Annotated in this window: 50 protein-coding genes, 1 tRNA gene, 2 rRNA genes and 1 riboswitch (2 of these 54 cut by a window edge); of the genes, 24 read left to right on the top strand and 29 right to left on the bottom strand. The window is 60.8% G+C overall.

The window, feature by feature from the left end; genetic code table 11:
- The 3 genes from CCANI_RS03820 to CCANI_RS03810 form a co-directional block, all read right to left on the bottom strand.
- Positions 1-191, bottom strand: partial view of a PadR family transcriptional regulator gene (locus CCANI_RS03820; protein WP_146323966.1) — the beginning only. It extends 328 nt beyond the left edge of the window; the window shows 191 of its 519 coding nt (coding positions 1-191); it begins with the start codon at positions 189-191; the stop codon falls past the left edge of the window.
- A gap of 274 nt (positions 192-465) precedes the next feature.
- Positions 466-1,266 carry a DNA-formamidopyrimidine glycosylase family protein gene (locus CCANI_RS03815; RefSeq protein ID WP_146323967.1) on the bottom strand — a complete coding sequence of 267 codons (801 nt, stop codon included), beginning with the start codon at positions 1,264-1,266 and terminating at the stop codon, positions 466-468.
- Positions 1,267-1,282: 16 nt separating this feature from the next.
- Positions 1,283-5,770 (bottom strand): Lhr family ATP-dependent helicase, encoded by a 4,488-nt coding sequence (locus CCANI_RS03810; protein WP_146323968.1) that lies wholly within the window; start codon positions 5,768-5,770, stop codon positions 1,283-1,285.
- Between the two features lie 34 nt (positions 5,771-5,804).
- Between CCANI_RS03810 and CCANI_RS03805 the strand changes: the two genes are divergently transcribed.
- Positions 5,805-6,563, top strand: a complete 759-nt coding sequence (locus CCANI_RS03805) for a 3'(2'),5'-bisphosphate nucleotidase CysQ (RefSeq protein ID WP_146323969.1) — start codon at positions 5,805-5,807, stop codon at positions 6,561-6,563.
- A 19-nt stretch (positions 6,564-6,582) separates the two neighbouring features.
- The gene (locus CCANI_RS03800) at positions 6,583-7,284 is read left to right on the top strand and encodes a DNA alkylation repair protein (RefSeq protein WP_146323970.1); all 702 of its coding nucleotides are present in this window, start codon (positions 6,583-6,585) and stop codon (positions 7,282-7,284) included.
- Here the strand turns inward: CCANI_RS03800 and CCANI_RS03795 are convergent.
- Positions 7,281-7,916: an NAD(P)-dependent oxidoreductase gene (locus CCANI_RS03795; RefSeq protein ID WP_146323971.1), complete on the bottom strand. Its 636-nt coding sequence runs from the start codon at positions 7,914-7,916 to the stop codon at positions 7,281-7,283. The two genes, CCANI_RS03800 and CCANI_RS03795, sit on opposite strands and share 4 nt — an antisense overlap.
- A gap of 89 nt (positions 7,917-8,005) precedes the next feature.
- Between CCANI_RS03795 and CCANI_RS03790 the strand changes: the two genes are divergently transcribed.
- Entirely contained in the window at positions 8,006-8,335 is a 330-nt protein-coding gene (locus CCANI_RS03790) for a winged helix-turn-helix transcriptional regulator (RefSeq protein WP_146323972.1), read from the top strand.
- Between the two features lie 151 nt (positions 8,336-8,486).
- Here CCANI_RS03790 and CCANI_RS03785 read toward each other — a convergent pair whose 3' ends face one another.
- Positions 8,487-8,816, bottom strand: coding sequence for a hypothetical protein (locus tag CCANI_RS03785; protein ID WP_146323973.1), 330 nt, complete (start codon positions 8,814-8,816; stop codon positions 8,487-8,489).
- Positions 8,817-9,333: 517 nt separating this feature from the next.
- Here CCANI_RS03785 and CCANI_RS03780 point away from each other — a divergent pair.
- From CCANI_RS03780 to CCANI_RS03770, 3 genes are read left to right on the top strand one after another with little or no spacing between them, the layout of a single operon-like run.
- Entirely contained in the window at positions 9,334-10,134 is an 801-nt protein-coding gene (locus CCANI_RS03780) for a thymidylate synthase (protein ID WP_146323974.1), read from the top strand.
- On the top strand, positions 10,134-10,622 hold the full coding sequence (locus CCANI_RS03775) for a dihydrofolate reductase (protein ID WP_146323975.1): 489 nt from the start codon (positions 10,134-10,136) through the stop codon (positions 10,620-10,622). Before CCANI_RS03780 ends, CCANI_RS03775 begins: the two co-directional genes overlap by 1 nt.
- Positions 10,623-10,629: 7 nt before the next feature.
- Positions 10,630-10,887, top strand: coding sequence for a mycoredoxin (locus CCANI_RS03770; RefSeq protein WP_146323976.1), 258 nt, complete (start codon positions 10,630-10,632; stop codon positions 10,885-10,887).
- On the opposite strand, the gene cobF is transcribed toward CCANI_RS03770, so the two are convergent.
- The 4 genes from cobF to CCANI_RS03750 form a co-directional block, all read right to left on the bottom strand.
- Entirely contained in the window at positions 10,824-11,612 is a 789-nt protein-coding gene (gene cobF / locus CCANI_RS03765) for a precorrin-6A synthase (deacetylating) (RefSeq protein ID WP_146323977.1), read from the bottom strand. The two genes, CCANI_RS03770 and cobF, sit on opposite strands and share 64 nt — an antisense overlap.
- 68 nt (positions 11,613-11,680) lie before the next feature.
- Entirely contained in the window at positions 11,681-11,959 is a 279-nt protein-coding gene (locus tag CCANI_RS03760; RefSeq protein WP_146323978.1) for a cg0963 family protein, read from the bottom strand.
- Positions 11,960-13,109: 1,150 nt separating this feature from the next.
- The gene (locus CCANI_RS03755; protein ID WP_146323979.1) at positions 13,110-14,030 is read right to left on the bottom strand and encodes a hypothetical protein; all 921 of its coding nucleotides are present in this window, start codon (positions 14,028-14,030) and stop codon (positions 13,110-13,112) included.
- A gap of 186 nt (positions 14,031-14,216) precedes the next feature.
- A tRNA-Arg gene (locus tag CCANI_RS03750) sits at positions 14,217-14,289 on the bottom strand.
- A gap of 246 nt (positions 14,290-14,535) precedes the next feature.
- Here CCANI_RS03750 and CCANI_RS03745 point away from each other — a divergent pair.
- On the top strand, positions 14,536-15,363 hold the full coding sequence (locus CCANI_RS03745) for a DUF1906 domain-containing protein (protein WP_146323980.1): 828 nt from the start codon (positions 14,536-14,538) through the stop codon (positions 15,361-15,363).
- Here CCANI_RS03745 and CCANI_RS03740 read toward each other — a convergent pair.
- The 7 genes from CCANI_RS03740 to CCANI_RS03710 all read right to left on the bottom strand — a co-directional run bounded on the left by CCANI_RS03740 (position 15,360) and on the right by CCANI_RS03710 (position 23,839).
- Entirely contained in the window at positions 15,360-16,727 is a 1,368-nt protein-coding gene (locus CCANI_RS03740; protein WP_146323981.1) for a cation:proton antiporter, read from the bottom strand. The genes CCANI_RS03745 and CCANI_RS03740 overlap by 4 nt on opposite strands.
- Positions 16,728-17,507 (bottom strand): hypothetical protein, encoded by a 780-nt coding sequence (locus tag CCANI_RS03735; protein ID WP_146323982.1) that lies wholly within the window; start codon positions 17,505-17,507, stop codon positions 16,728-16,730.
- An 81-nt stretch (positions 17,508-17,588) separates the two neighbouring features.
- Positions 17,589-19,235 carry a monocarboxylic acid transporter gene (locus CCANI_RS03730; protein ID WP_146323983.1) on the bottom strand — a complete coding sequence of 549 codons (1,647 nt, stop codon included), beginning with the start codon at positions 19,233-19,235 and terminating at the stop codon, positions 17,589-17,591.
- Between the two features lie 3 nt (positions 19,236-19,238).
- The gene (locus CCANI_RS03725) at positions 19,239-19,583 is read right to left on the bottom strand and encodes a DUF485 domain-containing protein (RefSeq protein ID WP_246118186.1); all 345 of its coding nucleotides are present in this window, start codon (positions 19,581-19,583) and stop codon (positions 19,239-19,241) included.
- Positions 19,584-19,953: 370 nt separating this feature from the next.
- Positions 19,954-22,233 carry an HAD-IC family P-type ATPase gene (locus CCANI_RS03720; RefSeq protein ID WP_146323984.1) on the bottom strand — a complete coding sequence of 760 codons (2,280 nt, stop codon included), beginning with the start codon at positions 22,231-22,233 and terminating at the stop codon, positions 19,954-19,956.
- Between the two features lie 50 nt (positions 22,234-22,283).
- Positions 22,284-23,015: an enoyl-CoA hydratase gene (locus CCANI_RS03715; RefSeq protein ID WP_146323985.1), complete on the bottom strand. Its 732-nt coding sequence runs from the start codon at positions 23,013-23,015 to the stop codon at positions 22,284-22,286.
- Complete coding sequence (locus tag CCANI_RS03710) at positions 23,012-23,839, bottom strand: aldo/keto reductase (protein ID WP_246118187.1); 828 nt, start codon at positions 23,837-23,839, stop codon at positions 23,012-23,014. Before CCANI_RS03710 ends, CCANI_RS03715 begins: the two co-directional genes overlap by 4 nt.
- A 78-nt stretch (positions 23,840-23,917) precedes the next feature.
- On the opposite strand from CCANI_RS03710, the gene CCANI_RS03705 reads away from it, so the two are divergent.
- Positions 23,918-25,426: a carboxyl transferase domain-containing protein gene (locus CCANI_RS03705; RefSeq protein ID WP_146323987.1), complete on the top strand. Its 1,509-nt coding sequence runs from the start codon at positions 23,918-23,920 to the stop codon at positions 25,424-25,426.
- Between the two features lie 10 nt (positions 25,427-25,436).
- Positions 25,437-26,600, top strand: coding sequence for an NAD(P)-dependent malic enzyme (locus tag CCANI_RS03700; protein WP_146323988.1), 1,164 nt, complete (start codon positions 25,437-25,439; stop codon positions 26,598-26,600).
- A gap of 127 nt (positions 26,601-26,727) precedes the next feature.
- Here CCANI_RS03700 and fkpA read toward each other — a convergent pair whose 3' ends face one another.
- The 3 genes from fkpA to CCANI_RS03685 all read right to left on the bottom strand — a co-directional run bounded on the left by fkpA (position 26,728) and on the right by CCANI_RS03685 (position 29,885).
- Positions 26,728-27,087 carry an FKBP-type peptidyl-prolyl cis-trans isomerase FkpA gene (gene fkpA, locus CCANI_RS03695; protein WP_146323989.1) on the bottom strand — a complete coding sequence of 120 codons (360 nt, stop codon included), beginning with the start codon at positions 27,085-27,087 and terminating at the stop codon, positions 26,728-26,730.
- Between the two features lie 147 nt (positions 27,088-27,234).
- Positions 27,235-28,530: a citrate synthase gene (locus CCANI_RS03690; protein ID WP_146323990.1), complete on the bottom strand. Its 1,296-nt coding sequence runs from the start codon at positions 28,528-28,530 to the stop codon at positions 27,235-27,237.
- Positions 28,531-28,982: 452 nt separating this feature from the next.
- Positions 28,983-29,885, bottom strand: coding sequence for an aldose 1-epimerase family protein (locus CCANI_RS03685; RefSeq protein WP_146323991.1), 903 nt, complete (start codon positions 29,883-29,885; stop codon positions 28,983-28,985).
- A gap of 86 nt (positions 29,886-29,971) precedes the next feature.
- Here CCANI_RS03685 and serC point away from each other — a divergent pair, with 86 nt between their 5' ends.
- The 3 genes from serC to CCANI_RS03670 all read left to right on the top strand — a co-directional run bounded on the left by serC (position 29,972) and on the right by CCANI_RS03670 (position 32,982).
- Positions 29,972-31,099 (top strand): phosphoserine transaminase, encoded by a 1,128-nt coding sequence (gene serC, locus CCANI_RS03680; RefSeq protein WP_146323992.1) that lies wholly within the window; start codon positions 29,972-29,974, stop codon positions 31,097-31,099.
- A gap of 86 nt (positions 31,100-31,185) precedes the next feature.
- Positions 31,186-32,118 carry a septation protein SepH gene (gene sepH, locus CCANI_RS03675; RefSeq protein ID WP_146323993.1) on the top strand — a complete coding sequence of 311 codons (933 nt, stop codon included), beginning with the start codon at positions 31,186-31,188 and terminating at the stop codon, positions 32,116-32,118.
- A 6-nt stretch (positions 32,119-32,124) separates the two neighbouring features.
- On the top strand, positions 32,125-32,982 hold the full coding sequence (locus tag CCANI_RS03670; RefSeq protein ID WP_146323994.1) for a DUF6928 family protein: 858 nt from the start codon (positions 32,125-32,127) through the stop codon (positions 32,980-32,982).
- 1,072 nt (positions 32,983-34,054) lie between these two features.
- Here the strand turns inward: CCANI_RS03670 and CCANI_RS03665 are convergent.
- Positions 34,055-34,696 carry a CPBP family intramembrane glutamic endopeptidase gene (locus tag CCANI_RS03665; protein WP_186750166.1) on the bottom strand — a complete coding sequence of 214 codons (642 nt, stop codon included), beginning with the start codon at positions 34,694-34,696 and terminating at the stop codon, positions 34,055-34,057.
- A gap of 352 nt (positions 34,697-35,048) precedes the next feature.
- Between CCANI_RS03665 and CCANI_RS03660 the strand changes: the two genes are divergently transcribed.
- Both CCANI_RS03660 and CCANI_RS03655 read left to right on the top strand, forming a co-directional pair.
- Positions 35,049-36,236 carry a sensor histidine kinase gene (locus CCANI_RS03660; protein ID WP_146323996.1) on the top strand — a complete coding sequence of 396 codons (1,188 nt, stop codon included), beginning with the start codon at positions 35,049-35,051 and terminating at the stop codon, positions 36,234-36,236.
- Positions 36,233-36,895, top strand: a complete 663-nt coding sequence (locus CCANI_RS03655) for a response regulator (protein WP_146323997.1) — start codon at positions 36,233-36,235, stop codon at positions 36,893-36,895. Before CCANI_RS03660 ends, CCANI_RS03655 begins: the two co-directional genes overlap by 4 nt.
- Here the strand turns inward: CCANI_RS03655 and CCANI_RS03650 are convergent.
- Together CCANI_RS03650 and CCANI_RS03645 are read right to left on the bottom strand one after the other, a co-directional pair.
- Positions 36,848-37,720 carry a TrmH family RNA methyltransferase gene (locus CCANI_RS03650; RefSeq protein ID WP_146323998.1) on the bottom strand — a complete coding sequence of 291 codons (873 nt, stop codon included), beginning with the start codon at positions 37,718-37,720 and terminating at the stop codon, positions 36,848-36,850. The genes CCANI_RS03655 and CCANI_RS03650 overlap by 48 nt on opposite strands.
- Before the next feature lie 27 nt (positions 37,721-37,747).
- On the bottom strand, positions 37,748-39,211 hold the full coding sequence (locus CCANI_RS03645) for an NCS2 family permease (protein ID WP_146323999.1): 1,464 nt from the start codon (positions 39,209-39,211) through the stop codon (positions 37,748-37,750).
- A 119-nt stretch (positions 39,212-39,330) separates the two neighbouring features.
- On the opposite strand from CCANI_RS03645, the gene CCANI_RS03640 reads away from it, so the two are divergent.
- Positions 39,331-41,151 carry a chorismate-binding protein gene (locus tag CCANI_RS03640; RefSeq protein ID WP_146324000.1) on the top strand — a complete coding sequence of 607 codons (1,821 nt, stop codon included), beginning with the start codon at positions 39,331-39,333 and terminating at the stop codon, positions 41,149-41,151.
- A complete protein-coding gene (locus tag CCANI_RS03635; RefSeq protein WP_146324001.1) occupies positions 41,148-41,822 on the top strand; it encodes an aminotransferase class IV in 675 nt (224 codons plus the stop codon). The genes CCANI_RS03640 and CCANI_RS03635 overlap by 4 nt, the downstream gene beginning before the upstream one ends.
- Before the next feature lies 1 nt (position 41,823).
- On the opposite strand, the gene CCANI_RS03630 is transcribed toward CCANI_RS03635, so the two are convergent.
- On the bottom strand, positions 41,824-42,540 hold the full coding sequence (locus CCANI_RS03630) for a DUF3027 domain-containing protein (RefSeq protein ID WP_246118188.1): 717 nt from the start codon (positions 42,538-42,540) through the stop codon (positions 41,824-41,826).
- Positions 42,541-42,577: 37 nt separating this feature from the next.
- Here CCANI_RS03630 and CCANI_RS03625 point away from each other — a divergent pair, with 37 nt between their 5' ends.
- A complete protein-coding gene (locus CCANI_RS03625) occupies positions 42,578-43,366 on the top strand; it encodes a glutaminyl-peptide cyclotransferase (protein WP_146324019.1) in 789 nt (262 codons plus the stop codon).
- Between the two features lie 9 nt (positions 43,367-43,375).
- Entirely contained in the window at positions 43,376-43,873 is a 498-nt protein-coding gene (locus tag CCANI_RS03620; protein WP_146324003.1) for a DUF2771 domain-containing protein, read from the top strand.
- A 77-nt stretch (positions 43,874-43,950) separates the two neighbouring features.
- On the opposite strand, the gene CCANI_RS03615 is transcribed toward CCANI_RS03620, so the two are convergent.
- A complete protein-coding gene (locus CCANI_RS03615; RefSeq protein WP_146324004.1) occupies positions 43,951-44,340 on the bottom strand; it encodes a cold-shock protein in 390 nt (129 codons plus the stop codon).
- Between the two features lie 391 nt (positions 44,341-44,731).
- Positions 44,732-44,877: riboswitch (cyclic di-AMP (ydaO/yuaA leader) on the top strand.
- Between the two features lie 5 nt (positions 44,878-44,882).
- Here CCANI_RS03615 and CCANI_RS03610 point away from each other — a divergent pair.
- The 3 genes from CCANI_RS03610 (at position 44,883) to CCANI_RS03600 (ending at position 47,741) form a co-directional block, all read left to right on the top strand.
- Positions 44,883-45,437, top strand: coding sequence for a resuscitation-promoting factor Rpf1 domain-containing protein (locus CCANI_RS03610; protein WP_146324005.1), 555 nt, complete (start codon positions 44,883-44,885; stop codon positions 45,435-45,437).
- Between the two features lie 334 nt (positions 45,438-45,771).
- A complete protein-coding gene (locus CCANI_RS03605; RefSeq protein WP_146324006.1) occupies positions 45,772-46,113 on the top strand; it encodes a DUF485 domain-containing protein in 342 nt (113 codons plus the stop codon).
- On the top strand, positions 46,110-47,741 hold the full coding sequence (locus tag CCANI_RS03600; RefSeq protein ID WP_146324007.1) for a monocarboxylic acid transporter: 1,632 nt from the start codon (positions 46,110-46,112) through the stop codon (positions 47,739-47,741). Before CCANI_RS03605 ends, CCANI_RS03600 begins: the two co-directional genes overlap by 4 nt.
- A 589-nt stretch (positions 47,742-48,330) precedes the next feature.
- Here the strand turns inward: CCANI_RS03600 and CCANI_RS03595 are convergent.
- Positions 48,331-49,182 carry a hypothetical protein gene (locus CCANI_RS03595; protein ID WP_146324008.1) on the bottom strand — a complete coding sequence of 284 codons (852 nt, stop codon included), beginning with the start codon at positions 49,180-49,182 and terminating at the stop codon, positions 48,331-48,333.
- A gap of 85 nt (positions 49,183-49,267) precedes the next feature.
- The gene (locus tag CCANI_RS03590; protein WP_146324009.1) at positions 49,268-49,462 is read right to left on the bottom strand and encodes a hypothetical protein; all 195 of its coding nucleotides are present in this window, start codon (positions 49,460-49,462) and stop codon (positions 49,268-49,270) included.
- Between the two features lie 64 nt (positions 49,463-49,526).
- On the opposite strand from CCANI_RS03590, the gene CCANI_RS03585 reads away from it, so the two are divergent.
- Genes CCANI_RS03585 through CCANI_RS03575 form a run of 3 tightly spaced genes read left to right on the top strand, consistent with a single transcriptional unit; the run spans position 49,527 to position 54,124 of the window.
- Entirely contained in the window at positions 49,527-51,776 is a 2,250-nt protein-coding gene (locus CCANI_RS03585; RefSeq protein WP_186750168.1) for a helicase-associated domain-containing protein, read from the top strand.
- A 33-nt stretch (positions 51,777-51,809) separates the two neighbouring features.
- Entirely contained in the window at positions 51,810-53,477 is a 1,668-nt protein-coding gene (locus CCANI_RS03580; RefSeq protein WP_146324011.1) for a DNA repair helicase XPB, read from the top strand.
- Positions 53,477-54,124, top strand: a complete 648-nt coding sequence (locus tag CCANI_RS03575) for a DUF3239 domain-containing protein (RefSeq protein WP_146324012.1) — start codon at positions 53,477-53,479, stop codon at positions 54,122-54,124. Before CCANI_RS03580 ends, CCANI_RS03575 begins: the two co-directional genes overlap by 1 nt.
- Here the strand turns inward: CCANI_RS03575 and CCANI_RS03570 are convergent.
- The 3 genes from CCANI_RS03570 to CCANI_RS03560 form a co-directional block, all read right to left on the bottom strand.
- Positions 54,121-55,572: an SdrD B-like domain-containing protein gene (locus CCANI_RS03570; protein ID WP_146324013.1), complete on the bottom strand. Its 1,452-nt coding sequence runs from the start codon at positions 55,570-55,572 to the stop codon at positions 54,121-54,123. The genes CCANI_RS03575 and CCANI_RS03570 overlap by 4 nt on opposite strands.
- Positions 55,573-56,936: 1,364 nt before the next feature.
- Positions 56,937-57,053 (bottom strand): 5S ribosomal RNA (gene rrf / locus CCANI_RS03565).
- A gap of 56 nt (positions 57,054-57,109) precedes the next feature.
- A 23S ribosomal RNA gene (locus CCANI_RS03560) occupies positions 57,110-57,671 on the bottom strand; it runs 2,565 nt beyond the window's last position.

Genomic DNA, 57,671 nt, shown 5'->3' with positions numbered 1-57,671 from the left:
TTCCGACCCCGCGCACCGGCATCAATGTGCTCCACTTCAATCTTCCCATCGCGCAGCAGCCCATCGATCGCACGTTTGATACTTCCGGAGCTTGCGCTGTAAAACAACGACGGTCCGGCTTCGAACGCACGAACTAGGTCGTAGAGACTCATTGAGCGGATCAGCAACAGTCCTAGGATGACGTAAGCCATGTCACAAGCGTAGACGATAGTCAATGTGTGGCCTGCCTCCTAGACACCTCCTTGAGCGGGATCCGGCCCCACCCGCAGCTCCCGCGGCCACGCCTTTGTGATGCCCCCGCGCGCCGTGGCCGTCGCTTATCGACGCCCCTTCTGACCAGCGTTTTTCCTCCCTTACCTGCAGCCACCACGCCCGCAATGGGGCCGGTTAAACGCTCGCTAAAGTTACCCCCTTGGCCCGGCGACGCCCCGCGCGCAATGCGGCGGGATCACCCTCCTATCGGGGTTATCGCGCCGGTTGGCAATGCGGGCACCACCAGATAATGCGTTCGAGTTCATCGGGATCGCCGCCCTGATCGGGGCCGCCGAGCACGCCCTTAACAATCAGGGTTCCGCAGCGGCGGCACGGGCGATGGTTCCGGCCAAACACATAGGAATTCTCCCCGGCGCGCCGCACCCCCGTGGTCACCCGTATCGGCGAGCGACGATTCGCCCACATCAGCCGCCGCGTGATCCGCAAAACTTTATCAATGTCCACCTTTGCCACCGGCGTGGCGGGGTGCACACCCGCAAGAAAGCAAATCTCCATTCGATACTCATTGCCCACGCCCGCAAGGTTGCGCTGATCCAAAAGCGCGGTGCCAATCGGACGTTCCGGACGCGCCAAGATGCGCCGCCGCGCCTCCGCAATATCCCATTCTTCCGCCAATACATCGGGCCCTAGGTGGGCGATCCGCTCGGAATATTCCCCGGCATCGAACACCCGAACAAACCCGAGTTCGAAGCCCACGAGCTCGATACCGTCTTCGAATTGCAAGACCACCCGCGCCTTATGTCCGGGCTTGCGCCACCGCACCCCTTTACGATGCACAGACCAGGTGCCCTCCATCTTCAGGTGGGTATGCAGAATTTGGTGATCGAAGCACATGAACAGGTGTTTGCCGTAGGGCCAGAGGCGGGTGAGCTCCGCGCCGTCGAAACGCACTGTAGCGTATCGCGGAACCCGCAACTGTGTGCGGGTGACCAGCCTGCCGGTGAGCGGTTGCAGGCGTTCGGAAAGTTGGAACACAGAGTCGCCTTCGGGCATGGCCTTATTGTAGGGGTCAATCGTCGAAGCGGATATCGGACAGCCGTCGGCCGCGGGTTTTACGTTCCGCAGGGCGTATATTGCGGGCAGGCATGCGCATGCCCTGCGGACTGATCCGCGCCCCCAAGGCCTGAAACTCCGGCAGGTACGGCGAGGTTAGAACGTTTTCGCTATTAATCTTGGCTACGGTATCCCCGGTATGGCTTAAGGCTTCGGCAATATGTGCGAGCTCGGTTTCGGCGATCAGCGTCAGGTTTTTGCCGCCCCGAGTGAGGTAGCCCACAAGCCGACCGTCGACCAAGATCACCCGCGCACCCGCAGCACGGCTCAGATTCGGCACCGGCCACGGCAAAGCCGCACCGTACGGATTGGCCGGATCGGCGGCCGCGAGCACATACAACTTCGGCTCGGCGGGCGCATTATCCTCAAAACTGCGCAGCCGATCGACCACCGCGGGGGTGGAAAATTGGGAGGCGCCGAGCCCATCGATCAGGTATCCGCGCAGCGCCTTGCCGCGTTCCTCGAAACCGCTCAATACCTTATATGCCAAGGCAAACCCGCCAATAACGTCCTCGCTGACGATGCTTCCGCGGGTGACCACGCCGTAGCGATTCAGCCAAATATCGCCATAGGCTTTGCCGCGCTCCGTCGCATTCGCCGCTGGCACCTCGGTCGCTGACCATCGCCCCACCGCGTCCGGCGGGATCGGCGCGCGGGTCCGCGACGGCCGCCGAGAAGCGCGGTGAGCCACGCGTCCGCCGGAGCCAAGATGCGCGCGCACGGGCTGAAAACCATCGGGCGCGATAAGTCCCGCCTCGACGAGGTTCCACATCGCGTCCCGCACCTCGTTGGGCGTTGCACGAACGTGCGCTCGAATATCGCTAAATAGGTAACCGCCTCCCTGGCTTAGATAATCGAACACTTGTTGGTCGACCATGCCAAGCGTGGGCTCCGGCTGCGACACGGCGGTTATCTGCGCCGCGTCTTCCGCAGGCAGCAACACCACCCACGGATCGCGCGAGCCGGCCTTGCCCGCGCCGCGCAGGATGACTTCCCCGTGGGTGGTCAATTCATCCAGCCAAGCCGGGTTGTAATCGGCCACGCGGGAGGGCAAAACGATGGACTCCCAGGCGCTGGCGGGAAGCCGCACCCCGGAAAGCTGTTCGATGACCGAATACACGCCATCGATCCCGTGCAATTCGGGCCTTTTGCCCACAGGTGCGACCCGATGCCAATCCAGAAAGAAACGCGCAAAGGCCTCCGGGGATACCGGCGAAACGGCCGCGCGAGCGGCGGCAAGGCTTCGGCTGCGCAATATCCGCAATACCCGCGAATCGCACAGCTGTTCATCCGATGAAGTGTAGTGGCCAGCCAGCAGATCCAAGCCCCGCAAGGCGCTGTGCGCGGTGCCGATGGGCAATCCGAATGCGGCGGCGATCTCCGCGACGGTAAACGGCAGATGCGTGCGCGCCCAACGCCCGAGCAATTGTTCTAATGCATCGGTGACCACCTCCGGAGACGCAGCCACCCCAACCGGCACGGGCACCCCCAAACCATCGCGCAATAGCGGGGCGTCTTGGGATAAGGCGATGTGTTCAATGCCCGCGATGCGCACCGACATCATGCGATGCGTCAGGCTGCCTTCCGGTTCCGGATACGTGCAATACCAATCCAGGTCCGCGATGGGTATCGGCCCGAGGATACGCAGGGAATCCTCGAGTTCTATTGGGTTGCGGGCGCGCCCGTAGCGGCGAATATCGCGCTCCACGGCCACCACCACATCGGCATCTAGGAGCTCCCGGAGCTCCACTTTGCCCAGCAGCTTCGCCATCAGCGCTGGGTCCAGGGCCAATGCGGCGGCCCGCTTTTCCGCCGAGGGAGCGTCGCCTTCGTACATAAATGCGCCCGCGTAATGGAACAATAAGGAGGCCGCGAACGGGCTCGGCTGATCCACGGTGACTTCCGTGATGCGGACCCGGCGGGCGGCGATATCCGAAAGCAATTGCACCAGCGCGGGCAGGTCGTACACATCCTGCATGCATTCGCGCACGGTTTCTAATATCACGGGGAAGCTCGGGTATTTGCGGGCCACCTCCAGCAATTGGGAAGCGCGCTGCCGCTGTTGCCACAATGGCGCCCGCTGGCCGGGGCGTTGCAGCGGCATCAATAAGGCGCGGGCGGCGCATTCCCGGAACCGGGCCGCGAACAATGCGGAGCCACCGACCTCACGGGCGACAATATCTTCGATCTCGGCGGGATCGATCTGAAAGAGTTCCGCCCCCGGCTCAATATCGCAATCCGGGATGCGCAGGATCATGCCATCATCGCCCGCCACGACCTGCGCGTCGAAATCGAACTGAGCGCCTACCGCAAGCGCCCACGCCGCATTGACGCCGCGCCCATAGGGGGAATGCAGGATCACCCGCCAATCCCCAAGCTCGTCGCGGAAACGTTCGATTACTAGGGTCTTTTCATCGGGAATAATGCCCGTGGCTTCCAGCTGATCCGCCAAGAATTTGCGGATATTATTGGCGGCGTTGGCATCGAGATCATCGCTCAATCGGGGGTCGCGGCGAAACGCACCCACCGCCTTCCCAAGCTCCGCGGGGCGACCGGTCTGGTCGCCTTTCCAGAACGGCAACCTGCCCGTATGCCCCGGCGCAGGCGTGACTAATACCTGGTCGCGGGTGATTTCCTCCACCCTCCAACTCGATGCGCCAAGGGTAAACACATCGGCGACGCGGGTCTCGTGCACCATTTCCTCATCGAGCTCCCCGACCCTGCGCGCCCCCTCCTCGCCGCCGACGAGGAACACCCCGAACATGCCGCGATCCGGGATGGTGCCGCCATTGGTCACCGCCAGGCGCTGCGCCCCCGGCCGAGCCGTTAATTGACCAGAGATTCGATCGAAATCCACGCGGGGTCTGAGCTCTGCGAATTCGGTGCTGGGATAGCTGCCGCTCACCAAATCGATCACAGCGTCGAATGCCTCGCGGGGCAGGTCGCGGTACGGATACGCGCGCCGCACGGTTTCGAACCAATCGTCGATATCCAGGTCGGCCATCGCCACCGCCGCCACGGTTTGCTGCGCCAGCACGTCGAGCGGGTTTTTGGGCACCGAAAGCTCCTCGATCATCCCGGCGCGCATCCGATCCACCACCACGGCAGTTTGCACCAGGTCAGCGCGGTGCAACGGATACAACCTACCTATCGACGTCGCGCCCACGGCGTGCCCTGCGCGGCCCACGCGCTGCAACCCGGCCGCCACGCTCGGCGGGGATTCCACCTGGATCACCAGCTCCACGGCACCCATATCGATCCCCAGTTCGAGCGATGAGGTGGCCACCACACAGCGCAATTCCCCCGCCTTGAGCATGCGCTCGGTACGCGCCCGATCCTCCTTGCTTACCGAGCCGTGATGCGCCCGCGCGATCACCTGCGGCGCCCGCCCCGCGATGTCCCCGGAAGACATGATCTGGGCCGGATCCCGCCGCCCCTGATACGCCAAAGATTCGGGATCGTGTTCTAATGCCCACAGCTCGTTCAGCCGGGAGGTTAGCCGCTCCGCGGTCCGCCGCGAATTTACAAACAGCAAAGTCGAACGCGCCGACATGACCTGCTGATAGACATCACGTTCGATGGAAGGCCACATGGAATTGGCCACCGGCAAGGCAGATTCGCTGGCAAACTCGGGCAACTCCGAATCCAAGACCAATTCCCCGATCGTGGACCCCTGCTCCCTATTGGAAAGGTCCGACATATCCTCTTCCCCCACGTGAACATGCAAATCCCAGCGTTTTTCCGCGGGCGGCGCCACGATCACCGTACCCGGACCCAGGAATTCCGCCACGCGTTCCAGGGGCCGCACGGTGGCGGACAGGCCGATGCGCTGAAATTCCGTCATCATGGATAAACGTTCGAGGCTCAATGCAAGGTGAGAGCCGCGCTTCGTTCCGGCCAACGCGTGGATCTCATCCACGATCACCGTATGCACTTCGCTCAGCGTCGCAGCTGCTTTCGAAGTAAGCATCAGATACAGCGACTCCGGCGTGGTGATCAAAATGTCCGGTGGGTTCCGTTGCAGCCGCGCCCGCTCCGCCGCCGGGGTATCGCCGGACCGCACCCCGACCCGAATCTCCGGCACCGGCAAACCCAGCCGCCGCGCCGTCACCGAAATGCCCGTCAGCGGCGCCCGCAGATTCTGCTCCACATCCACCCCCAGCGCCTTCAACGGTGAGATATAGAGCACCTTTACGTGACGACGTCGCGGGGGCATCGGGGCGTCGAAAAGCGCGCTCTGCTCGGGTGGAGCGGCGAGCGAATTCAATGCCCACAAAAACGCCGCCAACGTCTTGCCGGAACCCGTCGGGGCCACCACCAGCGCGTTATCACCATCGCTGATGCGTTCCCATGCCTGCGTTTGGACGGCGGTGGGCGCGGAAAAGACATCGCGGAACCACGCCGCCACCTGCGGACGGAACCGCCCCAACACAGATTCAGACATGCCTACCATCCAACCAGAAGGCTAGACTTGTGCCATGACTGCACACTTCGATGATGCCATTCTCACCCGCCGCCTCGCGCAAGGAACCGGTGAAATTCTTAAAGGTGTTCGCAACGTCGGTTTGCTCCGCGGAACCAACCTCGGTGATGCAGGCGATGACCTCGCCCAAAACTGGATCGCCCGGGTGCTCGCACAACACCGCCCCGACGATGGATTCCTCTCCGAAGAAGCAGCAGACAACCCGGCGCGGCTAGCCAAAGACCGCGTATGGATTATCGATCCCCTCGACGGCACGAAAGAATTCGCCACGGGACGGCAGGACTGGGCCGTGCACATTGCGCTGATTGAAAACCGGCAACCAATCCACGCCGCCGTGGGCTTGCCGGACCTCGGCGTTGTGTTCCATTCCTCCGACGCCAAAGCCGTGATGGGTCCGCTGTCGAAGAAGCTCATGGTTTCGCACAACCGTCCGCCGAAGGTCGCCGGCCACATCGCCGAAAAACTCGGCTACACCATGGTGTCCATGGGGTCCGCGGGCGCGAAAGCCATGCACGTTTTGCTCGGCGACGCGGACGCATATGTCCACGCCGGCGGCCAATACGAATGGGACTCCGCCGCCCCCGTTGGGGTGTGCCGCGCGGCCGGGTTGCACTGCTCACGCCTCGACGGTAGCGAGCTCGAATACAACAACGAAGACACCTACCTGCCGGACATTTTGATCTGCCGCCCCGAGCTGGCGGAGGAAATGCTCACGCTGGCCGCGAACTTCCGCGAGGCCAACGGCGGGTACTGATTCCGACGGGCGTGTTGCGATGGGCGTGCACTACGAACTGGTAAGCGAACTGCGAGCCAGTTTGCCGGTGCATGCCGACCCCGAACGCGCTGCGCAACAACAACGGTACCTAAAAACCCACGAGCCATTGCTCGGGCTGCAAATACCGCAATTGCGCACGCTGGTACGCCAGGCCGCCCGCAATCATGCCGCCGACGGCCTGGCGCTTCCAATGCTTATCGACACCGCGCGGGAACTCTGGGACCACGCAACCCACCGCGAGTTTCGGCGCGCGGCGATCATGCTGCTGCTTATCCCGAAACACGCCGCGCGGCTGGATGCCTCCGCCATGGGCCTAGTTGAGCATTTTGTTCGAACGGGGGCGTGGTGGGACTTGGTGGATGAATGCGTGCACGTTCACAACTACATTCGGGGGCGGCGCGGCGATGCTGGGTTTGCCGCGGAATTCGAACGAATGACCGAGTGGGCGCGGGATCCAGATCGGTGGATCCGGAGATTCGCAATTTTGTGCCAGCTGCAGGCTAAGGCCGATACCGACATCGAACTCCTGTCCCAGGTGGTGGAGGCGAATATCACGGACCCAGAATTCTTCGTGGCTAAGGCGATCGGGTGGGCGCTGCGCGACTACGCCCGCACCGACCCGGAATGGGTGCGGGAGTTCGTGGCTGCACACCCCGATATGCAGCCGCTATCCCGCCGAGAGGCGCTCAAACACCTTTAGACATCGACGACGCCGACCCGTTGCCTGCGGTGCTGCTGATCGGCGGGGAGCTCCGCTTCGTCGAGGATCGCGATGGCGTAGTCCGCATAGCTCACGGTGCTTTCGCCGTTCGCGCTGAGCCGCAGGACGTCGTCACCGAGCTGGTAGGTGCCGGTGCGGGGGCCATCGGGGCGGAAATCGAGCGGCGGGGACACATAGGTCCAATTGATGGCGGACTGATCGCGCAAATACCGGAACGCATCAAGCATGGCCAGGGCAAGGGGCTTGAATTGCTGCGGCATTTCTGGGGTTTCCAGCACGCGGGTGGTGCGGGATTCGTCCGCGAACAGCCCGCCTGCGCTGCCCACCACGATCAGGCGTTGCGAGGGGCTGAGCACATCTTCAAGGTGGACGAGGTGGGACTTGTGTTGCGGCAGCCGTTCCGTATCGTAGGCGCCGAACGCATCGACGATAACGTCGATTCCGGTGAGGTCTTCCGCCTGCAATTCGAACACATCTCGGACGATATTGCGGGCGCCGTCGCGGTCGATCGGTGACCGGGTAATGGCCGTGACCTCGTGCCCGCGGGCGATTGCTTCCTGTAGTACGAGCGAACCGACTGCGCCGTTCGCTCCAATCACTGCGATATTCATGGCTTTACCGTAAGCTGGTTGGTATCTTTTGAAAAGAAGGCACTTTGAAGTGCTGTAGGCACCATGCGGATACTAGTAGAGGAGCTGCCGTGTCTGACCTGCCCGATTGCCCCGTCGAAGTAACGTTGTGTTTTTTGGCCAACCGGTGGCGGATCCTGATTATCCGCGACCTCTTGGACGGGCCGAAGCGGTTTAGCGAGCTGAAACGGTCGGTAGGAAACATCTCGCAAAAGGTGCTTACCAGCAACCTGCGGGCCATGGAGGAATCCGGGCTGCTCACCCGCACTGTCTATGCGGAGGTGCCCCCGCGGGTGGAATATGAATTGACGGAGTTGGGCCACCGGCTCAGCCCCGTGCTCGATTCAATGTTCGATTGGGGCAGCGAGTACCAGCGTTTCCTCGCCGACGGAAAAGCGTGAGCCTGGCTCGGGGTCGAGAGGCGGGCCTAGGGTCGGCGAGGGCGCGGATTGGTTGGCGGCCTGCGCGTGAGGCGCTCGGCCTGCGCGTTCCCCCGACGGCATGCCGAAGCGAGCCACCCCCATCGGGTGACTTCAATTCTCTGCGCAAAAGCTACGGTAATTGCATAAAGGTGGCGTGGATCTGTCCATCCTCGCCGCGTTCGTGTTGCACTACTAGGTCCACCAGATCCGCGAGGCCGGCTTCGCAAACCTCTACCAATGTGGCGGGCCGGATCTTGGTTTCCCCGTCGATCGGGATTGCATCTTCAAGTTCCCCGACGTCCTCCAACGAGTCCCAGATCAACATGTACTCGTTGCAGTAGAAGCAGACCTTGCCGTCTTCACGGGAGGGGATGACGCACAGATGAACTCCATCACTCTGACGTTCGTCTGCGCCTTCATCCCTATGAACAAAAAATACAGTGCGTAAACTATTTTCCATTACCGTTTCCACTTCATGTGAAGATCTCTTGCCTAAAATTCTACGGGAAGGCAGCCGTAAGGATGCTCATACCCAAGCAGGCACTTTCAGATTTTTATCACTGAAACGCATGTTCACCTGCCAGATTAAAACCCGAAAACACCATAGAGAAAATACGTTCTAAGGGATTTTTGGGCGAGTTGTTAAGTTCTTTGAAGGGTAAATTGATTTTTAAATACCTTCACTTTCAAGGTATCACCATTTACGTCGAATGAACCCCTTTTGAAAAGTATTCAGATCCCATTCCACCCAATTACGCGACCCGCGGTATTACGAACACATTATTCAAATCCACGCGGTGATTGGTGGCGTGGCTACGAGCTTATACCCTGATCGGCAACGCGCGATACTCCGGGCAACCACCCAGGGGGAACTCCCCCACCCAAACGCCCAGATCGCACACCGTTTCCCATGCGGGAATGGCGCGCCGCGGGGCTTCGCCACGTCCTCACAACACCCACCACGTAAACTACGTGCCATGAGCTCCCCGACTCCGTACGAAGACCTGCTTCGCAAAATCCTCGCCGAGGGCAGCCACAAAGCCGACCGCACCGGCACGGGCACCACGAGCCTCTTTGCGCAACAAATGCGCTTTCCGCTGCAAGATTTCTTCCCGCTGATCACCACCAAAAAGGTGCATTTTCACGCCGTGGTGGGCGAGCTGCTGTGGTTCCTACGCGGCGATTCCAATATCGAATTCTTGCGCGAACACGGCATCCGAATTTGGAACGAATGGGCCGACGAGCGTGGCGAGCTAGGCCCCATCTACGGGGTGCAATGGCGCAGCTGGCCCACCCCCAACGGGAAGCATATCGATCAAATTTCCGAAGCGCTCGCCCTGCTGCGCACCGACCCGGACTCCCGCCGCAATATCGTCTCCGCCTGGAACGTAGGCGAGCTGCACAACATGGCCCTGCCGCCCTGCCACCTGCTGTTCCAGCTCTATGTCGCGGACGGTCGCCTGTCCTGCCAGCTCTACCAACGCAGCGCCGACATGTTCCTAGGCGTGCCGTTTAATATCGCCTCCTACGCGCTGCTCACTCATATGTTCGCCCAACAGGCAGGCGTACAGGTTGGCGAATTCATCTGGACCGGCGGGGACTGCCACATCTACGACAATCACCGCGACCAAGTGGAGCTTCAGCTGTCCCGCGAACCCCGCCCCTACCCCCAGCTCAAGCTCCGCAAGGCAAGCTCGATATTCGACTACACATTCGAGGACATCGAAGTTATCTACTACCACCCCCACCCAACCATCCGAGGCGAGGTGGCCGTGTAATGCTCCGCGCAATCTGGGCCGAAAACCTCGACGGCGTCATCGGCGACGGGACACGCATGTTCTGGCACGTCCCCGAAGACTTGGCCCACTTTAAGCGCCTGACCTCGGGGTTTCCGGTCATTATGGGTCGACGCACGTGGGAATCGCTCCCCAAAAGGCCCCTGCCCGGCCGCGACAACATCGTGCTGTCCACCCGCAGCCCAGGCACTTGGTCGGCGGGCGCGACCGTCGTAACGCAATGTCCGGAGCACGGTTGGATTATCGGCGGGGGTGAGGTATACGCCGCGACACTACCGCTAGTACATTCGATTGAGCGGACGCTTATCGACGTCGCGACACCCGCCGGAGCGCGCACAGTCCACGCCCCGAACCTCCCGGAGGACTTCGAATGCGTCGCCGAATCCGGCTGGTTGGAATCGCAAACGGGGGTACGGTACCGCTTCCAAACCTGGAAACGTCCGGAATCATTTTCGGGCGCGGGACGTTAGAACAATCATGAGTAACGAACACGTAACGCTATACACGACCGACTGGTGCCCCTTCTGCCAACGCCTGGTCAAAGCCCTCGACCGTACCGAAACCCCCTACGCGCGGATCGACGTCGAACAGGACGAGGCGGCGGCCGAATGGGTGAAATCCGTCAACGACGGCAACCGGGTCGTGCCCACCGTCAAATACTCCGACGGCACCTACGCGACGAACCCGCCGGCCTCCGAAGTGCGGCGCAAGCTGGAAGAACTCGCATCCTCCTGAATTCGCACCAGGTAAATATCCATGATCCAACCGTGCCGGGCGCGCAACTCCTGCTTCAGGGCAGACAGCTCGTGGCCGATGTCCTTGATAAACCCGGCACGGATCTCCTGGTACGGCATGCCGAGGTAGGCACCCCACCAGATATACGCATTCGGATCCGTGCAGGTAAGCCACGCCGCGCCGCCGTCGAGCATGACCACGCAATTGTCCTTATTGTAGGTATCGGGGAACTGACGTGCGGTAGTAATTGTGATTTCGCTGCCGATGCGATTGAGAGGGATGGCGTGAGCGGCCGTCAACGCTTGGATGGCCGTAATGCCTGGGATCACCTTTATTCGCACTTCAGTTCGCATGGCCGCGAGGATGCGGAGCGTGGAATCATACAGCGACGGATCCCCCCACACGAGGATCGCGGCGGCGCCATCTTCCGGGATATTTGCCACGATCGTTCGCTCTAGGAGCTCCGAACGCTCTGTCAGCCAGCGCTTCACCTCCCCCACATACTCCTTCGGCCGGCGATCCCGCGGCGGATCCGCCATAGTAATCAACGGCACGTCAGGAGCGTGCGCGGCAAGAATCGTCCGGCGCAGCGCTAATAAATCCTCCTTGACATCGCCTTTATCAAAAGCCAGGACCGCATCTACCTGCTGCAAAGCCGCGACGGCCTCCAACGTCAAGTGCTGCGGGCTGCCTGCCCCAATCCCGATCACAAACAACGTGCGCATCGCGCGGTCCTTCCATGAAAAAAGCCCACCCTGTAGCGGGCAGGCCCTTATTGTATCGCCGAAAACTACTAGTCTTCGTCTTCGCCGAAAATATCCACGCGGTCCGTCGGGGTCAGGTGGCCGGACAGATCCGCAAAGTTGCGTGCGATGCTGCGCTGCATAAACATCTCACAAGCTTGAGAAAGTCGCTTCGCATCGTACATATTCAGGCGGAGCAGCAATTTCGTCGAGGCGCCGTCGTCCGTGATCTCCTCGACAGAAAGGTACTCAAAGCCATTGAGATCAACCAGCTTGGTGATGATCTTGCGGCTATCAACATCCGTAAACGTGGGCTTCAATTCTGTCATTTGGTACCTCCGGAGATAAACAATGTCACCCAAGTGTATGTGTTCACCCACACGTCACGGGCAAGAATACCCATTTTAGGGTGGTGCAGAAGGCAAAACCCTGTACGAACCCTTGAGCAACTACCAAACGGGGGTGGCTTGGAACACGATTGGATGTGCGTGCGGGTGTCGGAATGGGCTTCCCCATGCGGCTTGGTTTAGCAGCCATCGCTTGCACATAGGTCATAGCTTGGCTGAACGGTCATAACTAGCCTATGTCGGCAACTTACCTATGTCGGCGGCCTCAAGGATTGGTTGGGCACGTTACATGAAGTTTTTTACACACAAATCGAGGATTCTGTGTAATTTTCATCATCTGGGGCCGCCCAGGGCTGCCAATGCGATATTTTTTACACAGATTTCGGGATTTGTGTGTAAAAAATATCGGTAGACACCGTTCAACTCCGAACGTGTAAATAGATTGTCCACAGCCTACCATATCAAAATGACGCAATTAACCGAATGCGACCATAGCTGACCAGGGTCAGCAAATTTTAGAGGCCCAGATGGGCTCCTGCGGCGACGACTTTCAGACGGGCAATAGATATGATCCCATATGTAATTGGTGCCTAGAATCCATACTCCCAGAATTAGGGTTGGCACACCCGAGCCCATCACGTTCCTGTCGCTTTGAGGCGCGAGGCGGCAGACCATAGGTGACGAGCGCATAGATCGGCCAGTCATCGGGCCGTTGGCCGGCCGTGGCGATAGGTCGCGCACTTCACATGAAGTTTTTTACACACAAATCGATGATTCTGTGTAATTTTCATCATCTGGGGCCGCCCAGGGCAGCTGTCGCGATATTTTTTACACAGATTTCGGGATTTGTGTGTAAAAAATATCGGTAGACACCGTTCAACTCCATGCATGCGAATAGGTCGTCAACAATCTACCATATCAAAATGACGCATTTAGCGGAACTTGGCCATATCCCAACAAGGGTAGACAGTTTCAAGGCCCCAGAGAGGCTGCTGCGGCGCCTTCCCTCAAAAGCTTTAACCAGCAAAACATCTCGCGGCGCATACCCACCCAGTACCAAGCGCTCAATTAACACGCACCGAAGCCCCAAAAGACCTTCCAACCCCAAAACCCCCTCCAACCCCACCTAACATCACTCCAACCTGGGATACAACGGATAGCCAGCTTCGCGGGCCGCAAGATACCGCCGCCGCGCATCGCGATACGCTTCGCCGGAAAACACCTGCTGGGCGGAATAGGCCCAGATCCGATACCCGGCGGTAGCGAGCGCGTCCAATCTCCCCGCGGCACGATCCACGCGGTAGCGCTGGTCGGCTTCGGTGGTTCCGTATTTTCCAAGCCCTGACACTTCGACTAGGACGTTGGTTTTGTGGATTTGGAAGTCCGCGCGGCGCATCGTGCCTTGGCCGTCGATGATGGAAACCTGCGGGATTACCCGAAAAATCCCCTCCTCGCACACCTGCGCTAAAAAGGCGGCTTCGGCGGGCGATTCTACGCGCGTATCGACGTCCCGAAGCACACGCGCGAGCGTTTCCGAACGGTCGGCGAACGCGGCGAGCTCTTCCATGTTTTCGGGGTTCTGTGCCAATACGGAGGATGCCGCTACGAAGCAGGTTTGATAGCCGTGTATGTTTGCTAGGTCGAAGATGGTGCGGGCGCGGGTGGTTACACAGACTCGGGCTCCGGCGAGGTAGTCGTCTTCTGGGAGCGCGCCGGAAAGCCGCCGACCTGGTGTTTCTTGTTCTTTGCGGCCGCGCGCTAGGTAGTATTCGACGGGGGTTGCGGGGTTAGCGATCACCCACATTTCCCACAGCATGGCGGCGGAAATGCCGGCAACGATGCGAACCCGCGAGGCGCCGCATGCCAAGGCGCGGAGCCGATGTTGATCCCAAAACGGCAGGTCGTGGTAGTAATTCGAGTCAATATAGACGCCTTGGGCAAGCCGCAAGTTCTTTTCGCGGCAGTAGGCGCGATATACCCGCTGCCTGATTTTTTGGTCGCATTCGCGCATGACGATCAGGCGGTTTGCAATTTCAAGATTCCCCCGCGACATACTATGAATGTATCACGTGTGACGCCCGGTGGCAGAATGACTTAGGTCACACCGTACATCCGGCGACACAGCAACGGCCCCGGCAACTGCCCTGCCCTGCGTGCCCCGGCAACGGCCCCAACCTGCGCGCCCCGGCAAGACCCGGCGCAGGACCGACGCCATGCGGGGATCGAAGGCGGAATTGAGCGCCCCAGAGAGGAATCGAACCTCCGACACCGGCTTTAGGAGAGCCGTGCTCTATCCACTGAGCTACTAGGGCTTTTGGGCGGTAACGCAGCGCGTGTGCCACCGTTAGAAATAGTAGCTCAAGAGGTGGGCTCTCCCAAACCGCAGGGTGTTGCCAATGGGTTAATTGTCAATTAGAGTTGCCCATGTGGTTCGTGTGCGATCGTCTATTCGATAGCGCACCCGCACAACGCGCACGAGGCACCCGCACAACGCGCACGAGGCACGCGCACCGCACGCGCACACGAGGCAGCCGCAGGACTGGACATTCAGGAGCACTATGATTTCTCGCCGCACTTTTTTAAAGGCGACGGCATGTTCGCTGGCCGTAGGTGCCGCGAGCACGGCGGTAACAACGTCGACGGCCAATGCCGCGCCGCTCGTGGGGACCATCATCGATTTTTCGGCCGGGGTGCCTAGCGCAGCGGCGATTAAGGCCGCGGGCCATCTCGGCGCGATCCGATATGTGTCCGAACGTCGCCCTGGCGCGGAGTGGATGCTGGGCAAGCCCGTGACCTTGAAGGAAACCCGCGAAATGGCCTCGCTGGACCTCCAAACGGCGAGCGTATACCAGTTCGGTCGCGCCGAAACCGCCGATTGGAAGGCCGGCGCCGCGGGCGCCCTCGAGCACGCGCCGAAGGCCATCAGCCTGCACTTGGCGGCCGGCGGCCCGACGCAGCGCCCGATCTATGTGGCCATCGACGATAACCCGACCCGCGACGAATACGTCAATCAGATCCGCCCCTACCTGGAGGGCTTCAAGATTGCCCTCGCGGCGGTAAGCCTCCAGCTGGGGATTTACGCCAATTATGGCACCATCGAATGGGCGCTGGCGGACGGGCTCGGGGAGTTTTATTGGCAGCACGATTGGGGTTCGCAAGGCAAGTTGCACCCGCGCGCGCATCTGCACCAGAAGGCCGGCTACCGGGCGCATATCGATGGCATCGAGGTGGACGTGAATAACGTGTACGCGGCGGACTGGGGCCAGTGGTCCCCGGGCAATGCCGCCATTCCGCCGAATACTGACGACGCCCCGAACACCAACAACAATGCGAGCACCGACGCCACCTCAGAAATAATAAGGGCCTTAGGAACCCTTTCCTCCTAATCTAAGGTGATATCCCCCGCCTCCAGCGTGCTGCTGCGAGGCGGGTTGTGTTTCTTGCCCGTGGCCTGCCGCTGCGCCTGTTCCGCGCTTGCCGCCCGGAATTCCTGATCCTCGGCCCGCGCCACAGCCTCCAAACACTCATTCGATTCGACCGGTGCGGAGCGGGGGGAGGGAATTGCTTGGGCCACGATCGGAAACACCAGGACGGTGAGCGCCCCGGCAGCCACGAGGATGGACGCAAGCGCGGCGTCGATAAGCTCCCTACTCAGCGCAATCTCGGTGACGGCAACAATAATCGGCAGGCCAGTCGCAGCGTACAACGCCAATTGTGCCTGCTCGCGCACGTCCGAAATGCCGGAACCGGTGTGCCAAAAACGCTCGGTAAGGAAGATCGGCAGTCCCCGCGCCACCAAAATCACCGCGGCGCAAAACAGCACAATCATGGGCGCGCGCACCACCTCCGCAACCTCGATGGCCATCCCGGAGGTAACAAAAAATACGGGGATGAGCAGGCCATATCCCATGACGTCCAGACGCGCCTCCACGGTTTTGCGGGACCGCGCCGGCACCAGGGCGCGCAAGATCAGCCCGGCGGCGAACGCGCCCAACACCACGTCCAATTCGAACACCGCGGCCATAGCCATAAGCACGGTGAGCAATACAATCACCGCACGCATCACGGTCTGCGCGGTATGGCTCGCCCCGTCGCGCACCGCCGGCCCAATCCACGGCGCAATGGCCGCCACAGTGCGCGGCACGAACGCGATGATCAGCGCGCCGCCCATAAACACCAAGAGGACCACAAGCGTAAGCCAAGTGCTCCGTGTGGAAAGCAGCAGGGCCATGGTAAAAATTGGCCCCAGTTCCCCGACAGCGCCGTGTACGAGCACGCCGCGGCGGACAGCCTGGGAAACGCCCGCCGTCTTGATCACGGGCAGCAGGGTGCCCATCGCCGTCGAAGTCACGGCCACCGCGATCACCACCGCCGCCAGCGTATCGCCCGCGAACATCAATAGCGCCGCACCGAAGGCCAGCACCGCGCTAAACACCCAGGTTGTCGACGCCCATTTCCCCTGGCGTCCGCGCATAGCTTCCGGTTCGATCTCCCACCCGGCCAGCAAAAACAACATGCCCAGGCCGAGTTCGCGCAGCATAGCATTGCTTTCGTCCGCATGCGCGAGGTTCAGCACGTGCGGACCGATAACCACCCCCAGAAACAGCAAAAACACCACCGCTGGGATCTTTTTTCGCACCAGATAGCTCAGCAGTGGTGAGGTTAACGCTGCTATTGATATCCACATCATCGAAATGATGGCATCGGGCGTAACCGAGGCACCAGCAGCGAGAACCAGCGGTTCGGGCATTTATTCCTCCATGAGACCTGCGACCTGTAGCTCCACCAAGTCCGTGAGGTCCTCCGCCGTGCCCGATACGGCTACCGCGACCACGAAGTTCTCGCCATATGAGACGGACGAGTGCAGGGTGAGGTCGTTGGACCAGCCCCACTTTGTGCCGATCACGCCGGGCAGCGTGGACGTGCCAAAGTTTTGCTCATACCCGTCTGCGGCGATCTTGTCGGATTCCTTCATGGCCCGCAGAATGGGATCGTTGCGGTTTTTGCGCAATTTCTGGGAGACGAAAGACACCACATCATAGGTGGAAGTGACACTATACCCCCAAGTATCCCGGGAACGGGTAGAAGCCAGCCCGTATTCCTTGGCGACAATATCTATGCACTCAGGATACTTTTCGAACATTTCTTCAGCAATCTCGTCATTTGAACTGCGGATCATTTCCAGAGCATCTGCGCGATCCTTTAATTCCCCGTGTTCCAACACATATTCGGCGATGTACAACTTAATTAGGCTCAGCGCGGGGCGGGCAAAACGCTCGGTGGCCGTGCCGGTATGAAAACCATTGTCAAGCCGCAGGATGGTCACCTGGGAGCCGGTTTGGTTCTCCACAAAGGTATCGGTGTCCGCGGACATAAAGGATCCTTGCTCGCCCTGTGAAAAACCGGCACCACTGAGTTCCGCTTCCTCCAGGGACTGCTGCCCCCCTCCATACATGGCGGCGATCGGCATAGACACGAATGCCACCAAGGCGACGACCACCGGGGCCGCCATCACAGCTCGAGAATTCATGAAAAAAATAATAGCCCCAGCCCCCGCCGCTGGTGCAGCAAAGGGGTGGAGCTGCTACAAATAGGTGCCAGGCTATTCGCCCTAGTGATCGACTGGCGCTTCGACGCCGACGCCGGTCAGCGAGCGGACTTCCATCTCGGCTTGGAGGTCATCCAAATTGTCCGGCTTGCCCAGGAAGGTGCCAATGATGCCGGCGATAAAGGCCGCCGGGATGGACACGATGCCGGGGTTCTGCAGCGGGAAGAACGCGAAGTCCAGGTTCGGGAACATTGCGGTCTTTGCACCGGAAACCGCCGGGGAGAAAATAATCAGCAGCAGGGCCAAGATCAGGCCGGTGTACATAGCCGCGACCGCACCAGTGGTATTGAACCGCTTCCAGTACAGCGAGTACAGGATGGTGGGCAGGTTGGCGGAGGCGGCGATTGCGAAGGCCAGCGCCACCAGGAAGGCCACGTTCTGGCCCATCGCGCCGATGCCCAAGATAATGGACAGCACGCCGATGACCACCACGGTGATGCGGGACACCCGCACCTGCTCCTCTTCCGTGGACTTACCGCCGCGGATAATGGAGTGGTAGATATCGTGCGCCACGGAGGCGGATGCCGTAATGGCCAGGCCCGCGACCACCGCAAGCACGGTGGCGAACGCCACGGCGGAGATGATCGCCATAAAGATCGAGCCACCCAGCTCCAGCGCCAGCAGCGGGGCCGCGGCATTGGCGCCACCCGGTGCGGCTTGGATGCGGTCCGGTCCGACGAATGCGGCGGCGGCGTAGCCGAGCACCAGGGTCATCAGGTAGAACGCGCCGATCAGGATGATCGCCCAGGTCACGGACTTGCGCGCTTCCTTAGCGGTGGGCACGGTGTAGAAGCGCATCAGCACGTGCGGCAAACCGGCGGTGCCCAGCACCAGGGCGAGGCCCAAGGAAAGGAAGTCCAGCTTGGTGGTTTCCGTCTTGCCGTACTTCAGGCCCGGTTCTAGGATCTCGCGGGCATCCTTACCCAGCTCCGCCATGTAGTTCGAGCTGGCGTGCATGTTCACGGCCTGCTCCAACAGCTCGGAGAAGCTGCCCTTGACAAACCACAGGATCATAATGGTCATCACGCCCACGCCGCCCACGAGCAGCACGGCCTTGATCATCTGCACATAGGTGGTGCCCTTCATGCCGCCGAGCAGCACGTACAGGATCATAATGACGCCCACCACGGCGACGACGATCGCCTGCGAGCTCTTATCGTGGATATCCAACAACACGGACACCAGCGAACCCGCACCGGCCATTTGCGCGATCAGGTAGAACAGCGACACGGCGAGGGTGCCAAAGGCCGCCGCGAGGCGAACCGGCTTTTGCTTGAGCCGGAAGGACAGCACATCCGCCATGGTAAACCGGCCGGTATTGCGCAGCGGCTCAGCCACCAGCAACAATGCCACCAGCCAGGCGACGAAGAATCCGATGGAATATAGGAAGCCATCGTAACCGGTCAGCGCGACGGCACCGACGATACCCAGGAAGGATGCGGCGGAAAGGTAGTCACCCGCGATGGCCAGGCCATTTTGGGTGCCGGAGAAGGAGGCGCCACCGGTGTAAAAGTCGGAGGCTTCGGAGGTGGATTTGCCCACGCGCATCACGATCGCCATCGTGACCACAATAAAGGCGACGAACACCGCAATGTTCAGGATCGGGTTACCTGCGGTGGATTCTTGGGCGAGAACAGCAACGTTGGACATTGACTAACCTTCCATCTCAGCGCGGATGGCTGCGGCGCGGGGTTCGATTTGCTTGTTAGCGAACTTGATGTACCACCAGGTGATAATAAAGGTGGTCACGAATTGTGCGAGGCCGAGGAGGATTCCAACGTTGATAGATCCGAAAACCACCTTGCCCATCATGTCGGACATGTATGTTGCCATCAGCACGTATGCGATGTACCACACGAAGAAGGCCGCGCTCATCGGGAAGGTAAAAGAACGGAATGTCTTTTTCAGATCGATGAATTCGGGAGCCTCCTGCATGGCACGGAATTCGGCCGCGGTAGGTTCACGGCGCCCGGCGTGTGCCTGAGGGTTGGCGCTCACTGGTGAATCGCCTCGCTTTCTGGATGGTAGTCAAACAACAGGGGTGAATGCTCACACCGAAGCCGCCGCGCGCACCGAGCGCGCCGTGGATTCGTCACTGCATTCGTTGATGAAGGCCAAGTTACCCAGCTCACATTGCAATATGGAAGTGAAACGTGAACGTCCGACCAATTCACATCGTTGCATTACCCCCGAAATGCCAATTACCAGCATGTAAAGAATTAGCTTATTCACCCCCGCAAGCACACAATCTTCGCAGCTGCAAAGTTTGCGAAGCTAAGTGTGGCACAGTTCACCCGGTTATTAGTGGTGCTCAATAAGATCTGAAGGGTGCAATCACTCGTTCGCATGTGCCAAACACAGCCTCACCTTAGCGCCGCTTCGCATTCCCTACATGCCACCACAACTCAATCACAGCGGCCCCGCATATTCCCAAACAGAGTCCCCTCAGCAGCAGCGCATGATTCCGCGGATCCAACAAGAAAAAGTGCGCCAACCACGGCGACGTGAACAACACCACGTAGAACCCGACCGACACCGCCAGCAGCAGCACCTTCCACCAGGTGTAGGGCCGCGCCACGATACCGAGCACCCACAGCGCCATCACCAGAAGCGCAAGCAATACGGCGGTTCCTGCCTGCGCTTTTAGCTCCGGCGGGGCCGCCGCACCGGGGTAATACCACAGCCACATGCCCGCCGCGCTCAGCCCGATGGTCAACCCGGAAGGGATGGCAAAACGCAGCACCCGCAGCACAAAATTCGGCCGCGCGCGCTCGTAATTCGGCGCCAGCGACAGGATAAAGGCGGGAATGCCGATGGTAAACCAAGCGGTCACGGTCACATGAATCGCTTGAAATGGGAATTTAATTCCCACTATGGCAAAGATGAGCGCCATCACCACCGAATACACTGTTTTAGTGAGGAATAGGTTTGCTACGCGCTCAATGTTTCCGATCACCCGCCGGCCTTCCGCGACCACGTGCGGCAATGTGGCGAAGCGATTATCCAGCACCACCACCTGCGCCACCGATCGCGTCGCGGGGGAACCGCTGCCCATAGACACCCCGATATTCGCATCTTTGAGCGCCAATACATCGTTCACGCCGTCGCCGGTCATCGCCACCGTGTGGCCGTTTTGTTGCAGCGCCTTCACCATATCGCGCTTTTGTTCGGGGGTGACGCGGCCGAACACAGTATGCTCCTCGATCGCCCTGCGGAAGGCATCGGGCTCCGTGGGCAGGTCGCGCGCATCGATCACGGACCCCTCCAAGCCGAGCTCCCGTGCGACCGCGCCTACCGACGCCGCGTTATCCCCCGAAATGACCTTCAGTTCGACGTGTTCGGCACGAAAGAATTCCAGGGTTTCCAATGCGTCATCGCGAATCTTCTGCCGCAAAACCACGAGCGCCGCGGGGGTGCGCTCGGCATCGCACAATACCAATACGCGCAGCCCTTCCGCGGCCAATTGTTCGGCCTGCAGACCATCCGCCTTGCTGACCAGCACATCCGGGGCGCCGAGGAACCATTTGCCCCGCTCGCCGAGGTTTACGGAGGCGAACTTCTTGGCGGAATTAAAGGCTTCAAAGCTGATCACTTCGAACGGTTCGGCGCCCAGCGTGGCGATCGCCTGCAGCGTATCGTTCGGCCGATTCTCCACCACCACGAACGACGCCAAAATGCGCTCCACCGGGGCCTGACCCAGCTTGCGAACCTCCGCCAATTCCATGCGGTTTTCCGTTAGCGTGCCGGTTTTATCCACGCACACCACGTCGACGCGCGCCAGCCCCTCGATCGCGGGCAGCTCATTGACCAGCGCGTTTCGACGCCCCAACCGCACCACGCCGACGCCAAAGGCAATGGAGGTCATCAACACCAGGCCCTCCGGCAGCATGGGAACGAGCGCGGCCACCATGGCAAGGATCGACTCCCGCAAGGGTTCGCCCGTGCGGGTCAGCTGCGTCCAGACGGTAAGCAAACCGGTGGGGATCAGCAGCCACGTGATCAGCCGCAGGATCGAATTGATGCCCGCCTGTAATTGCGAATCGGTGAGCTGGAACTTTCCGGCTTCCGCAATAAGTTTCGCAGCGTAGGCGTCTTCACTAATAGCGGTGGCCTGATAGGTGGCGGTGCCGGCGGAAACGAACGAACCGGACCAGACGGTATCGCCCACATTTTTTAATACGGGTTCGGATTCGCCGGTCAGCATGGACTCATCCACCATCAGGCCTTCGGCGGAGCGAACCACCCCATCCACCACCAGCTGGTCCCCCACCCCGAGCTCAATAAGATCGTCCAACACCAGTTCGTCTCGGACGATCTGTTGCGGCTGCCCATCGCGGATCACCGTGGGCAGCGACTCCCCCAGGATGGTCAATCGATCCAGCGTGCGCTTGGCCCGCAGCTCCTGGATAATGCCAATGGCGGAGTTTGCGATGATCAGCGTACCGAACGCGCTATTGATCCAAGAGCCGAGGGAAAGCACAATAGCAAGCAGCACCCCAAGGATCGCATTGATCCTTGTAAAAACGTTCGTTCGGATAATGGTTCCCACGCTTCGGCCGGTTCGACGGGATTGTCGATTCACCAACCCCGCCGCGACCCGCTCGGCAACTTCTTCGCGGGTCAAGCCCGAAGGTGAGGTGTATGTCATACCCGTCGATTTTAGCGAGACATGCCCCGCCCGCAGGAACCCACTTTGCGCTATTGGCCCTTAAATACCGGAACGCGTTTTTCCGCCCTAGCGGAGCGGGCCTCGGCGGCATCATCGCTGGACCAGCACAGATCGTACAGCTCCTGCTGGATCGGGCGCAGCGCGAAACCGAAGCCTTCATCGTTAAGAACGCCCTTGAGCTGGCGCAATGCCAGCGGCGCATAGCCCGCGATGCGTTGGGCATAACGCATCGCGGCATCGGCATCGCCGCGTTCATTGGCAAAGCCGACGGCCGCCGCGCGATCGGCATCCACGGTCTCGGCTGCCAATAGCACCGAACGCGCGACCGAGCCGCCGAGCATGGATACGGCGCGCCGGATGGTCCAGTTATCCAAGGCGAATCCCAGCTCGGCCGGCGGGACGCGGAACCAGCCATCATCACCCACCACCCTAAGATCGCAAGCCAGTGCGAGCTGGGTGCCGGCGCCTACGGCGGGACCCTGCACATCCGCGATCACGGGCACCGGGCACTCCAAAATACTCCGCAACATGCGTTGCAGGGCACCGTGGAAATCGTCCCCATACACCCCGCCCTTGAGATCCGCGCCCGCGCAAAAGGCGGTGCCCCGGCCGCGAATCAAAACCACCCGGATATCCGGGAATTCCACCGCCTCGATGGCGGCGGCAACCTCGGTGCACACCTTGGTGGTCAGCGAATTGCGATGCGGGTCACGGTCAAAAGTAATGCTCAGGACGTGGCCGTCGCGCTCCAACACGATCATGCGGGAAACTCCAAAGGGTCAGGGCCAACACGGCCGGAATCGAGGGCGGTCAACGCGACCATATCCTCTTGGGTCAAATGGAAATCAAAAATATTGAAATTCTCCGCAATCCGGGCATCATTGCCGGACTTCGGCAACGGCACCAAATCCTGTTGCACATGCCACCGCAAGATCACCTGCGCCGGAGTACGGCGGTGGGCTGCCGCAATACCGGCGACCACCGGGTCGTCGATAAGCGAACCCTGCCCGAGCGGGGACCAGGACTGCGTGACCACGCCCAACTCGCGGTGCAAATTCTGCAGCTCCAACTGGGGAAACCCCGGGTGCAATTCAATCTGGTTTACCGCAGGCACCACGCCGGTCTCGGCAATAATGCGGCGCAACACCTCCGCATAGAAATTGCAAACGCCGATAGATTGCACCGTACCTAAACCTTGAATACGGGCAATGCCCTCAAACGCGCTCACAAATTGATCCTGTTTCGGGCACGGCCAATGCACCAAATAAAGGTCAATATAATCGAGGCCCAGGCGCTGCAACGATTGCTGAAAGGCCACGCCCGGCTCATGCTGCTGGTTATTCCACAGCTTGGTGGTGATAAACAACTCATCGCGAGTCACATCGCCCGCCGCAACCGCGTCGCGCACCGCCTTCCCCACCTCCACCTCGTTGCCGTAAATCGCGGCGGTATCGATATGCCGATAACCCACCTCGATGGCGCGCCGCACCGACGTGTACGCCTGATCCTGCTCTAACTTCCAAGTTCCAAAACCCAATTGCGGCATTTGCGTGCCATCGTTGAGTGTGATTGACGGAATAATCATGCCCCCCATTAAACACGCATCACCCCCGCCGAGCGATAACTCGCTGTGTCACAATCTAGGACACGTTAGATTTTGAATATGACACGCACGAGCGCACACGATCTTATTCAGCAGGTTCTAGACCCGAATTCCTTTGTGAGTTGGGACACCCCACCGGAGTACGGGGACATTTCCGCAGCGTACCGCGACGCCCTCGCCCGGGCCCGGGAAAAGAGCGGGGTGGATGAGGCCGTAATCACCGGCGAAGGCACGGTTGGGGGCACCCGGGTGGCGTTTGTGCTCAGCGAATTCTCGTTTTTGGGGGGATCCATCGGGGCTGCCACGGCACGGCGGATCATCGCCGGCATCCACCGCGCAACGGAGGCGGGGCTACCCCTGCTGATTTCCCCCTCCTCCGGCGGTACCCGCATGCAGGAAGGCACCCCCGCATTCGCACTGATGGTCTCTATTACAACGGCGGTGTATCGGCACAAAGATGCGCACCTGCCATTCCTTGTATATCTGCGCAACCCCACCACCGGCGGCGTGATGGCATCCTGGGGTTCGGCGGGGCACTTCACCTTTGCGGAGCCGGACGCGCTGCTGGGGTTCCTAGGCCCGCGGGTGGTCGAGCTGACCACCGGCGTCCCCATGCCGGACGGAGTGCAAACCGGCGAAAACCTGGCGCGACATGGGGTTATCGATGGCGTGATCTCCCCCAGCCAACTCCGCGAAGCCGTCCTGAAGATCATCGATGTGCTGCTGCCGAGCGATGCGGACGGCGAGCCCGCGGCACCGGCGACGTTGGACGGGGCGCTGAAACGCGACGGCGGGACGTGGGAGGCGATCGAGCGCACCCGCAACCTCAACCGCCCAGGTGTGCGAAACCTCAAAGCGGCGCTGGCCAAACATTGGATCGAATTGTCCGGCACGGGTGAAGGGCGACGCTCCCCCGCCGTCAGCGTGGCATTGACGCGCATCGGGACGCGCCCGGTAGTGCTGATCGGGCAGGACAGGCACCAGCAACCGCCGCATGCCACCACCGAATTGGGGCCCGCCGCGCTGCGTTTCGCCCGCCGCGGAATTCAACTCGCGCACGAACTCCAACTTCCGCTCGTTAGCATCATCGATACCCCCGGCGCGGAACTTTCCCAGGCCGCCGAGGAAAACGGCATGGCCGGCTCCATTGCACGCACCCTCGGCGAGCTTGTCGACGTCGATGTCCCCACCGTCTCCGTGATCCTCGGCCAAGGCTGTGGCGGCGCAGCGCTGGCCATGTTGCCCTCCGACCGGGTGCTCGCCGCGGAAAACGCGTGGCTGTCGCCGCTGCCGCCCGAGGGCGCCTCCGCGATCATCTACCGGGATACCGAGCATGCGGCGCAAATGATGGAGGAGCAAGGCGTGGCCGCCCCGGCGCTTATGCAGGCCGGGATCGTGGACGGACTTATTTCCGAACGCGGCGACGCTTCCGAACACCCGGATGAATTTATCTGCAATGTGATCGCGCATATCAATCACACATTGTGGGAGCTGGAAAACAACCCCCGGCGGGTCGGACGGGAGCAGCGCTTCCGTCACTATGAGGCACTTCCCGTGCGCCTGCTCTAGGGTTTAAGGCATGAACGACCACGATTATGGTGCTCTCACAGATGCTGAGATCTTTGACGCCCACGCGGGCGGCAAACTGACCACCTCCTCCGTCCGGACGTTGGAAACCGTGCGCGACCTCTCCCTGGCCTACACGCCAGGCGTTGCACGCGTGTGCGAAGCCATCGCCGACGATGCATCACTTGTTCGCGAATACACGTGGACCGGCAAAACCGTCGCCATCGTTTCCGACGGCTCCGCCGTGCTCGGCCTGGGCAATATCGGGCCCAAAGCCGCACTGCCAGTCATGGAAGGAAAAGCCCAGCTCTTTGGCCGCTTCGCCGGGCTAAACGCCGTGCCGATCGTCCTGGACACCACCGACGTCGATGAGATCGTCACCGCCGTCACCGCCATCGCCCCGAGCTTCGGCGGGATCAACCTGGAAGACATTTCCGCACCCCGATGCTTTGAGATCGAACGCCGCCTAGACGAGGCCCTGGACATCCCCGTCATGCACGACGATCAGCACGGCACCGCCATCGTGATCCTGGCGGCGCTGCGCAACGCCTGCGCGCTTCTGGAACGCGATCTGAACGACCTGAAGGTGGTAATTTCCGGCGCCGGCGCGGCCGGCATTGCATGCACAAAGATCCTTATCGGCGCCGGTGTGCGCGATATCACTGTGTTAGATTCGCGGGGCATTATCCACCGCGGCCGCACCCCGCTCAACCGCATCAAACGGGAACTGGCGGAGGTGACCAACCCGCGCGGCCTGATCGGCGGCGTGACCGAAGCCTTGGAGGGCGCGGACACGTTTATCGGCCTGTCCCGCGGCCACGTGCGCGAAGCCGAATTGCAGCGGATGGCCGCCGACCCGATCCTGTTCTCCCTGGCAAACCCCGACCCAGAAATCGATCCCGCGCTGGCCGCCAAATACGGTGCCGTCGTTGCCACGGGCCGCAGCGACCTGCCCAACCAGATCAACAACGTCCTCGCCTTCCCCGGGATCTTCCACGGGGCATTGGCCGCGGGGGCCAGCCACATCACCACCGCGATGAAACTGGCCGCCTCCCGCGCCATCGCGGAAATCGCGGCGAAGGATCTCGACGCCGAGCATGTCGTGCCCTCCCCCCTCGACCCGCGCGTAGCCCCCGCCGTCAGCAACGCCGTCCGCGCTGCCGCAAAGATCCACTAACAGATTGTGTAGGCTCCGAGCCGAAATGGGGGTACCCGCCCGGAGCCCCCGTTCCCCCGCGCCCGCCGCGCGCCAGCACGCGGCGTCGATAAGCATCGAAATCGCCGCAGTGCTGAACTGTTTCGGATTAACCTACGTTGACCAGGTCAATCACAAAGACCAGCGTGCGGCCCGACAACGGGTGCCCGCCGCCGGCTGGGCCATAAGCGGCCTCCGGGGGAATGGTCAATTGGCGACGCCCGCCGACCTTCATGCCCGGGATGCCTTCCTGCCAGCCCGCGATCAGGCCATTCAGCGGAAACTCAATGGTCTGGCCGCGATCCCAGGAGGAATCGAACTCTTCGCCGGTTTCAAAGTCCACGCCAACGTAGTGGACCTCCACCATGCCACCCGGCTGAGCTTCGGGGCCATCACCTACGACGATGTCTTGGATAACAAGGTCTTCCGGTGCGGGGCCTGCCTGGACCTCAATCTGGGGTTTTTCCATGAGGGATTACTCCTTCGTTGTGTGTACACGGTCATGCTCTCGGGCAATGTTCCCGACACAGCCAAACGGCTGGAATCGATCACATTGTTCACACGATTATACGTGGGGCGTAATCGACTCCAGCCGTAACGGCGGAATTAGCGCACCTTAGCGCTGGTCGCGCGGGACAAACTCGCGCAAGGTCTCACCGGTGTAAATCTGGCGCGGGCGATAGATCTTGGAGGTCGGATCCTCGATCAGCTCGCGGTACTGGGCGATCCAGCCCGGGAGGCGGCCCATGGCAAACAGCACGGTAAAGAAGTCCGTGGGGAAGCCCATCGCGCGGTAGATCAGGCCGGTGTAGAAGTCCACGTTCGGGTACAGGCGGCGGCTGATGAAGTAATCGTCTGCCAGTGCGATTTCTTCCAGGTTCATGGCCAACTGCAGGGTGTCATCGCCACCCATCTTCTCGATCACCTCGTGCGCGGTCTTCTTAATGATCGCGGCGCGCGGATCGTAGTTCTTGTACACGCGGTGGCCGAAGCCCATGAGGCGAACGCCCGGCTCCTTGTTCTTCACGCGGTTCATAAAGTCGGTGGCATCGCCGCCGTTCGCCTTGATCTCATCCAGCATCTCCAACACGGCCTGGTTCGCGCCGCCGTGCAGCGGGCCGGAAAGGGCGTTGATGCCGGCGGCAACGGCAACAAACATATTGGCCTGGGAGGAAGCCACCATGCGCACGGTGGAGGTGGAACAGTTCTGCTCGTGGTCCGCGTGCAGGATCAGCAGCTGATCCAGAGCCTTGACCAGCAGCGGGTCGACGCTGTAGGGCTCGGTGGGGAAGCCGAACATCATGCGCAGGAAGTTCTCGCGCGCGTTCAGCGAGTTGTCCGGGTACATGTAGGGCTCGCCGTTGCGGGCGCGGTGCGCGTATGCGGCCAGCATCGGAACCTTGGCCATCAGGCGGACGGTTGCCTTCTCCAGGTGCTCCGGATTCAGCGGGTTCAGGGAATCCTGATAGTAGGTGGACAGGATGTTCAAGGACGAGGCGAGCACTGCCATCGGGTGAGCGTTCCGGGGGAAGACGCTGAACTGGGCCTTGAAGTCCTCATCCAGCAGGGTGTGGTGGCGCACTTCATCGTTAAACTTGAGAAGCTGCTCTTGGGTGGGAAGCTCACCCTTAATAAGGAGGTAGGAAACCTCGTTGAAGGTGGCGTGCTCGGCGAGATCTTCAATGGCGTAGCCGCGGTAGCGGAGAATGCCCTTATCACCATCGATGTAGGTGATCTTGGATTCGGTGGAACCGGTGCTCACATAGCCAGGATCGTAGGTGACCAATCCGGTTTCGCTGAGCATCTTGCCAAGGGCGATACCGTCATTACCCTCGGAGGCTTTGAGGATGTCCATCTCAAACTCGCCACCGGGGTAGTGAAGTACAGCCTTATCCTTGTTATCAGTAGCCACTGTTTACCTTTCGAACGTCGGTTTCAAGGCCCTTACCCAGAGCTGAAGTCAGCTGCGGCACCACTACCTCTGGGCTAGCTCCCCGTAAGGTTTCACTAAGGACACACGCAATCGACGCCTGGCGGGCATGCCTACAACCTATACCGCGATTACCGTTTTAGCCACACGGTTGTGCCCTATTAGCGAAGTTTTTCAATGCGATGCGGCGCCGATTTGCGGCAATTCGCCGCCAGCATCGCAACCAAAAAGCCACCCCTACTTCTGGGTATATTTCGCAGGAATTAAGTTGACATTGCGAGGTTTTGGCACGATAGCGCACCTCACAGCCCCAAATAAAAGAGAGTGCCACATCGTGAAAGCCACAATGTGACACGGAATACATTACCCCCTCAGTGGCCGTGACACCACAACTGCAAACAATTCAAAAAAAGAACGATAAATCTTCACAAGATTTACTTTTTACCCTCTCCCTCTACCCCCGCTACGCCCCAGGAAGCCTCCCAGGATTCGCCCGGCTCAAGATAAATCAGGTCAACACCCGACCGCAACCCGTCCGGCGGGCAGGTCATCGGCTCAATAGCAATCGCACGCCCACGCCCAGGGAAATCGGCGGCGGTGAACACCTGTACCCACCCAAATGCGGGGTCGAACCAGAGTTTAGCGCCCGCCCCGCGAGCGTCCAACACGAAGCATTCGCCCGCGGCGTGCTTATCCACCGTAAACGCATCATCCAGCCAGGTACCCACCAGCGTCCGCTCCCGGATATCAAATTGCGTCCCCGCCACCGGCATCAGCGGGCCGCACGGCAGGTTCCGGTCCGGGTCCAACGGCAACCTGCTCGCCGCCGGCACCCGCAACACGCACTCATCCAGCGGCGCGTCCTGGGCATTGATATAGGTGTGCACGCCAAAGCCGAGCGGAATGCGATGCCGCGACAGGTTCGTCACCGTCGAGGTGCATGTCAGCCCGTCATCGTTCAACACATAGCTATTGGTAAAGCGCATGCGCCACGGCCAGCCCGGGCGCGGCTCCAAAAGGTATTGCAGCACGGCCTCCTCCGGCGTGGCGGAAATGACCTCCCAATCCACATCGGCGATAAAGCCATGGATGGAGTTATTCCGTTCCGGCTCGGTGATTGGCAGCCGATATATATGGCCCCGGTGGGAAAAAATCCCATCGGCGGTCCGGTTCGGCCACGGCCCCAGCATAACCCCGCACGAAAGCGGCACGGCTGCCCCCGCAGCGTACGTATCGGTCAGGTTCTTCCCGCCCCAAGTTAGTCCTCGAATTCCACCTCCACGAGTGGTAAGCCAAGCATGATATCTCCCACTTTTTAGCGCAATGTCGGCAGTCATAACCCCAGGGTACGCCGAAACTCCAAGCTGAGGACTAGAGTAGGAAGCACCCTTTGCAAGCTCACAGAAAGTGTCTTCGCTTCGCCATGACCGAGTTCCCTACACTCCCAGCAGAACTGCACCCCGTTGATGGCCGCTTCGGGTGTGGCCCGTCGAAGGTCCGCACTCCCCAAATCCAGGCTATTGCAGACGGCCAGCCAGGCATCATGGGAACTTCCCACCGCCAAGCGGCAGTCAAAAATGTTGTCGGTTCCATCCGCGAGGGCCTGGGCGAGCTGTTCCAGCTTCCCGAAGGCTACGAGATCGTGCTGTCCCTCGGCGGCGCCACCGCGTTCTGGGATTCCGCAACCTTCGGGCTGATCGAAAAGAAATCTGGTCATCTGTCCTTCGGTGAATTCTCCGGCAAATTCGCCACCGCCGCGGCCAAGGCACCGTGGTTGGAGGAGCCCACCGTGGTGAAGGCGGAGCCCGGTGACGCCCCCGCCCCGCAGGCGATGGAGGGCTGTGACCTGCTCGGATGGGCGCACAACGAGACTTCCACCGGCGCCATGGCCGAGGTTTCCCGCCCCGCCAATACCGACGCGCTGATTGCTATCGACGCCACGTCCGGCGCCGGCGGCCTGCCCGTCAACGTCGCCGAAACCGACGTGTACTACTTCTCCCCGCAAAAGTGCTTCGCCTCGGACGGCGGCCTGTGGCTTGCGGTAATGAGCCCCGCCGCCATCGAGCGAATCGAAAAGATTAACGCCTCCGGGCGTTTTATCCCGGCGTTTTTGAATCTGCAAACCGCGGTGGATAATTCCCGCAAGAACCAGACCTACAATACCCCCGCCGTGGGCACGCTTTTGCTGCTGGATAACCAGGTCCAGTGGATGAACGCCAACGGCGGTCTCGCAGGTATGGTCGAACGCACCACCGCGTCCGCAACCGCGCTATATCAATGGGCCGACACGCGCGAGGAGGCCTCCTGTTATGTGGCGGACCCCGCGAAGCGCTCCCTGGTGGTCGGCACCATCGATTTCGCGGATTCGATCGACGCCGCCCAAATCGCCAAGATTCTGCGCGCGAACGGCATCGTTGATGTTGAGCCGTACCGCAAACTTGGGCGAAATCAGCTCCGCATCGGCATGTTCCCTGCTATCGATTCTGCTGACATTGTCACCCTGACAAAGGCAATCGATTACATCCTCGACGGCGGTTTCGCCGCCAAGTAGCACGAAGTTCGCGTTATGGTGGATACATCTACCCCAAGTGGGTGTATCCACTTTGTCGTTTCGTTCACGAGCCTTTGAGGAGAATCATGCGCGAGCTGCACCTTGTCGCACACGAGTCAAATGCCACGTCTTTGGTGTTGTGCGCTGAGGACTCCGACGAGCAATTCTTCCTCGCCGTGGACGATTCTCTGCTAGAGATCCTCACCTCCCCAGACGCCGCGCCAACCGAGGCCCGACAAGACGCAACTCCCCCACCCGCGACGCCGGAACCTCCACCCGCCGATCCGGTGCCCACGCTGGCCCCCGCCGCCGAGGAGCACACCCCCGAACAGGATTCCCGACCCTCCGGCCCGCTCACCATGCGCCCCCGCGAGATTCAAGAACGTATTCGAGGCGGCGCTTCCATCGCCGAGATCGCGGAAGCCATTGGTGTGCGCGAATCCCGCATCGAACCTTTTGCCCATCCCATCCTCCTCGAGCGCTCCCGCATGGCAGAGTTAGCTAAACGCGCCCTCCCCGTGCGTGACGACGGCCCCGCCTCCCTCACCCTGTGGGAAATCCTAGCCACCGCGTTCGCAGCGCGGGACATTGATCTCACCACATCCAAATGGGACTCATATCGCGACCCCTCCGGGCAATGGGTAGTCAAAGTCACCTGGCAATCCGGCATATCCGAAAACTCGGCCGAATGGTCCTATCACCCTAAAGGCACCAGCGCCTCCCCCACCGTGGTAGCCCGCAACGCCAGCGCCGCCGACCTAATCGACCCCCAATTCTCCCGACCAGTCCGCAGCCTCCCCCACTTCGACGTCCCCACCCCAAACGAACAAACCGCCCCAATCCCAGTAGTCTCCGACGAACGCTCAACGGAAGGCGATGGCTTCTTGGAGAACGAGGAACAAGTCACGCCGAGGAATGTGAAAACGCCGGAGCCTAAGCGGCGTCGAAAAGCAGTCACGCCACATTGGGAAGACGTACTCCTCGGGGTGCGCACAAACACCAAGCGCCCGAGGAGCTAGCCGAGCATGCCTGCCCCGCACCAAGCCGTAGTCACACTATGGTTCGTCACCGCCGCCAACCCTGCGCGCATCCTCGCTGCCGAACCAAAAGCCGACCGGGGATTCGGACGCAAATACCTCGCCCAACTCAACCCCCGATGGCCCATCACAGTATTCGGGCAATTCCCGCTGAATCGCTCCGCCAAAACCTCGCGCGGCGAATACTACATCGGCGGATACCCAGGGCTCGCCGTAGTCCAAACCGTACTCGATCAAGCGCACGAACTCTCCGAATTGGATCCGCACCTGCTGCGCTCGCTGCCCGCCGTAGACATCTACGCCTTCGCCGTCAACGAACACACCGGACTCGGCGGCGTGGCCCACTGGCACGCAGGTCAACTCAAACGATCGCTCTGCGCGCGGCGCACCCGCGTCTACGAAGACATCGGCGTGCCCGAACCCTTCGAAGCGCCGCTCTGGGGAGGCGAAGGCCATGGAATCGAACTGCCGTTCCATCCGCACGATTTGGTGAAAGCCGCACAGCGCGCCTGGCTCGGCATCACCGACGAAGGCCCCGACATCAATATCGTCGCCTACGCCATCGACGGGCGGGCCGAACCCCGCATGGTGCCCCGGCCGAAGCCCCACGCCGTGGATGTAGAAACCCTGGTCACGCGCGGATCCACAAAACTCGGCTTCTCCGCCACCGACCCAGATTACGACGACTACGAACTCCCAGAAACCGACACCCCCAACGACCTCAGCCGCTGGCTAGCCATAGCCAGCGACTTCGCTTCCCGACAGGCCAAAGCGCTCCGCACAAGGATGCGAATCAAAGGCGAAGAACTGCGCTACCGGATCCGGCACATCGATAGATCCGAGTAGCTTTCGGGTTGGGGGACGGGGGTTGGTTCTGCAGGGAGCTGGACTCCAAACTATGATGTGCCTCATATTTTTGGCGCCGGTTTGCGGTTTTATTGCTCCGATTTTCACAAACACCATAGCAGCCCCGCTACAGCCTTAAAATTCGCCACCCATATTAGGTCAAGGGCGAATAACGTCACTGTGACGAAAACCCTCCCCAATAAGTTGTCTCCAACCTTTCATCATGCCCAGAGTTGAACGTTGTCTACCGATATATTTTACATCAAAATCCAGAAATCTGTGTAAAAAATATCGCGCCGGCGGCCCCAGCCAGCCTCGGATGATGAAAATTACACAGAATCTGGGATTTGTGTGTAAAAAATTTCATGCGTAGCACACAACCCATTCCAATAGCCAGCCTACAGTCCACCAAACGCCTAGATTGTGCCGTCACCACCGATGGTCCGCCGCCATGCATCAACCCGACTCGATCCAACTCGCGCTTTCGCCCTACCTGCGCCACAGTGCGCGGCAGGCTTCGAAAAAGGCTATGAATTCATAGCAGATGACACCAAAGTCAGCACCGCAAGTTTGGCGACACTAGAGGCTCCACCAAGTCTCCGTCAGACTGGCACCCACCAACTCCAATTCTGAGCGCATCGTTTTCAGCCCAGTAGCACATATGAAACCATATATTTTGACCAATTGAAAACAAACGCCGTAGCAGCCCCTATAAGGCGTTGAAGTCCGCTACCCTTAACCAACTATGGCCAAGTTTCCCAAAACGCCCCATTTTGATATGGTAGGGCGCACACAACTTATTGGCACGCTCGGAGTTGAACGGTGTCTACCGATATTTTTTACATCAAAATCCAGAAATCTGTGTAAAAAGTATCGCATCGGCGACCCAGGGCGACCCCGAACGATGAAAATTACACAGAATCCACGTTTCGTGTGTAAAAAACTTCATGCGCAGCACGCAACCTATTGCAAACCAACCGCCAGCGGGCATACTTCGAGCCCTCAGCCTGGAATGTGCCGAGGGCTAGAATGCGCCGAGCATGCGCCGAGGGGTTCCCGCCGTGATCGCATCTTAGGTATATTGCGCAACACCAGCTTGTCCGGATTCGCGCCCGCGGCGTTTCCACCAGATTGCAAGCAATACGATCGCCGTCACGCCCTGCATGATCGCTGGAACAAACCACGACACCGGGCCGTTTTGTTCGAATGCAATCACCAGCGGCAATAGCCCGTTGATCAAATGCATCCCGCCATGGGTTCCGGCAGCGCACCAAGGGTTTCCGGTCAGAAGCACCAGCGCACCGGCAAGCAAACCCATGGCGAATGGTAGCGTTAAGTATTCGATTCGCTCCCAAAAGTTTTGCTGACCGCCTTCGGAAACTAGGTGGATAATGGCAAACGCCACGGTCGTCCAAGCCACAGTAAAGATCGGCCGCGATCGGGTGAGGGAAAACAGCCACCCGCGATAGAGCAATTCCTCCGGAATGCCCTGCAATACGAACGCTTTTGTGATTAGCGCCAAGACTCCTAGCAGAATTTCGGTTGTCCCAAATCCGGCAAAGCTTTCTACTTCGGCGCCGCTATCAACGAACGCACGCAGAACATAGGCGCTGGCCAAGCACGGTATGGCGACGATCCCGATCCCGACCAGCAATCCGGGCAGCATTTCCCGCAGGTTGCTGAAACCGGCGCTAGCGAATGGCCTTCGTTCCACGTGTTTCATCCACAAGGCGACGCATGCAAAGCACACACCCATTGTGAGAAATGGGAGGATCGCACTAATGAGTGTTGCGCGATTTGGTTCGCTTTGTACCCAGGGAATGAATAGAAACGGAACTCGCACAATGTTGGCGACAAGGAGTATAAATAGCGCGACGATTGCACGTACGGTCAATCCCCACCAATTCAGCGGAATACGCGGCTGAGCTGCGATTTTGCGATCTTGTTTCGTGTCCATATCGTCACTGTATCTAAGGGATATGCGGCTTCGATAGTGCCCGCCGCCATGTGTTTTCGCCGCAAAATCATGACCCGAGTCATGGTTTGCCGCCACTATAATTCAGACTGTGAGCACCTCCCCTACCGCCACAGGTATCGATGGCATTCCCACGACTTCTACCGTTGTGGTCATTCATGAGGCCATCCCATTCTTGCGTTTCTTTTTGCTGGCCGCACTTTTCTTTAGCGGCTTGCTCATCATATGGGACGTCCCGGCGTTTGCCGCTGTGCAATGCACACTTATAATCGCAGCTTTGTTCGCTTGGTGGTTGTGGTCTAAAGCTGTCTCCACCGGCGTGAGGTTGCGTCACCGTTCGGCGCTCCTCGTGGTTGTGTTGTTTGTGAATTCCGCCCTGAGCAATGGCGTGGCCGGGATTCTCTTTATTTGGGTGGCCGCGGCCGTCCTCTATTTTTTGCTGTCGAATCGAACGTATATTGTGCTGTGCGCCGCGTTGCCGGTGGTATTTGTCAGTGTCGCACATGCGATCAAAGGATCTGACCTGTATCAGATCCTTATCGAAACCGCGTTCGCAATCACCGCGATCGGCACCAGTGTGGCGCTCGGTTCTTTCCTGCGGCGCTATGCAGAAACTGCGGCGGAGCGGCAGCACACCATGGAACAGCTCAAGCTCGCGAATGAGCAGCTGCGTGATCTTACGCTGGCACAGGAACGTAGCCGCATCGCCGCCGCGCTTCACGACGCCCTGGGCCACCGGCTGACCTCCATCAATATGTCGCTTGTATTCGCCCAGCGGGCCTGGAATTCCGCACCGGAGCGCGCATTGGAGGAAGTGAGCCACGCGCAGGAAAGCGTAGTGGACGCCCTCGATGAGATGCGAACGGTCGTGCGAGCACTCAATCCGGTCCGAGTGGAATCGAATAGCTTTGTGGAAGCTTTGCAGAGCGTTGGAGATTCTTTCGCATCCACCGGATTGGATGTGCAGGTGCGCACCCCGTCCGAACTAGACATCGATCACAGCGCAGAACGCGTGCTCTTGGCGGCGACGCAGGAGGCGTTGACCAATGCGGTGCGCCATTCCGGCGCGGATCGCGTGGACATTGTGCTCACCTCAAATGGCACCCTCCTGATCGCCGATAATGGCTCCGGAAATTCCGCTTCTGACCTCGGTTTCGGGCTCCGCTCACTGCGTGAACGTGCCGAAAGTATTGGCGGTTCGATGGAGCTATCGGACCATGGCGGTATTGACCAAGGCTTCCTGCTTAGGGTCTCGGTTCCGGTAGGGGCCGCGGCGTGAGCAAGCGAATCATCCTGATCGACGACCACGCGCTGCTGCTCCGCGGCCTCTCCCTGATTTTCGAAACTATTGACGGATGCGATGTTGTCGCCACCACCACGGACGGCCGCCAAGTCTCCGAACTGATACGCGAACACAGGCCGGATGTCGTGGTCACCGACGCGGTGATGCCCGACTTCGACGGCCTCGCGGTGGTCACGGCATGCGCGCGCCAGCATCCCGATATCCCAGTGCTCGTGCTCACCACCTTCGACGACGCTTCCCTAGTGCGCTCGCTTATCGACGCCGGGGCTGCCGGATATTTGCTGAAAGACATTTCGGCCGAACATTTATCCGAGGCGATCCATGCGGCCGCCGATGGGGGCATGGTATTGGATCCGCGAATCGCACGGATTGTGCACGGTCGGCGGGCTGGCGCCGAAAAGCGCGGGATTATGACGCTGACCAGGGCGGAACGCAATGTTGCCGAATTGGTAGCGCAAGGGGCCAATAACAAGCAGATCGCCGCCCAGCTTTTCCTTGCAGAAGGCACCGTAAAGAACCACGTATCACACCTGTTGCGCAAACTCGATGCGGCGGATCGCACCGTGCTCGCCCTTAAATTAGCAAAGTCATTCGGTTATTTGGGCGGCAGTATTCCCGGTGACTTCGCTGGGTGAATGTGCGCGTGTGCGCGCCCGCTCATAGAACGCAATTGCGGCCGCAGTGGCGAGATTCAAGGAATCGGTACCGGCTGCCATTGGAATGCGTGCGCGAATATCCGTGGCGCGCATGGCGTGCTCCGTCAAGCCGGGACCTTCAGCCCCTACGAGCAGTGCCAAAGGGCGGTGCGCTACGGGAGGCAGGGCGTCGAAAAGCGGGAGGGCGGCTGAGTCGGGGGTGAGGGACACTGTGGCGAAATCGCGCTGTTTAAGCAGGTCAAGCTGGCGTTGCCAAGTGGTGGGGGTGCCGTCAAAATGGGCGAATGGGAGGCGGAGCACGTGGCCCATGGAGACGCGGACGACGCGGCGATAGAGGGGGTCGGCACAGCCTGCGCCGAAAAGGATGGCGTCGACACCCATGCCTGCGGCGTTGCGGAACAGTGCGCCAATGTTTTCGTGATCGCCGACGCCCTCGAGGATCGCCACGGTCCGGGCTCCTTCGATAGCTTGTTCAATCGTAAGGGCGGGCGCGCGATCGGCGGTGGCCACGAGACCGCGGTGCATATCAAAGCCCGCGACGGCCGCCAACACCTCGCGCGTGACCTCGAACACGGGTACGCCCGGGTCGCCGTGCGCATCGAGGAAGGCCGCCAGCTTCGCGCCGAAACCCACGATCATTCGAACGGGAAAGCGAGAGGCGAGCAAGCGAGGAATTACGAGCGGGCCCTCCGCCACCACCAGGCCTTTGCCCCCTGGGAGGTCGGGGCGGCGGTCGGAGTGGTTGAGGGCCCGGATGTCATCAAGGCGGGGATCCTGCGGGTCTGCGATAAAGGTCGGCTGCACAAACCATGGAGCTTAGTCCACGCGGGGCTACTCCACGACGCTGAGCAGCGGATCCACCGCGAAATACACCAGGAAGAGCGCGGAAATCAGCCACAGCAGCCAGTGCACCTGCTTGGCCTTACCCGCGGCGGCCTGCATGAGCACATATGCGACAAAACCGACACCGATACCATTTGCGATTGAATAGGTGAACGGCATGACCACGATCATCAGGAACGCGGGCAGCGCCACGTGGAATTTGGTGAAGTCAATATCCCTGATCTGGCCCATCATCAGCGCGCCCACCACGACCAGCACGGGGGCTGCGGCCTCGATGGGCACCACCGCATAGAGGGGTGTGAGGAACATAGCGGCGATAAACAGCACACCCGTAACCATGTTCGCAAGGCCGGTGCGCGCGCCGTCGGCAATGCCGGCCGCGGAGTCGATATACACGGTGTTCGAGGAGGCGGACACGCCACCGCCGACGATGGCGCCGGCACCCTCCACGATCAGGGCGTTTTTCATATTGGGCAGGTTGCCGTCGGCGTCGGTAAGCCCGGCCTGCTTGCCCAACGCCGTCATAGTGCCCATGGCGTCGAAAAAGTTTGCTAATACCAGGGTGAACAGGAGAAGCGACGCCGCGAGCGCGCCGACGCGTCCGAACGCACCTATCAAATCGACCTGACCCACCAGGGACAGGTCCGGCAGGCCGCCGATGGAATCCGGCAAGGTAGGCACGGCGAGCGACCAACCGGTGGGAACAGGTTTGCCATCAACAAAGGAGGGGCCGGCGCCGGTGGCGGCCTCGACGATCATCGCGATAACGGTGGTGACCACGATCCCGATAAACAGGCCGCCGCGCACATTGCGGGCGACAAGCACGCCGCAGATAATCAAGCCGATAACGAACACCAGTGTGGGCCAAGAGGCAATGGAGCCGTTCATGCCTAAGCTGACGGGGACGGTGGTGCCCGCGGCATCGGGAATGCGGCGGACAAAGCCGGCGTCCACAAAGCCGATAAAGGCGATAAAGAGGCCAATGCCCACACCCATGGCGGCCTTTAGCTCGCCGGGGATGGCGTTAAACACGGCGACGCGGAAGCCGGACACGGCGAGTAGGACGATGATCACACCGTCGAGAACCACCAGGCCCATGGCCTCCGGCCAGGTCAAACCCTCCACCGTGACAAAGGTGACGGCCACGAGCGTATTAATGCCGAGGCCGGTGGCAATGCCGAAGGGGTAGCGGGCGAGCAGGCCAAACCCGATGGTCATCACGCCGGCGGCCAGCGCGGTTACGGCGGCGACTTGCGGCACGCCCAGCGCGGTGCCCGTGTGGTCTTCGACGGTGCCAATGATCAGGGGGTTCAGGATAATGATGTAGGCCATGGCGAAGAAGGTCACCACGCCCGCACGAATTTCTGTGCCCACGGTGGACCCGCGCGCTGAAACATGGAAAAAACGATCGATTAATCCCGATGTTGGTGCTGCGTTTGTGCTCGCAGTCATGATGTAGTTCTCCGTACGGCTCGGTAAACAATGAGGGGCCACGGTTACAATGGCACTCATAGGAGGCTTACGGCAAATAATGCCTTCTTTTTCCATTATTCTCCAGCATCGGAGACGCTGTGACTTCCATCCTGTTAATTGATAATCACGATTCGTTTACCCACCTTCTAGGGGATCTGGTGTGGCGCGCGGTGGGAATTCGGCCGCGCATTCTGGCAAATAATTCGCCGGAACTTGATGCGGCCGCAATCGCCCACGCGGACCTTGTTATCGTGTCCCCGGGCCCCGGCCACCCAGCGGTTTCGGAGGATTTGGGCGGTTCCGCGCTGGCAATCGCGCAGACGGAAACTCCGGTGATTGGGGTGTGTTTAGGCCACCAGGCGATCGCGCTCGCCGCGGGGGCAAATGTGGCGCGCGCGCACAAACCGATGCACGGACTCACCAGCCAGGTTGTACACAATGGAACCGGGATTTTCGCGGATATACCGTCCCCAATGGAGGTAGTCCGATATCACTCCTTGGATGTTTCTTTACCCACGCCGCAACTTGAAGTCCTCGCCCGCGCGGACGATGGCACTATTATGGCCCTGCGCCGCACGGATGCACCCCAATGGGGGGTGCAATTCCATCCGGAATCCATAGGTACGTTCCATGGGCTGCGGCTCATGCGCAACCTGATCGAGGCAACCGGTTGCCTAAGCGGCATACAGACCTGGCACCGCCGGCTGATCGAGCCGCTGGACTTCCCCGCCCTAGCCCGGCACTGGTCCAAGGAATTCCCCCACCTGGTGTGGCTGGACAGCGAGTTCACGCTGATGGCGGCGGGTTCCCAGACGGTCCACCTCGCGCAGATCCCGCCCGGCCGGCTCAGCAGCGATAGTTGCCCCGCCAAGGTGGATTTCATTCCCGGCGCGCTCGGCGCGATCACCTATGAGGCCACGGGCGGCTGGGATGGCGCCAGCATTGACCAGATCGCGGACAATGAGCGGTTTATCCTCCCCGACGTTGTGGTGCAGCGTGACCAGCAGGGCACCTACCTCATTACCAGGGTCGATGATCCGTACGAATTGCCCGCGCTGACCCCGGAATACCGGGTGCCTCCCGCGCCGTCGCATAGCCCGGTGGTGCTTACGGATACCAAGCACGAGTACATCGACAAGGTGCGCCGCTGTCAAGAGTTTATTCGACGCGGCGAAAGCTACGAGCTTTGCTTAACCACCTCCGCGACCACACATGTGACCGTACCGCCGCTGGACCTGTATTTGCGCCTGCGTAGCACCTGCCCCGCGCCGATGTCCGGCCTGGTATTGCATCCCGACGTCGCGGTCCTCTCCGCGTCCCCGGAACGGTTCCTGTCCGTGAAAGGCGGGGTGGTCACGGCGTCGCCAATCAAGGGCACGCGGCCGCGCGGCGCGAACGACTCGCAGGACGTGCGGAATGCGGAGGAACTGGCGGGCAGCCTAAAGGACCGCGCGGAGAACATGATGATCGTGGACCTGCTCCGCAACGATCTCGCACGCACGTGCGTACCGGGGTCCCTCGACGTCCCCGAGCTCTGCGTCGTACATTCGTTCGCGTGGGTGCATCAGCTGGTGTCCACGATTACCGGCGTGCTACCGCCCGGCGTACCCGGGGTGCGGGCGGCAATGGCGGCGTTCCCCGGCGGCTCCATGACCGGCGCCCCGAAACAACGTTCGATGGACATTTTGGCGGACATCGAAGGCCAGCCACGCGGCTACTACTCCGGCTCGATGGGGTACGTGTCGGCGAACGGGGATTGTGATTTTAGTATTCTGATCCGCACAGCGGTACACATCGACGGCAAATTAACCTATGGTGCTGGTGGGGCAGTTACGCTGCTCAGTGACCCTGAAGAAGAGTACAACGAGGTGCTAGTAAAGATGCTACCGCTACGGTTGTTGCTCGGAGAGGAAAAATGAGAACCACCAGCTTCCGGCTTGTCGACGGCCGCGTCCGTAACCTCAACGGCCACTTTCAGCGCCTGCGCCTCGACGGAAAGCAACTCGCCCGTGTCCGTGCCGAACTTCGCGCCGCCGGGCCCGGTGCGCACTATCCGATCGTGCGTGCGGCTGGCTCCTCGGTTGAGGTGGTGATTCGGCCGGATCGACCCTTCAAACCCCACATCGTTCTCGACGCTCACGCCCACAAAGACCAACGCCTACTCCCCACCGTGAAAGGGCCGGACTTAGGGTGGCTGGCCACCCGCCGGGATATTTCTCGACGCCGCGGCTGCGACGAGGGGCTGCTCCGCCACGCCGGCAGCATCGTCGAAGGTGTGTTCACCTCCCCGGTGGTGTTCCACGGCAATACGGTGCTGTGGAGCACGCACCCGCGGGCTCTGCCCTCCACCACCAATGGCCAGCTTTTACCCCTGCTCCAGGCGCACGGTTTCACCCTGCGTCCGGTGAGCGGTTTTGCCATGCATCAGCTGCGCGACGGGGAACTCTGGCTGGTCAACGCCTTCGCCGGGATCCGCAAGGTGACCGCCTGGATGGAATACGGCGCGCTGGAAACCGCGACCAGCAGCCCCACCGCCCCCGATATCGCGGAAGCCAATGCGTGGCTGTGGGAACAGGCGGAAGAGGTGTAGGTCAACCCCACACTTCGATCGTTTGTTCGTCATCAAAAGCCACCGCGGTCGGCTGACCGAGGATCTCCGCCGGCGGGGTATCCGTGTGTGCACCGCAGCCATAGCTGGAATGCACCACGTGCCCGTCGGCGGAGTACTCGTTTACGCACACCCCGAATAATGGCCCCACCGGCTCGCCGACCGGCAGATAGAACGCACAATCGACGCATTGCAACGCCGCTTTCATGGCGTATTCGCTATGCGGGCCATAGTCGCCGCGCTGCCAACGGGTGCGCGCGATATGCAACCCATAGCTGGTGAGTTGTTTCGTGGAGCAATGGCCGGGAACGGTTACGGTGTCGGGTCCGGCGGCGTCGGCAAGCCGCGGGTCGTCGGCACGCGGGGGCAATTGGTCGCTGGGGCCGAGGTCCCCGGGCTGCACGCGGTCGGCGTAGGGCACCCACTGCGGCGCGCGCAAGGCCTCGGCGCCCGGCAGCAACGCCAATTCGTTCACCGTGATCTTGCGGCTTCCGCACGCGCAGGCGATAACCACGTGCCATTCCCAGCCGCGATAGCCGGACATATTGGCCACAAAATGATGGGTGGCCGAATTAGCGCCGATATTGCTTACGCCAATGTGTTCGCCAATTTCGCCCTCCCCGAGTTCTTCGAGAGCGGTGCGCGCAATTGCAATGGCGGGTGGTTCAAGAAGAGGATTGCGTCGTCTACGAGATGGCACGTCGTTTATTATCGCCTACGTGCGGCATGATAGTGATATGCGCTCGTCGTTCCGGATTTTCGTGTCATCCGCCTGTGTTATCGTCGCCCTCGCCAGCCCGCTCACCGGCTGCGCCACGTCTTCCTCTGCGCCGGTGGAGGCGCTTCGCGTTGAGGTGGTGTCCACCCATGAGTTCGACCCCACCGCGTTTACCCAGGGCCTCGAGCTCGTGGGCGATAAACTGCTGGTAAGCACCGGTTTGGAGGGCTCTTCGCGGGTGTATTATCGCGCCATGAGCGGCCAGGAATCGCACGCACAAGAGCTCGATGCGGACTATTTCGGCGAGGGCGTGACGCACTCCGGTAATGCGGTGTGGCAGCTCACCTGGCGCCACGGCACCGCCCTTAAGCGCGATCCGAACACGCTTTCGGAGGTTGGGCGGGCCTCCTACTCCGGCGAAGGCTGGGGCCTGTGCTCCTTCGACGACCGCCTAGTGATGTCCGACGGCACCTCCCAGCTGCGCGAGATAGACCCCGAAAACTTTGTCGAACTGCACCGCATCCAGGTCACGCGCGACGGCGAGCCCGTGGACAAGCTGAACGAACTGGAGTGCGTCGATGGGCTCGTCTATGCGAACCGTTTCATGACCAATGAGATCGTGCGTATCGACGTCGCGACGGGCAACGTCACCGGCACCATCGACGCCTCCGGGTTGGATAGCGGGGCCGCGCCGGATCGCAATAATGTGCTCAATGGCATCGCACATATCCCGGGCACGGATCGGTTTTACATCACCGGGAAACGCTGGCCTACATTATTCGAAGTACGATTCGTCCCCGCACGATAGGATCTGCACATGGCCACAAAACGGAGTCGCACCAATTTACGACAATTCCTTATTCTCATCGCAGCGGTCGTGCTGGTGGTGGCGGCGTCCATCGGATTCCAACAATGGTGGAATAGTCGCCCGGGGAAGGAACCCAAGGATGTCACCATTACCGCCTCCAGCGGCGGCGAAACCCTTGAGGTGTCTCCGTTTAGCGTGTGCGAGATCGGCACCACTTGCGAGGGCGAAACGGTGCCGGAGCTCACCGTGCAGGATTCCCTGAAACTCACGCTGCCCAAAGATATTTACGACCACGACTGGCGGCTGCTAAAAATCTACGATGATCCCGAGGCCAACCACGAGGAATTCCACTCCGGCCACGAGCAAACCGAGGCGGAGATCGCCGCCCAGACGGATGCCGGGGCGAAGCTCACGGTGGTGGAGGTGTCCACCGCATTGATCGGCCACAACGATGCGGGCGAGGAATCCCCCTACGCGGTGGTGTGGTCGCTCAAAATCAACCACTAGGAAACTTGGTGCAAACATGCGAAGGGCCGCCCTATTTTGTGGCGGCCCTTCGCATCAGTGTGGTGGTGGTGTTGTGGTTAAGCGTCGAGTTCCTTTGCCACGGCACGCAGGATCTCCGCAACCTGGCGTCCGGATTTCCTATCGGGGTAGCGGCCCGCACGAAGATCGGGCTGCACCTTCTGCTCCAGGATGGTCACCATATCGAGGATCATGCCGTGCAATTGTTCTGGCTTGTATTTGTGGTGCGGCTTTCGGGAAACCCGGGGTTGATCTAACACTTTGACCCGCAGCGCTTGCGGGCCTTTGCGCCCCGCCGCGAAATCGAACTCGATTCGCTGGCCAGGATGCAATTCCTCCACCCCTTTGGGCAGCACCTGCTTTCCTACAAAACAGTCTTCCTCACCGGGGTTTGTAACAAAGCCAAAGCCTCGTTCGGCGTCATACCACTTCACTTTTCCGATCGGCATGTTTGGTTCACCGCTTCCCACTTCAACATCGTATGGCGGCCTGAAACCGCCTGGTTAACCGCCCTCCCACCGACTAGGAAGGCAGACAAATAACTATACCCGCCCCGTACCCACTAGGTGCGGCAGCAACATTTCGACGACATCGAGATGGTTTTGCACACACATTAATCAATGTCACAAAAATCGATGTAACAAGGAGTGAACTGGGGTTTTGCCGATGGAAAATCAGACAACAGACCTTTTTTGGGCATTTTGCGTGACTATTTCGTTATAAACCGCTACGGTCTATGGCAGGCACAGCGAGGTGCTCTTGCACCGGGTCCTTCCCGCCAAACCCTGTCTGGGGACCCTAGGCTTCACCTCGCACCGTGCGTGCTGATGTATCCAACTGACAATTTGATTGCAGACAGGGCGTGGGGAAACCACTTGTGGCGGCCAGCCGGCCGCCTTGGGGTGAAGCCACTTGCAGTGGCCGGGCGCTCCCTTCTCAGCCCGAACCCGACAGCTAACCTCACCGGCGGAACAACGAGAGGACTTTATTCATGGCCCGTCACGCAGCCCGCGTTTCGCACCCGCTCGCAAAGTTTGCGGCAACCACCGCAGCTTTCGGCACCGCCGCCACCCTGCTGGCCCCGCCCGCTGCCGCAGCCCCGGATTCCGACTGGGATCGCCTCGCACAATGCGAGTCCGGTGGCAACTGGGCAATCAACACTGGCAATGGCTACCACGGTGGCCTCCAGTTCTCCCCCTCCACCTGGAACGCCTACGGCGGCCAGCAGTACGCCGCCTTCGCCAGCCAGGCTTCGAGGGAACAGCAGATCGCCGTCGCCGAAAAGGTTTTGGCAGGTCAGGGTTGGGGCGCATGGCCTTCCTGCTCTGCCAAGCTCGGCCTGAACTCCGCGCCGACGCCGCGCGATGGCGCTGCCGCTGCAGCCCCCACCGCTGTTGGTGGCGCTGTTGTCCACGCCGACCCGGTTGCCCAGTTCTTGGCCAACCCGACCCAGGCCATCTACGAGGCGATCCAGCAACACTTCAATAACGCTGGCCTTCAGGTGCCCGCCGCCGTTGAGGACGCTTACCGCGTTCACTTCAGCTAGTTCCCAAACCCCCTTTTAGGGGGTAAAGAGCAAAACTACTTCAGTGCCGCTTTTTCCGCAGGAAAGGGCGGCACTTTCGCATTGTCTACCCCACCTCCACGCTGCCTTTTCGCCACCTCGAGTCACACAGAAGCCACGCCACTTTGCAAAGAACTTCACAAACCTGCGAATGATTTTCCTCCGAGATTCTCGCCTGATACGCGCAAAGTGTGACAAGTTCGCGAAGTTTATGTGTAATGTCTCACAAGGTCACCGTAGCGTGATGCAGCTTTCAAATCTCGAGAGCGATGAAAAAGGACAAGCTCTCCCGATCAGCCTGCCGAGAGAGGTAGACATGACTGACGCCACACGTGCTAAGCACGTTCCCACCCCAGAGGAATTCCTCGAAGTCTCAAACAGCGATGAGTTCGCCGAGCTTCGCGGCACTTTCCGCCACTTCGCATTCCCTGTGAGCGTGGCGTTCCTCGCCTGGTACCTCGGGTACATCATCACCGCCACCTTCGCGACCGATTTTGTCCAGCAGCGCGTCTGGGGCGCGATCAATGTTGGCATGGTGTTGGGCCTCGCCCAGTTCGCAACTGCTGGCCTTATTACCTGGGCATACGTTCGATTCGCCGATAACAAGCTCGACCCTGCAACCGCCGCGATCCGCGACAAGATGGAGTCCCCCCGATGAACCTCTCTACCACCACGCTGGCCGCTGCAAGCGGCACCGTTGAAACCGGTAACCCGATCCTCAATATCGCGATCTTCGTTCTGTTTATCGTCGCCACGATGACGATCGTGATCCGCGCCACCCGCCAAACCTCGCAAAAAGGTTCGGACTTCTACACGGGCGGCGCCTCGTTCAGCGGTTGGCAAAACGGCCTGGCTATCTCGGGCGACTACCTCTCTGCGGCGGCCTTCCTCGGCGTCACCGGCGCCATCGCGCTCTACGGCTACGACGGCTTCCTGTACTCAGTTGGCTTCCTGATCGCCCTGCTGGTCGCCCTAGTGCTCGTCGCGGAACCGCTGCGTAACACCGGTAAGTTCACCATGGCGGACGTGTTGTCCTTCCGCCTGAAGCAACGCCCCGTGCGCACCGCCGCCGCGATCTCCACCTTGACGATCTCGCTGTTCTACCTCATCGCACAAATGGCCGGCGCTGGCGGCCTGGTGGCCCTGCTCCTCGGCGTCTCTGGCACTGGCGCACAAGCCGGCGTCGTCGCCATCGTAGGCGTGCTCATGATCGCCTACGTCCTGATCGGCGGCATGAAGGGCACCACCTATGTGCAGATGATTAAGGCAGTGCTCCTGGTCGGCGGCTCCCTGATCATTTCGCTGCTCGCCTTCTGGGCAATCGGCGGCGGGTTCAACGCCACCCTCGAAGCTGCGGTTGCAAACCACCCCGGCGGCGAGGCCATCCTCAACCCCGGCCAGAAGTACGGCAAAGACATCATCACCAAGATCGACTTCATCTCCCTCGGCATGGCACTGGTGTTCGGCACCTCCGGTCTTCCGCACGTGCTGATGCGCTTCTACACCGTGCCCACCGCCCGCGAGGCGCGCCGCTCCGTCACCTGGACCATCGCGATCGTGGCGCTGTTCTTCCTGCTCACCGTGGTCATGGGCTACGCCGCCGCAGCGCTGGTTGGCCCCGAACAGATCAAGGCAGCTCCGGGCGGCGTGAACTCCGCGGTGCTCCTGCTGTCCTCCCGCGTCGGCGGCACCATCTTCATGGCCTGCATTTCCGCAATTGCTTTCGCTACGATCCTCGCCGTGGTGGCCGGCCTGGCGATTACCGCCTCCGCATCCGTTGCCCACGACCTCTATAACTCCGTGTTCCGCAACGGGCAAGCCACCGAAGAAGAGCAGGTGCGCGTCTCCCGCATCACCGTGGTGGTGATCGGCATCCTCGCGATCGTCCTTGGTATCGGAGCGATGGGCCAGAACATCGCCTTCCTCGTTGCACTGGCGTTCGGTATCGCGGCGTCGGCAAACCTGCCAACCATCCTGTTCTCCCTCTACTGGAAGCGCTTTAACACCACCGGCGCACTGTTCTCCATCTATGGCGGCCTGCTCACCTCGATCATCCTGATCATCTTCTCCCCGGCCGTCTCGGGCGCAGAAACCGCCATGATCCCCAGCGCTGACTTCGCGTGGTTCCCGCTCACCAACCCGTCGATCATTGCCATCCCCGCCGGCTTCCTGCTCGGCATTATCGGCACCCTGATCGGCAAGCCGGACAACTTCCCGCTCAAGGCAGCGGAGATGGAGGTCCGCTCCCTGACCGGCGTCGGTGTGGAAAAGGCTGTTTCGCACTAATTTTCCCCCGCTCGCTCACCCCGCCCCCCTCATCCATTGAGGGGGTTTCCTTTTGCTTATCGACGCCGCGCCCCTAACCTGCGCAGTTCAGTACGACGACGCACTGGGGATGTGTTGGGCTTCATCGTTGTCGTTTTGCTGCGGACGCCGGCCCTCGAACCCCTCGGTCAGGCAGATCCGACATGCCACCCGTCAGCTGGTGGCGTTTCCGCAGGAACGCAAAACGGCCCTGTTAGATCTGCCTGAGGCAGATTCAGCGGGGCCAGTGGTTCGAAAAAGTTCGATCGTTGCTTGGGTGGTTCAGGTTGCGGAAGCCCAAGGTTTCACGCTGGCTGCGCGCCCAAACTCCGGCGGTTGAGCTTTATTCGTGGGGTCTTTTTACCGCGGACGCCGACCCGCGAACCCGTGATCAGGCAGATTCGACATGGCGGCCGTCGTGCGGTGGTGTTTCCGCAGGACGCCGAACTCGCCCTGTCAGATCTGCCTGAGGCAGATTCGACGAGGGGCCGATGGTTCGAAGAGGCTCAAAATCTACAAGGGAGATTCGGCGGGCGGGCTGACAGAAGGCCTAGGACAAAAAGGATCCGCGCTAGTGGCTAGCGGCGGTCCACACGGGCGATTCCATATATATAAGCGCAAACGGCAGCGATGCCCGATCGGCTTGTTGCTCGGCGAACCACCACAGCACTGGGCCGTGTTCCCCGAAACGAACCACCGGCGGCGGAGCTACGGGCGCGCTGTGATGCAGCGCCGCACCGACCATCACCACGGTGGTGGCCCGCACGCGCGCACCCTGGACATCGAGTTCCGCGGTAAAATGCTGTTCCACCTCGGATGGGGCATCGAATTGCAACACACCGCTGATATCGCACCTATATTCGAGCTCGAGCTGTGGCACGTGGACCTCGGCCAGGAACGTTTCGGACGCGGCGTCGATAAGCGAAAACCCCCGCATCGCCCCGGAGGCTAGCCGCTGCAACGCTAATCCATCGACCTCGCTAAGCTCTTGGCCGAGCTCCAAAAACCACGCGTCGACCAATGTTCCCGCAGGTAGCCGCATGGGAATCTTGGTTACGGCACCGGCCTCGGTCTCCGCGACGCGCAGGGAGGCAAACTCCACGGCCGCGATACGGTCGCCCGCATAGGTAGTGAACGTGGATTCGATTGGGCGATGGCGCACTGACCACGGCATATCGCCGGTATCGATAGTGCATACGATTTTCGGCCAGCCTCGAGGGTCGCGCTCGACGGTGACCTGCGCCAAGGCTCGTAAAGACTCTGGGCACGCCCCCTCGAGCCCGCTCGGCGCGCGCACGGACATCACTTCGCCCGCGCAGGTTTCGGCGGCGAGCCGCAATGTCACCGGATCAAACGCCGCCAAGCCCCCTTGTTTGCGCAACGGTACAGTTTCAATGCTGCTGCTATAGCTCAATGTGCCCATACCGCAAGGCTACAAAACTCCCCGCCGCCGCAAGAGCTTGGACGTGCGGGGAGCCCCACAACCGCTATGTGCCTACCAATCAGCCTCAGGGCTTGTTGGTTCGAGTGTACGGGTGGACGTAGCCCAGCTTCTCCGCGGGGAGCGGGAAGGGGGTCTCATCACCATAAGGGCTGGAAGCTCCAGAAACCTTAGAAATGAGTTCGGTGACAACGTGGCCGTCGCCGGGAGCGTGCTCGGGCCAACCCGGATCGACGTAGCCCTTCTTTTCCATATTAGCCATGTGCCTATTCTTTCAAATGAGGGGCAGAAAAGTCACCTCTTCACGCACTAAACTCGTTGGCATCATGAAAAAGAACGCGGATGGGGCCGGACGTTTTCCTACGTTCCGGGAATGGCTTACGGCGATCGACGATGAACTCTTAGGGGAAATAATCACTCATCGTCCGGACATTGTGATCCCCGATGCGCCCGGATTTACCACGCTAGCTGGGCGTTTGCGCACTCCGACGCGGGTGCTGGCGGCGCTGAAGGAAGTGGACGCCCCAGCATTGCTCACCCTGGAGGCGGCGGCGCGCCTCGGCGGGGAATTGACTCCGGTTTCGCTGGCGGAGGTAATCAAAAGGATCACCTCGGCCACCCAAGACTCCCCCTCCGGCTCCCCCGAACCGGAAACAATCCAAGAGGCGTTTCGGACGTTACGCGCCTACGCATTGGTGTACGGGGATGCGGACAGCTTTATGGTGGTTCCGGAAGCGATGTCCAGCCTGCCCCTGGATTGGCAGCTGCTGCCGGAGCCCGGCGTGCCCATGCCCACCTACGAGGAGGCCGCGGAGTTTATCGCGAACTCGGGCACGCGCTGCCAACGGATCCTGGACACCCTGCTGGAATCCGGCGGGGGCGGCGTGACCAAGGACGCGGATCCGGATGCGGACCCCAACCGCCCGGTGCCCAAACTCCTCGCCGCGGGCCTGCTGAGACGCCAAGATTCCCACACCGTCCGGCTCGCCCAGGTGACCAAACGGGTGCTGTGGGACCTCGGGCCGCTGCATATCCCCTTTACCGCAACGCACCCCGAACGCGCCTTGTCCAAGGCCGAGCTGGCCCAGGCCGACGAGCAGGCTGCCGCGAACGGCCTCGAGGTGGTGCGCTACTTCCGCCTGCTGATCGAATACCTGACCGAAAACCCCGCGAGCTGCGTGCAGCGGGGCACCCTCGGCGTGCGGGTAGTGCAGCGCATGGCCAAACACCTGCAAGTGGACACATTGACGGTGTGCCGCCTGGTGTGCCTCGGCGAGGAAACCCAAATGCTCTCCCGCGGCGCCCCGGAACCGCCGCCGGAAAACAACACCTATAACGATTACCTCTGCCCCACGAACCTGGCCACCCAATGGTTGCGGCTGGATTTGCACGAGCAATGGGCGGACCTGGCGCGCAATTGGCTGACCAGCCGGTGGATGCCGTGGCTGGTGAAAAAGCCGATCCAATTGCTTTCCGAATCCACATACCGCTACTCCCTGCACACGGACAAGAAAATCTTGCTGCGCCAATACGCGCACCGCGGGCAGCTCACCCCCGATCAGGCCCTGTCCATGGCGGCCTTTGAAAGCCCGCTGTACGCCCACCATATCCACGCCGCCAACCACATCATCGAAGAGGCCATTTGGCTGGGGATCCTCAGCCCGGATCACCGCCCCACAAACCTGGCGGTGGCATTGATCGATGCGCCGGAAAAGCTGGTCGCGGCGGCCAAACAGGCGACCCCGCAGGCGGTCGATTATTTGATCGCTCAAGGCGATATGACGATCCTTGCCCCCGGCCCGCTCACCGCCCAGCTCCGCCAACAATTAGAACTGATAGCCGAGGTGGAGTCGGCGGGTTTGGCGAGCGTATACCGTATTTCCGAGGCGTCGTTACACAGGGCGATGGACGCGGGCATGGGCGCGGGCGACATTACGGAATTGTTAGAAAAGCACATCGTCGGGGAGGTGCCGCAGGCCCTTTCATACCTGCTCACGGACCTGGCGCGGCAATACGGAAGCCTGCGCGGCGGCCCCGTCATGTGTTACCTGCGCTCGGACGATGAGGCGCTGCTGGAGCATGCGGTGCAGGCGATTCCGGCGTTGCGGCTGCTGGCTCCCACGGTTGCGGTGTCTAAGCTGCCGCTCGGATCTATGATCGAAACCCTGCGCCGAAATGGGTTCAAGCCGCTCGCGGAGGATTCGCACGGAGTTGCGCTAGACCTGCGGCCCCCGCCGCGCCGCGTGCCCACCTATGTGACGCCGGAGCCAGCGGAGGAACCGCAGCGGCCGGACGTCCGCAAGATTATTCAGCGGATTCGCGCAAACGAGCTAAAAACGGTGACGGAAGGCGAATCCACCCGCTCCACTGCGGAGATTTTGGCGGTGCTGCAGGCTGCGGTACGTTCGGGTACGAGGGTAACGCTGGGCTTTGTGGATAAGCACGGCATTGCGACGGCGCGGGTGGTGCTACCGCTCACAGTATCGGGCGGCCAAGTGGACGCCATCGAGGAAACTTCGGGGGCGGTTCACCGGTACCAATTGCACCGCATTACCACCGTCGTCGTAGATAATTAGGCTTTATATTCCCATCAGTTCAGGAGGCAGACGGTGTCCTTTGGTGACGGTCCGCTCATTGTGCAATCCGATAAAACCGTGTTGTTAGAGGTAAATCACCCGCGTAGCGAAGAGGCACGCGCGGGCCTAGCCCCCTTTGCCGAACTCGAACGTGCGCCCGAACACGTGCATACCTACCGGATTACCCCGCTGGCATTGTGGAACGCCCGCGCCGCCGGACACGATGCCGAACAAATAGTCGATGTGCTCGAGCGTTACTCCCGTTTCCCCGTCCCCCAACCATTGCTTATCGACGTCGCGGAAACCATGGCGCGCTATGGCCGCGTGCGCCTGCACAAACACCCCGCCCACGGGCTGATCTTGGAATCCACGGAACCGGACATCCTTACCGAGATCCAGATGCATAAAAAGATCCAGCCGATGTTGGGCCAGCAGATCGACCGGGAAACCATCGTGGTCCACGCCTCTGAACGCGGCCGCCTCAAGCAGGAATTGCTAAAGATCGGCTGGCCCGCGGAGGACCTCGCCGGCTATGTGGATGGCGAGGCGCACCCCATCGAACTGTCGCGGGAACACGAGGACTGGGAGCTGCGGGATTACCAGCGATTGGCCGCGGATTCCTTTTGGCAGGGCGGGTCCGGCGTGGTGGTGCTGCCGTGCGGCGCCGGCAAAACCATGGTCGGGGCGGCGGCGATGGCCAAGGCCCAGACCACCACCCTGATCCTGGTGACCAATACGGTTGCGGGCCGGCAATGGCGCGCGGAGCTGCTGCGCCGCACCACTCTTACCGCCGACGAGATCGGCGAATATTCTGGCGAAAAGAAGGAAATCCGACCGGTGACCATCGCCACCTATCAGGTGATGGTGCGCAAAACCAAGGGGGAATACCGCGCCCTCGAGCTTTTTGATGCGCGGGACTGGGGCCTGATTATCTACGACGAAGTGCACCTGCTCCCCGCCCCCGTCTTCCGCATGACCTCCGACCTGCAATCCCGCCGCCGCCTCGGCCTGACCGCCACCCTGATCCGGGAGGACGGCCGCGAAGGCGATGTCTTTTCGCTCATCGGTCCGAAGCGTTACGACGCCCCGTGGAAGGACATAGAAAACCAGGGCTTTATCGCCACCGCGGATTGCGTGGAGGTCCGCACCACCATGACGGACGCGGAACGCCGCGCCTACTCGGTGGCGGACCCGCGCGAGCATTACCGGCTGGCCGCCTGCGCCGCCACCAAAATGCCCGTGGTGCGCAAACTCCTAGAGCTGCACGCCGGCCAACCCACCCTGATCATCGGCGCCTACCTGGACCAATTGGAGCACATCGGCACCGAATTGGGGGTGCCCGTGATCGAGGGCAAGACCCCGACCCGGCTGCGAGAAAAGCTCTTTAACGCCTTCCGCCGCGGGGAGATACACGTCCTCGTGGTAAGCAAGGTGGCCAATTTCTCCATCGACCTTCCGGAGGCGGCGGTGGCCATCCAGGTATCCGGAACCTTTGGATCGCGGCAGGAGGAGGCCCAACGCTTGGGCCGGATCCTGCGCCCCAAGGCGGATGGCGGCGAGGCGCATTTCTATTCGATTGTCAGCCGCGATAGCAAGGACACCCTCTATGCGGCGCACCGCCAGCGCTTCCTTGCGGAACAGGGCTACGCCTACCGCATCCTCGACGCAATTGACCTCCTCCGACCCATGAAAGACAACTAATGTCCGGCTTTAGCTTTACCGTTGACAGCGCCCACGCCAAGGAACACAACGAGTTCCTTAAAGACCAGCGGCGCCTCCAAATATCCGCAATCGTGTTCGGGGTGGTGCAGGTCCTCGTGGCGGGAGTATTTATCTGGTACACCAACCAGGCGGCGTGGGCGTGGCTGCTCGCCGCCGGCCTCGGGGTGTCCGCGCTGGTGAGCTTTAGCATGGTGGTGATCATCCCCAAAAAGGTGGGCAGCGCGCAGCACATGTACGATAGTTACGAGCTCGTGCCCGCCGTGATTGCCAAAGTAAACCCTCGTGACATGGTGCTGCTCGCGCTTGTCGACGCCCGCGTGGACCGCACCGAAGGCAACCCCGCGCCCGCACTGGCCGCCCGCACCATCACGAACCTCAGCGGGCATTCCCGCCAAGAGGGTGAGCGCGTGCCGGCGGTCGCGGTGGCGGGGCGTCGCAACTTAAAACACACCGGCTACTGGGACGAAATCTCCCCCATGCCCATCGCCTGGGGCACCCCCAACCCCGAAACCATCAAACAGGCCCGCAACGCCATCCCCCAACAACAATGGGAACAGCTGCGCAAACACGCCGGCCGCATCGACGAGGTGCTAGCAACCCCGCTGAACCTGCTGAAACTCACCTAGCGGCAATTGCTGGTAATCCCCAGCTTGCACAGCATCAGGCGGAACCACGACTCCAACGTGTTTTTCAGCCCCGCCTGCGGCGCAAACGCCAAGGTCTCCGCGTCACCGCCGCCGCCAAACACATTCCACAAGGCGGTCAGCGTGGCGATATTCGTGGGCCTATCGGGGTGATTCGGGCCGTAACCAAAATCGGGCTGCTCCGAAACCTCGTCCTTGGGAGGCTCGATAAACGGCAACGTCTCCCGAGCCGAACCCGAAGTGGAATGCGCCGGCGGCAACAAGCGTACCTCCCGCAACCCCGCGACCTCGTTGCCGTTGACAGCGACGTCGAAAGTCACGGCGTCGCTAAGCCTATCGGTATTCACAGCGGCCTGCCACGGCTTCGGGGCGATCACGCGCACGCTATAACGGCCATCCGCGATATCGGTGAAATAGTAACGGCCGTTCGCGTCCGTATCCACCGACGCAACCACGTCCGCGCCGTCACGAACCTCAACCTTTACCTTCGCCGCGCCCCGCTCCGTTACCTGGCGCTTACCATCACCGTTGGCGTCAAAATACACGTCACCGGCAAACCTATACGTCAACGCCGCATTCAACGTCACGGACTTCTGCGTCGCCGAAATGCGGAACGGTTCACTCACCCGGCCCTCAGAAACCTGCCTGGTGGCGTTATTGTCCACGCCGTCCGCGGAAAACGTCAAACCCCGCGGATAACGGTACAACAGCTGATACTCGCCCGCCGGAAGGTGCTTAAACAGGAACTTTCCATCCTTGGCGGAACTGGTCTTGCGCGCCCACGGCTCCTCGATCGGCTCCATCGAACCATCCGGCGTGGCACGGCGCATCAGCTGCACCTCCACTTCTGGGGTGGCGCCGGTAACGTCCGACTCCTCCCGGACGCCATCGCCATCAGTTTCGAACCAAATGGAGCCGGAGACCTTACCAACGGTGGGCACGAACAATGGATCTTGGAACGTGACCGCGTTTGCGCCCTCGCTCACCTCCACGGCTTCCGAATACACGTACGACTTATCTGGAGTCTCGGGAGCGGCGGCACGAACCACCTCCAACTCAGGCACCTCCGCAGCCCACCCCGAAGCCAACGGCGACAAACCGAAACCCTCCGGCACCTGAACGCGCGCCACATAGCGGCCAAAGGGGACTTCCTTGAACTCAAAAGTGCCAGAGTCCGACACCCCGCTCGTGGACACCACACCGCGCTCTGGAGACGAAACACTCACCAACTCCACGGTGGAGCCCACCAAGTACGCGTCTACGTCCTTAGAGAACTTCCCATCGCCGTTATTATCCAGCTGCAACTTGCCAGCCCACGTACCACAACAAGGAGCTGGCTCCTGCGCGTTCGCCGTGATCGCGTGGGGCGCCAAAACCACGGTAAGCGCAGCAATGGTAGAAACCCCAGCCTTACGAAAGGCGTTGGACATGGAGTGCAGCCCCTTTCCAGAGAATGAGAAAACGCAATGGCTCAACACAAATTCCTATGAAAATCCATCGTATAGGACGCAAATGAACTATCAAACTAAGAGTAACTTAAGGTGGCGGTAGGGTGCCCCCATATCGTCTGACCTGTGCAAAATCGTTACCAAATATACGATCGAATACTGGCTTGCGCGCAGGATCTGACAGGAAATATTAAGAAACGGTAAAGAAACGGCGGCCCGTTGCGACATCGAACACAAAGGCGCGCGGCGGCGAGGTGGGGGTGGCGGGGTTGGAGGGGAAATTCTTAGGGAAAATTTATTATGAAGGTGAGTGGGGTTAGGTGGGTGGTTCAGGTTGTGGGTGGTTAGGGCTGGTCACTCTGCGGTAGGTTGTGCGCGACTCTTCTTCGTCGGGTTTGTTGCTGGTCTCGGGCAGTTGTGGATGGTTGCCGAGTTTTTGGGTGATCGTTGAGTCTGCTCAGGCAGATGTGACGGGCAGTATCTGGGGTCTTGGGGAAATGCTGCCGTTCGGTGGCCGGTGTGTCGGATGTGCCTGGGCCGGGGTGCGTGTGGGCAAGATTGCGGTGGCGATAAGCTTCGGCGACCTGCGGAAACAATGTCTCCGGGTTGGGGGTGCGGATCTGCCTGAGGCACATCTGACATGGCCGATTTGGTGACTTGGGGAAACGATGCTGCTGCGGAAGCGGTGTGTCGAATCTGCCTAGACAAGGGTTTTGGTGGCCCGTTGGACTGTTGGTCGGGGTGTGTACGGCCGGTCCAAAGATGGTGTGCGATTCATACCCGGCTGCGGCATCGGGGCTGCCTGCACGAGTTATGGTTCAGTAGGTACCGACTGTTCTGGGGCGCGCAGGCGAGGTCAAGACGCCGACAAGCCTCGGCGACCTGCGGAAACAATGTCTCCGGGGTGGGGGTGCAGATCTGCCTGAGGCACATCTGACATAGGCGATTTGGTGACTTGGGGAAACGATGCTGCCGCAGATGCGGTGTGTCGAATCTGCCTGGGCGAGATGTGCGCAGGCGAGGTCGGGCCGCCGACAAGCTGTAGCGACCTGCGAAAACAATGTCTGCGGGGTGGGGTGCGAATCTGCCTGAGGCAGATCTGACAGGGGCGATTTCGCGACCTGGGGAAACGCTGCCGATTGGGAAGCGGTGTGTCGGATCTGCCTGGGGCGGATGTGACGCGGCGCGGTGGTTGGTGTGTCGGGTTTGCGTGGGTGCGGCCGCTTGTGTCCTGCTTGTCGCGTGTTTGTTCTTTGTGTGTTTTTGTGTTTGTGTTGTCTTGGTGGGTGTAGACGTGAAAAACGGCCCGGTTGGTGTGTCCGGGCCGTTAGTGTGTTTGGTTTTGGTGTCGGCGGTGTCCTACTCTCCCACACACTGCCGTGTGCAGTACCATTGGCGCTGGTGGGCTTAGCTTCCGGGTTCGGGATGGGTCCGGGCGTTTCCCCGCCGCTGTTGCCACCGACAAGTTTTTGGTTTTTGGGGTGGTGTTGGTGGTGGATACTGTGTAGTGGACGCGTGGTGGTTGTTGGTGTTCGGTGGATTAGTACCGGTCATCTGAGCACCTTGCGGTGCGTGCAATTCCGGCCTATCGACCCCATGTTCTGTGGGGCACCTGGTTGATGAAACGTTATCTTGGAAGGGGCTTCCCGCTTAGATGCTTTCAGCGGTTATCCCGTCCGTACGTAGCTAACCAGCCGTGCCACGGGCGTGACAACTGGCGCACTAGAGGTACGTCCGTCCCGGTCCTCTCGTACTAGGGACAGCGTTCCGCACGTTTCTGCGCGCGCGGCGGATAGAGACCGAACTGTCTCACGACGTTCTAAACCCAGCTCGCGTGCCGCTTTAATGGGCGAACAGCCCAACCCTTGGGACCTACTCCAGCCCCAGGATGCGACGAGCCGACATCGAGGTGCCAAACCATCCCGTCGATATGGACTCTTGGGGAAGATCAGCCTGTTATCCCCGGGGTACCTTTTATCCGTTGAGCGACACCGCTTCCACAAGCCGGTGCCGGATCACTAGTCCCTACTTTCGTATCTGCTTGACGTGTCAGTCTCGCAGTGAAGCTTCCTTGTGCACTT

The organism is Corynebacterium canis (genome assembly GCF_030408595.1).
Taxonomy (GTDB): domain Bacteria; phylum Actinomycetota; class Actinomycetes; order Mycobacteriales; family Mycobacteriaceae; genus Corynebacterium; species Corynebacterium canis.
This window is presented reverse-complemented; position numbering and strand designations above follow the sequence as displayed.

Bases quoted from the DNA above. Each gene is read 5' to 3' on its own strand.
- CCANI_RS03705 (WP_146323987.1), top strand. From the start codon at position 23,918: ATGACACGCACGAGCGCACACGATCTTATTCAGCAGGTTCTAGACCCG.
- CCANI_RS03635 (WP_146324001.1), top strand. From the start codon at position 41,148: ATGAGAACCACCAGCTTCCGGCTTGTCGACGGCCGCGTCCGTAACCTC.
- CCANI_RS03670 (WP_146323994.1), top strand. From the start codon at position 32,125: ATGCCTGCCCCGCACCAAGCCGTAGTCACACTATGGTTCGTCACCGCC.
- CCANI_RS03710 (WP_246118187.1), bottom strand. From the start codon at position 23,839: ATGATTATTCCGTCAATCACACTCAACGATGGCACGCAAATGCCGCAA.
- CCANI_RS03740 (WP_146323981.1), bottom strand. From the start codon at position 16,727: ATGCCCGAACCGCTGGTTCTCGCTGCTGGTGCCTCGGTTACGCCCGAT.
- CCANI_RS03625 (WP_146324019.1), top strand. From the start codon at position 42,578: ATGCGCTCGTCGTTCCGGATTTTCGTGTCATCCGCCTGTGTTATCGTC.
- cobF (WP_146323977.1), bottom strand. From the start codon at position 11,612: ATGCGCACGTTGTTTGTGATCGGGATTGGGGCAGGCAGCCCGCAGCAC.
- CCANI_RS03605 (WP_146324006.1), top strand. From the start codon at position 45,772: ATGACTGACGCCACACGTGCTAAGCACGTTCCCACCCCAGAGGAATTC.
- CCANI_RS03585 (WP_186750168.1), top strand. From the start codon at position 49,527: ATGAAAAAGAACGCGGATGGGGCCGGACGTTTTCCTACGTTCCGGGAA.
- sepH (WP_146323993.1), top strand. From the start codon at position 31,186: ATGCGCGAGCTGCACCTTGTCGCACACGAGTCAAATGCCACGTCTTTG.
- CCANI_RS03645 (WP_146323999.1), bottom strand. From the start codon at position 39,211: ATGACTGCGAGCACAAACGCAGCACCAACATCGGGATTAATCGATCGT.
- CCANI_RS03775 (WP_146323975.1), top strand. From the start codon at position 10,134: ATGCTCCGCGCAATCTGGGCCGAAAACCTCGACGGCGTCATCGGCGAC.
- CCANI_RS03810 (WP_146323968.1), bottom strand. From the start codon at position 5,770: ATGTCTGAATCTGTGTTGGGGCGGTTCCGTCCGCAGGTGGCGGCGTGG.
- CCANI_RS03715 (WP_146323985.1), bottom strand. From the start codon at position 23,015: ATGATCGTGTTGGAGCGCGACGGCCACGTCCTGAGCATTACTTTTGAC.
- CCANI_RS03795 (WP_146323971.1), bottom strand. From the start codon at position 7,916: ATGAATATCGCAGTGATTGGAGCGAACGGCGCAGTCGGTTCGCTCGTA.
- CCANI_RS03620 (WP_146324003.1), top strand. From the start codon at position 43,376: ATGGCCACAAAACGGAGTCGCACCAATTTACGACAATTCCTTATTCTC.
- CCANI_RS03800 (WP_146323970.1), top strand. From the start codon at position 6,583: ATGGGCGTGCACTACGAACTGGTAAGCGAACTGCGAGCCAGTTTGCCG.
- CCANI_RS03610 (WP_146324005.1), top strand. From the start codon at position 44,883: ATGGCCCGTCACGCAGCCCGCGTTTCGCACCCGCTCGCAAAGTTTGCG.
- CCANI_RS03735 (WP_146323982.1), bottom strand. From the start codon at position 17,507: ATGAATTCTCGAGCTGTGATGGCGGCCCCGGTGGTCGTCGCCTTGGTG.
- CCANI_RS03595 (WP_146324008.1), bottom strand. From the start codon at position 49,182: ATGGGCACATTGAGCTATAGCAGCAGCATTGAAACTGTACCGTTGCGC.
- CCANI_RS03745 (WP_146323980.1), top strand. From the start codon at position 14,536: ATGATTTCTCGCCGCACTTTTTTAAAGGCGACGGCATGTTCGCTGGCC.
- CCANI_RS03730 (WP_146323983.1), bottom strand. From the start codon at position 19,235: ATGTCCAACGTTGCTGTTCTCGCCCAAGAATCCACCGCAGGTAACCCG.
- CCANI_RS03805 (WP_146323969.1), top strand. From the start codon at position 5,805: ATGACTGCACACTTCGATGATGCCATTCTCACCCGCCGCCTCGCGCAA.
- CCANI_RS03700 (WP_146323988.1), top strand. From the start codon at position 25,437: ATGAACGACCACGATTATGGTGCTCTCACAGATGCTGAGATCTTTGAC.
- CCANI_RS03780 (WP_146323974.1), top strand. From the start codon at position 9,334: ATGAGCTCCCCGACTCCGTACGAAGACCTGCTTCGCAAAATCCTCGCC.
- CCANI_RS03615 (WP_146324004.1), bottom strand. From the start codon at position 44,340: ATGCCGATCGGAAAAGTGAAGTGGTATGACGCCGAACGAGGCTTTGGC.
- CCANI_RS03755 (WP_146323979.1), bottom strand. From the start codon at position 14,030: ATGTCGCGGGGGAATCTTGAAATTGCAAACCGCCTGATCGTCATGCGC.
- CCANI_RS03575 (WP_146324012.1), top strand. From the start codon at position 53,477: ATGTCCGGCTTTAGCTTTACCGTTGACAGCGCCCACGCCAAGGAACAC.
- CCANI_RS03770 (WP_146323976.1), top strand. From the start codon at position 10,630: ATGAGTAACGAACACGTAACGCTATACACGACCGACTGGTGCCCCTTC.
- CCANI_RS03685 (WP_146323991.1), bottom strand. From the start codon at position 29,885: ATGACTGCCGACATTGCGCTAAAAAGTGGGAGATATCATGCTTGGCTT.
- CCANI_RS03760 (WP_146323978.1), bottom strand. From the start codon at position 11,959: ATGACAGAATTGAAGCCCACGTTTACGGATGTTGATAGCCGCAAGATC.
- CCANI_RS03590 (WP_146324009.1), bottom strand. From the start codon at position 49,462: ATGGCTAATATGGAAAAGAAGGGCTACGTCGATCCGGGTTGGCCCGAG.
- serC (WP_146323992.1), top strand. From the start codon at position 29,972: ATGACCGAGTTCCCTACACTCCCAGCAGAACTGCACCCCGTTGATGGC.
- CCANI_RS03785 (WP_146323973.1), bottom strand. From the start codon at position 8,816: ATGGAAAATAGTTTACGCACTGTATTTTTTGTTCATAGGGATGAAGGC.
- CCANI_RS03815 (WP_146323967.1), bottom strand. From the start codon at position 1,266: ATGCCCGAAGGCGACTCTGTGTTCCAACTTTCCGAACGCCTGCAACCG.
- CCANI_RS03720 (WP_146323984.1), bottom strand. From the start codon at position 22,233: ATGACATACACCTCACCTTCGGGCTTGACCCGCGAAGAAGTTGCCGAG.
- CCANI_RS03570 (WP_146324013.1), bottom strand. From the start codon at position 55,572: ATGTCCAACGCCTTTCGTAAGGCTGGGGTTTCTACCATTGCTGCGCTT.
- fkpA (WP_146323989.1), bottom strand. From the start codon at position 27,087: ATGGAAAAACCCCAGATTGAGGTCCAGGCAGGCCCCGCACCGGAAGAC.
- CCANI_RS03600 (WP_146324007.1), top strand. From the start codon at position 46,110: ATGAACCTCTCTACCACCACGCTGGCCGCTGCAAGCGGCACCGTTGAA.